This window comes from Pseudomonas sp. GW822-FHT03F04 (assembly GCF_058801405.1).
In genome coordinates this window covers 112,248-166,166 of record NZ_JBXANF010000013.1, presented here as the reverse complement: position 1 = coordinate 166,166, position 53,919 = coordinate 112,248, and the positions used below count along the sequence as shown (strand labels likewise).

At 60.4% G+C, this 53,919-nt stretch carries 50 protein-coding genes and 2 pseudogenes (1 of these 52 cut by a window edge); 21 read left to right on the top strand and 31 right to left on the bottom strand.

Annotated elements, in window-relative coordinates:
• The 3 genes and pseudogenes from AC1RMX_RS26905 to AC1RMX_RS26895 all read left to right on the top strand — a co-directional run.
• A pseudogene (locus tag AC1RMX_RS26905) lies at positions 1–334 on the top strand (hypothetical protein); the annotation flags it as partial.
• A gap of 111 nt (positions 335–445) precedes the next feature.
• Positions 446–1,216, top strand: a complete 771-nt coding sequence (locus AC1RMX_RS26900; RefSeq protein ID WP_096822795.1) for a hypothetical protein — start codon at positions 446–448, stop codon at positions 1,214–1,216.
• Positions 1,217–1,288: 72 nt separating this feature from the next.
• Positions 1,289–3,208: an alkaline phosphatase D family protein gene (locus tag AC1RMX_RS26895; RefSeq protein ID WP_493073535.1), complete on the top strand. Its 1,920-nt coding sequence runs from the start codon at positions 1,289–1,291 to the stop codon at positions 3,206–3,208.
• Positions 3,209–3,298: 90 nt separating this feature from the next.
• Here the strand turns inward: AC1RMX_RS26895 and AC1RMX_RS26890 are convergent, their stop codons facing one another.
• On the bottom strand, positions 3,299–4,471 hold the full coding sequence (locus tag AC1RMX_RS26890) for an aspartate aminotransferase family protein (protein ID WP_102622689.1): 1,173 nt from the start codon (positions 4,469–4,471) through the stop codon (positions 3,299–3,301).
• A gap of 102 nt (positions 4,472–4,573) precedes the next feature.
• Here AC1RMX_RS26890 and AC1RMX_RS26885 point away from each other — a divergent pair, with 102 nt between their 5' ends.
• From AC1RMX_RS26885 to AC1RMX_RS26875, 3 genes are all read left to right on the top strand, one after another.
• The gene (locus AC1RMX_RS26885) at positions 4,574–5,479 is read left to right on the top strand and encodes a LysR family transcriptional regulator (protein WP_096822798.1); all 906 of its coding nucleotides are present in this window, start codon (positions 4,574–4,576) and stop codon (positions 5,477–5,479) included.
• 57 nt (positions 5,480–5,536) lie between these two features.
• A complete protein-coding gene (locus AC1RMX_RS26880; protein ID WP_096822799.1) occupies positions 5,537–5,941 on the top strand; it encodes a GNAT family N-acetyltransferase in 405 nt (134 codons plus the stop codon).
• 63 nt (positions 5,942–6,004) lie between these two features.
• On the top strand, positions 6,005–6,520 hold the full coding sequence (locus AC1RMX_RS26875) for a DUF6622 family protein (RefSeq protein WP_192558938.1): 516 nt from the start codon (positions 6,005–6,007) through the stop codon (positions 6,518–6,520).
• A gap of 18 nt (positions 6,521–6,538) precedes the next feature.
• Here the strand turns inward: AC1RMX_RS26875 and msrA are convergent, their stop codons facing one another.
• Genes msrA through msrB form a run of 3 tightly spaced genes read right to left on the bottom strand, consistent with a single transcriptional unit; the run spans position 6,539 to position 9,629 of the window.
• Complete coding sequence (msrA, locus tag AC1RMX_RS26870) at positions 6,539–7,243, bottom strand: peptide-methionine (S)-S-oxide reductase MsrA (protein WP_096822801.1); 705 nt, start codon at positions 7,241–7,243, stop codon at positions 6,539–6,541.
• Between the two features lie 15 nt (positions 7,244–7,258).
• Positions 7,259–9,067: a cytochrome c biogenesis protein DipZ gene (locus AC1RMX_RS26865; RefSeq protein ID WP_493073533.1), complete on the bottom strand. Its 1,809-nt coding sequence runs from the start codon at positions 9,065–9,067 to the stop codon at positions 7,259–7,261.
• Positions 9,068–9,110: 43 nt separating this feature from the next.
• A complete protein-coding gene (gene msrB, locus AC1RMX_RS26860) occupies positions 9,111–9,629 on the bottom strand; it encodes a peptide-methionine (R)-S-oxide reductase MsrB (RefSeq protein ID WP_096822803.1) in 519 nt (172 codons plus the stop codon).
• 151 nt (positions 9,630–9,780) lie between these two features.
• Between msrB and AC1RMX_RS26855 the strand changes: the two genes are divergently transcribed.
• The 3 genes from AC1RMX_RS26855 to AC1RMX_RS26845 all read left to right on the top strand — a co-directional run bounded on the left by AC1RMX_RS26855 (position 9,781) and on the right by AC1RMX_RS26845 (position 12,839).
• The gene (locus tag AC1RMX_RS26855; RefSeq protein ID WP_096822804.1) at positions 9,781–10,497 is read left to right on the top strand and encodes a response regulator transcription factor; all 717 of its coding nucleotides are present in this window, start codon (positions 9,781–9,783) and stop codon (positions 10,495–10,497) included.
• Entirely contained in the window at positions 10,494–12,014 is a 1,521-nt protein-coding gene (locus AC1RMX_RS26850) for a sensor histidine kinase (RefSeq protein ID WP_493073532.1), read from the top strand. Before AC1RMX_RS26855 ends, AC1RMX_RS26850 begins: the two co-directional genes overlap by 4 nt.
• 120 nt (positions 12,015–12,134) lie before the next feature.
• On the top strand, positions 12,135–12,839 hold the full coding sequence (locus tag AC1RMX_RS26845) for a hypothetical protein (RefSeq protein ID WP_096822806.1): 705 nt from the start codon (positions 12,135–12,137) through the stop codon (positions 12,837–12,839).
• A gap of 70 nt (positions 12,840–12,909) precedes the next feature.
• Here the strand turns inward: AC1RMX_RS26845 and AC1RMX_RS26840 are convergent, their stop codons facing one another.
• From AC1RMX_RS26840 to hmpA, 11 genes are all read right to left on the bottom strand, one after another.
• The gene (locus tag AC1RMX_RS26840) at positions 12,910–13,401 is read right to left on the bottom strand and encodes a RidA family protein (RefSeq protein ID WP_085709372.1); all 492 of its coding nucleotides are present in this window, start codon (positions 13,399–13,401) and stop codon (positions 12,910–12,912) included.
• 199 nt (positions 13,402–13,600) lie between these two features.
• The gene (locus AC1RMX_RS26835; protein ID WP_096822807.1) at positions 13,601–13,915 is read right to left on the bottom strand and encodes a helix-turn-helix domain-containing protein; all 315 of its coding nucleotides are present in this window, start codon (positions 13,913–13,915) and stop codon (positions 13,601–13,603) included.
• Complete coding sequence (locus AC1RMX_RS26830) at positions 13,912–14,256, bottom strand: toxin (RefSeq protein WP_096822808.1); 345 nt, start codon at positions 14,254–14,256, stop codon at positions 13,912–13,914. Before AC1RMX_RS26830 ends, AC1RMX_RS26835 begins: the two co-directional genes overlap by 4 nt.
• Before the next feature lie 125 nt (positions 14,257–14,381).
• Positions 14,382–15,269 (bottom strand): heme o synthase, encoded by an 888-nt coding sequence (cyoE, locus tag AC1RMX_RS26825; protein ID WP_249484757.1) that lies wholly within the window; start codon positions 15,267–15,269, stop codon positions 14,382–14,384.
• A gap of 10 nt (positions 15,270–15,279) precedes the next feature.
• Complete coding sequence (gene cyoD / locus AC1RMX_RS26820; protein ID WP_065261339.1) at positions 15,280–15,615, bottom strand: cytochrome o ubiquinol oxidase subunit IV; 336 nt, start codon at positions 15,613–15,615, stop codon at positions 15,280–15,282.
• Positions 15,615–16,241 (bottom strand): cytochrome o ubiquinol oxidase subunit III, encoded by a 627-nt coding sequence (locus AC1RMX_RS26815; RefSeq protein ID WP_007956720.1) that lies wholly within the window; start codon positions 16,239–16,241, stop codon positions 15,615–15,617. Before AC1RMX_RS26815 ends, cyoD begins: the two co-directional genes overlap by 1 nt.
• A gap of 3 nt (positions 16,242–16,244) precedes the next feature.
• Positions 16,245–18,275: a cytochrome o ubiquinol oxidase subunit I gene (gene cyoB / locus AC1RMX_RS26810; protein ID WP_096822810.1), complete on the bottom strand. Its 2,031-nt coding sequence runs from the start codon at positions 18,273–18,275 to the stop codon at positions 16,245–16,247.
• 3 nt (positions 18,276–18,278) lie between these two features.
• Positions 18,279–19,220, bottom strand: coding sequence for a ubiquinol oxidase subunit II (gene cyoA / locus AC1RMX_RS26805; protein WP_096822811.1), 942 nt, complete (start codon positions 19,218–19,220; stop codon positions 18,279–18,281).
• Positions 19,221–20,043: 823 nt separating this feature from the next.
• On the bottom strand, positions 20,044–20,553 hold the full coding sequence (locus AC1RMX_RS26800; protein WP_025109264.1) for a disulfide bond formation protein B: 510 nt from the start codon (positions 20,551–20,553) through the stop codon (positions 20,044–20,046).
• 25 nt (positions 20,554–20,578) lie between these two features.
• Entirely contained in the window at positions 20,579–21,139 is a 561-nt protein-coding gene (locus AC1RMX_RS26795; RefSeq protein WP_096822812.1) for an ester cyclase, read from the bottom strand.
• Between the two features lie 157 nt (positions 21,140–21,296).
• Positions 21,297–22,478, bottom strand: coding sequence for an NO-inducible flavohemoprotein (hmpA, locus tag AC1RMX_RS26790; protein WP_493073530.1), 1,182 nt, complete (start codon positions 22,476–22,478; stop codon positions 21,297–21,299).
• Positions 22,479–22,641: 163 nt separating this feature from the next.
• On the opposite strand from hmpA, the gene norR reads away from it, so the two are divergent.
• From norR to AC1RMX_RS26765, 5 genes are all read left to right on the top strand, one after another.
• The gene (norR, locus tag AC1RMX_RS26785; RefSeq protein WP_493073529.1) at positions 22,642–24,195 is read left to right on the top strand and encodes a nitric oxide reductase transcriptional regulator NorR; all 1,554 of its coding nucleotides are present in this window, start codon (positions 22,642–22,644) and stop codon (positions 24,193–24,195) included.
• A gap of 125 nt (positions 24,196–24,320) precedes the next feature.
• Entirely contained in the window at positions 24,321–25,223 is a 903-nt protein-coding gene (locus AC1RMX_RS26780; protein WP_096822815.1) for a chemotaxis protein CheV, read from the top strand.
• Positions 25,224–25,250: 27 nt separating this feature from the next.
• Positions 25,251–25,709, top strand: a complete 459-nt coding sequence (locus tag AC1RMX_RS26775) for a GNAT family N-acetyltransferase (RefSeq protein ID WP_493073540.1) — start codon at positions 25,251–25,253, stop codon at positions 25,707–25,709.
• Between the two features lie 62 nt (positions 25,710–25,771).
• Positions 25,772–26,089, top strand: coding sequence for a hypothetical protein (locus AC1RMX_RS26770; protein ID WP_493073528.1), 318 nt, complete (start codon positions 25,772–25,774; stop codon positions 26,087–26,089).
• A gap of 87 nt (positions 26,090–26,176) precedes the next feature.
• Complete coding sequence (locus tag AC1RMX_RS26765; protein ID WP_096822817.1) at positions 26,177–26,926, top strand: YkgJ family cysteine cluster protein; 750 nt, start codon at positions 26,177–26,179, stop codon at positions 26,924–26,926.
• On the opposite strand, the gene AC1RMX_RS26760 is transcribed toward AC1RMX_RS26765, so the two are convergent.
• The 4 genes and pseudogenes from AC1RMX_RS26760 to AC1RMX_RS26745 form a co-directional block, all read right to left on the bottom strand.
• A complete protein-coding gene (locus AC1RMX_RS26760) occupies positions 26,923–27,987 on the bottom strand; it encodes a methyl-accepting chemotaxis protein (protein ID WP_493073539.1) in 1,065 nt (354 codons plus the stop codon). The two genes, AC1RMX_RS26765 and AC1RMX_RS26760, sit on opposite strands and share 4 nt — an antisense overlap.
• Before the next feature lie 243 nt (positions 27,988–28,230).
• A pseudogene (locus AC1RMX_RS26755) lies at positions 28,231–28,512 on the bottom strand (PAS domain-containing protein); the annotation flags it as partial.
• A 147-nt stretch (positions 28,513–28,659) separates the two neighbouring features.
• The gene (locus AC1RMX_RS26750) at positions 28,660–28,899 is read right to left on the bottom strand and encodes a hypothetical protein (RefSeq protein ID WP_096822819.1); all 240 of its coding nucleotides are present in this window, start codon (positions 28,897–28,899) and stop codon (positions 28,660–28,662) included.
• A gap of 111 nt (positions 28,900–29,010) precedes the next feature.
• Positions 29,011–29,316 carry a fimbrial protein gene (locus tag AC1RMX_RS26745; protein WP_096822820.1) on the bottom strand — a complete coding sequence of 102 codons (306 nt, stop codon included), beginning with the start codon at positions 29,314–29,316 and terminating at the stop codon, positions 29,011–29,013.
• Between the two features lie 650 nt (positions 29,317–29,966).
• Between AC1RMX_RS26745 and AC1RMX_RS26740 the strand changes: the two genes are divergently transcribed.
• From AC1RMX_RS26740 to AC1RMX_RS26710, 7 genes are all read left to right on the top strand, one after another.
• The gene (locus AC1RMX_RS26740) at positions 29,967–31,127 is read left to right on the top strand and encodes an efflux RND transporter periplasmic adaptor subunit (RefSeq protein ID WP_096822821.1); all 1,161 of its coding nucleotides are present in this window, start codon (positions 29,967–29,969) and stop codon (positions 31,125–31,127) included.
• A complete protein-coding gene (locus AC1RMX_RS26735; protein WP_249484779.1) occupies positions 31,124–34,225 on the top strand; it encodes a multidrug efflux RND transporter permease subunit in 3,102 nt (1,033 codons plus the stop codon). Before AC1RMX_RS26740 ends, AC1RMX_RS26735 begins: the two co-directional genes overlap by 4 nt.
• Before the next feature lie 8 nt (positions 34,226–34,233).
• Positions 34,234–34,911 carry a heavy metal response regulator transcription factor gene (locus tag AC1RMX_RS26730; RefSeq protein WP_053123617.1) on the top strand — a complete coding sequence of 226 codons (678 nt, stop codon included), beginning with the start codon at positions 34,234–34,236 and terminating at the stop codon, positions 34,909–34,911.
• Positions 34,901–36,265 (top strand): heavy metal sensor histidine kinase, encoded by a 1,365-nt coding sequence (locus AC1RMX_RS26725; protein WP_096822823.1) that lies wholly within the window; start codon positions 34,901–34,903, stop codon positions 36,263–36,265. Before AC1RMX_RS26730 ends, AC1RMX_RS26725 begins: the two co-directional genes overlap by 11 nt.
• Positions 36,266–36,386: 121 nt before the next feature.
• On the top strand, positions 36,387–36,608 hold the full coding sequence (locus tag AC1RMX_RS26720) for a hypothetical protein (protein ID WP_096822824.1): 222 nt from the start codon (positions 36,387–36,389) through the stop codon (positions 36,606–36,608).
• Between the two features lie 196 nt (positions 36,609–36,804).
• Positions 36,805–38,121: an OprD family porin gene (locus AC1RMX_RS26715; RefSeq protein ID WP_096822825.1), complete on the top strand. Its 1,317-nt coding sequence runs from the start codon at positions 36,805–36,807 to the stop codon at positions 38,119–38,121.
• Between the two features lie 112 nt (positions 38,122–38,233).
• A complete protein-coding gene (locus tag AC1RMX_RS26710; protein ID WP_096822826.1) occupies positions 38,234–39,742 on the top strand; it encodes a sensor domain-containing diguanylate cyclase in 1,509 nt (502 codons plus the stop codon).
• 61 nt (positions 39,743–39,803) lie between these two features.
• Here the strand turns inward: AC1RMX_RS26710 and lpxC are convergent, their stop codons facing one another.
• The 12 genes from lpxC to AC1RMX_RS26650 form a co-directional block, all read right to left on the bottom strand.
• Positions 39,804–40,715: a UDP-3-O-acyl-N-acetylglucosamine deacetylase gene (gene lpxC, locus AC1RMX_RS26705; protein WP_007916984.1), complete on the bottom strand. Its 912-nt coding sequence runs from the start codon at positions 40,713–40,715 to the stop codon at positions 39,804–39,806.
• Between the two features lie 112 nt (positions 40,716–40,827).
• The gene (gene ftsZ, locus AC1RMX_RS26700; RefSeq protein ID WP_025109282.1) at positions 40,828–42,024 is read right to left on the bottom strand and encodes a cell division protein FtsZ; all 1,197 of its coding nucleotides are present in this window, start codon (positions 42,022–42,024) and stop codon (positions 40,828–40,830) included.
• Positions 42,025–42,091: 67 nt separating this feature from the next.
• Positions 42,092–43,351 carry a cell division protein FtsA gene (gene ftsA, locus AC1RMX_RS26695; RefSeq protein WP_007956755.1) on the bottom strand — a complete coding sequence of 420 codons (1,260 nt, stop codon included), beginning with the start codon at positions 43,349–43,351 and terminating at the stop codon, positions 42,092–42,094.
• A 15-nt stretch (positions 43,352–43,366) separates the two neighbouring features.
• Positions 43,367–44,233, bottom strand: a complete 867-nt coding sequence (locus AC1RMX_RS26690) for a cell division protein FtsQ/DivIB (RefSeq protein ID WP_096822827.1) — start codon at positions 44,231–44,233, stop codon at positions 43,367–43,369.
• A gap of 4 nt (positions 44,234–44,237) precedes the next feature.
• Positions 44,238–45,212, bottom strand: coding sequence for a D-alanine--D-alanine ligase (locus AC1RMX_RS26685; protein WP_096822828.1), 975 nt, complete (start codon positions 45,210–45,212; stop codon positions 44,238–44,240).
• Positions 45,209–46,669 carry a UDP-N-acetylmuramate--L-alanine ligase gene (gene murC, locus AC1RMX_RS26680; protein ID WP_085733672.1) on the bottom strand — a complete coding sequence of 487 codons (1,461 nt, stop codon included), beginning with the start codon at positions 46,667–46,669 and terminating at the stop codon, positions 45,209–45,211. Before murC ends, AC1RMX_RS26685 begins: the two co-directional genes overlap by 4 nt.
• Positions 46,662–47,732 (bottom strand): undecaprenyldiphospho-muramoylpentapeptide beta-N-acetylglucosaminyltransferase, encoded by a 1,071-nt coding sequence (gene murG, locus AC1RMX_RS26675; RefSeq protein ID WP_096822829.1) that lies wholly within the window; start codon positions 47,730–47,732, stop codon positions 46,662–46,664. Before murG ends, murC begins: the two co-directional genes overlap by 8 nt.
• Positions 47,722–48,939, bottom strand: coding sequence for a putative lipid II flippase FtsW (ftsW, locus tag AC1RMX_RS26670; RefSeq protein WP_096822830.1), 1,218 nt, complete (start codon positions 48,937–48,939; stop codon positions 47,722–47,724). The genes murG and ftsW overlap by 11 nt, the downstream gene beginning before the upstream one ends.
• The gene (murD, locus tag AC1RMX_RS26665) at positions 48,936–50,282 is read right to left on the bottom strand and encodes a UDP-N-acetylmuramoyl-L-alanine--D-glutamate ligase (RefSeq protein WP_493073526.1); all 1,347 of its coding nucleotides are present in this window, start codon (positions 50,280–50,282) and stop codon (positions 48,936–48,938) included. Before murD ends, ftsW begins: the two co-directional genes overlap by 4 nt.
• A 5-nt stretch (positions 50,283–50,287) precedes the next feature.
• Complete coding sequence (gene mraY, locus AC1RMX_RS26660) at positions 50,288–51,370, bottom strand: phospho-N-acetylmuramoyl-pentapeptide-transferase (protein ID WP_096822832.1); 1,083 nt, start codon at positions 51,368–51,370, stop codon at positions 50,288–50,290.
• Entirely contained in the window at positions 51,370–52,737 is a 1,368-nt protein-coding gene (locus AC1RMX_RS26655; protein ID WP_102621246.1) for a UDP-N-acetylmuramoyl-tripeptide--D-alanyl-D-alanine ligase, read from the bottom strand. The genes mraY and AC1RMX_RS26655 overlap by 1 nt, the downstream gene beginning before the upstream one ends.
• Positions 52,730–53,919 carry the 3' portion of a UDP-N-acetylmuramoyl-L-alanyl-D-glutamate--2,6-diaminopimelate ligase gene (locus AC1RMX_RS26650; protein ID WP_493073525.1) on the bottom strand. The gene runs 274 nt beyond the window's last position, so the window shows 1,190 of its 1,464 coding nt (coding positions 275–1,464); the start codon falls outside the window, past its right edge; it ends in the stop codon at positions 52,730–52,732. The genes AC1RMX_RS26655 and AC1RMX_RS26650 overlap by 8 nt, the downstream gene beginning before the upstream one ends.

Genomic DNA, 53,919 nt, shown 5'->3' with positions numbered 1-53,919 from the left:
GGAGTTTTCCGTTTCGACTGCGCCGGAAGTGGGGCGAATTATAGGCCTCCAGAATCTGCCGTCAACCCCTAATTTCACTTTAGGCTGGAAAGGCCTGTTTTTTGCCTTCTATATAGTCGCAGAGCACTACGCACCCACGCCCCAAAAGACATCACGAAAGGATCCCCATGGAAGCGTCACTGGAAACCGTCGCCCTTTTCTCCCTCAAACCGGCTATGAGGAAGAAGGCCTGAGCCCGATCCTGCGCGATGATCTGGTCATGGGTGATTACCAGCGGGACATGTTCGAACGGTTGGTGCGCCGGGAAGACGTCCAGACCTGGCCCACTACATAGATGAAGGAAGTGGCGCCACGCTTCTATTTTGATATCTTGCCGTCCACCTTCAGCGCTCATCATCGGGAACGCGCTGATCTCAGCCTATCGAAGGTTTAAGGAAAGGATCGAATGGATTTTTTGTGTTTTCTGGCATTTGTCGCGGCCTGGGGGTTCATGTGGCGCTGGGTGGTGAAAAACCGCGGCAGCTGGAACCTGTTTCTCGGAAACCTCATTGGCGCGGTCGGCGGTTTCATTGTTGGCGTCGTGGTGCTATCCATCTTCCTGTCGTTGTTCCCGTCCGCAAACAAGTCAAAAGACAAGCCTGCGCCCGAGATTGCTAAAGAGGCCGCCGCGACGAAACCTGGTCTGATGCCAGAGCAGGAGTCGGCCGCAACGCAAGCACCAATCGCTCCGGTTCCGGTTCCGGCACCAGCACCGGTTTCCGACAACCTTGCAAGCTATGTCGCCAGCGAACCGCAGAATGAACCTTCACCACCCGAGTCCGCGCTAATGCCCTACTACAGTAAGCGCATGGCAACATCGGTTTCTGAAAAGAAGATCGAAGACACCGCAGGCAAGAACTTCGTCACTCTGCGCCAGATGATGGGCAAGGATCCGAACGCTGACAAATCGGTACTGGCATCGGTCATGTGCACGCCTTTCATTCAGAGCGCCATGCGTTTTCCAATGGCGGCGGTCATTACCCCGCAAGAGAAAACCAGCAGCAAGCGGTTCAAGGATCAGACTTACACCATCAGTAATACTGTCACCGCCCGCAACATGCTCGGCGATGATGTCCGTTACCGGTTCGATTGTTCGATACAACAACTGCCGGCCAATGACTCGGGTTATGCCGAGTGGCGCCTGCTGGATCTGAAGCTGCAAAAGGCTGGCTCTTAAGCCTCGCTTAAGAGTTGAAGGCGCAGGCTGCGCTATCATCGCCAGCCTGTGCGCCTTGAGCTTTCCCCTCTGATGTCTCGATCCTCTGCTGACCTTTCCCCGCTGCCTCCTGTATTGGCCGGCCCGCTGTTGCGGCGGCTGGAACCGACACGACTTGTATTGTGGCTGGTGGGTACTCGCCAACTGACGCTGACCCTACGCCTGCAAGGTGTGGGAGACATTCCTCTCGACGCAACGAAATGCACGGTCATCCCTGTAGGCACTCGGGCGTTTGTCCATCTGATCGACGTCGTCCTCGACAGCGCCCTGCCCTGTGAAGAACGCATCGACTATGACTTGCTGATTGACGGCGAAACACAGATCGCCGATTGGGCGCCCCATCTCCTGTACCAGACAGACCCGCGCCCGAACTTCGTCCTGCGTTCTCGGATAGATCAACTGTTGCACGGCTCCTGCCGCAAGCCCCATCACCCGGCAGCGGACGGCTTGCTGTGCGTCGATCGATTACTCGCCGCCGAAACCGACCCGCTACAGCGCCCGGCCCTGCTGATGATGAGTGGCGACCAGATCTACGCCGATGACGTCGCCGGCCCGATGCTGCGGGCGATTCACGCCCTGATCGAACGGCTTGGCCTCTTCGGCGAGCACCTCGAAGGTGCGGTGGTCAGCAACAGCTCCAAACTTTATGAGCACCCGGCCAGTTACTACCACCGTGCGGATTTGTTACCCGCGCTCGAAAGCAACGAGACATTGCGCGAACGTTTTTTCGGCGGTGCGCGTAAGCCGATTTTCACCAGCAGTAGTGCCGACAATCATCTGGTGACGTTTGCCGAAGTCATGGCCATGTACTTGTTGGTGTGGTCACCAACGCCATGGACATTGATCGACCCGCAAGCGCCAGCGCTGGCACCCGAACGTCGCCAGCGCTATACCCTGGAGCAGACCCGGATCGATGCCTTCAAGGCAGGTCTTGGCAACGTTGCCCGAGCCTTGGCGCACTTGCCGAGCCTGATGATCTTCGATGACCACGACATTACCGATGACTGGAACCTTTCCGCGCAGTGGGAAGAAACGGCCTACGGCCATCCGTTCTCCAAACGCATCATCGGCAATGCACTGATCGCCTATATGTTGTGCCAGGGCTGGGGCAACAACCCGGATGCATTCAGCGAGATGCTGGAGAAAACCCGACGCCTGAGCGACAGCGGTGATGACCACTATCTCGATGCGCCAGTGCAAGACGATCTGATCGATGAGCTGCTGCGTTTTCAGCACTGGCACTTTGTACTGCCGACCAGTCCGGCCCTGGTTGTACTCGACACCCGCACCCGACGCTGGCGCAGCGAAATGGCGCTCAAGCAACCTTCCGGTCTGCTCGACTGGGAAGCCTTGAGCGAACTGCAACAGGAACTGCTCGATCATCCGTCGGCAATCATCGTCTCACCGGCACCGATCTTTGGTGTAAAGCTGATCGAAACGGTACAAAGGGTATTCAGCTGGTGCGGTTATCCACTGCTGGTGGACGCGGAAAACTGGATGGCCCATCGCGGCGCCGCCCAGGTGATCCTGAATATTTTCCGACACACGCGTACACCGGGCAATTACGTGGTGCTGTCAGGGGATGTGCATTATTCCTTCGTCTACGAAGTGCTTATCCGACACCGCAAGGCCGGCCCGCGAATCTGGCAGATCACCAGCAGCGGTATCAAGAACGAGTTCCCGAAAACCTTGCTGGAATGGTTCGACCGTCTGAACCGCTGGCTCTACTCACCCCGCTCGCCGCTGAACTGGCTGACCAAACGCCGACGCATGCGTATTGTGCCGTACGTTCCCGAGCATGCCGAAGCAGGTGAACGTCTGTGGAACTCGGCGGGGATTGGTCAGGTGTTTTTCAATGAACAAGGGCAGCCACAAGACATCATTCAGCACAACTCGAATGGCGCGCCAAAGACCCGAATGCTCGCACCTGATCTGACGGATTATCCTGATTAGGATTGCGACAATTTCCGACAGGAGATTGCCCGGATGAAAACCGTGGCTGCCGAAAATGATCGGCAGCCACTTCAGACGCAATCAAGAGGGTCACTTTGCCTCAAGTATCCGTCCCATCCCCCTGACAATCATCCCCACCTCCCGCTCATCAATCGTCAACGGTGGCAGCAACCGTATGGTTTTGCCCCGGGTGATGTTGATCAGCAGTCCATGATCCCGCGCAGCAATCAGTGTCAGGTCGCGAATCGGCTGTTTCAGTTCGATGCCGACCATCAACCCTTGCCCACGAATTGCCAGCACATTCGGATTGCCCACCAGTTCCGCGTGCAAGCGACTGAGCAGGCGCTCACCTTGAATCCGCGCATTTTCCAGCAGGCCTTGTTCCTCGATGATCTCGAGCACGGTGCAGCCAACCCGGCAGGCCAGCGGATTACCGCCAAACGTGCTGCCGTGGCTGCCAGGGGTAAACAGCTCCGCTGCCCTGCCCCGGGCCAGGCAGGCACCAATCGGCACACCGTTACCCAAGCCCTTGGCGAGTGTCATGACGTCGGGAACGATGCCCTCGTGCTGGAACGCAAACCAGCGCCCGGTCCGGCCGATGCCGGTCTGGATTTCGTCGAGCATCAGCAGCCAGGCGTGGCGGTTGCAGAGTTCGCGCAGGGCTTTCAGGTAACCCGGCGGCGCCATTTGCACGCCGCTTTCGCCCTGGATCGGCTCGACCAGAATCGCCACGATCCGCTCGCCATGTTGCTGCTGCACCTGCTCCAATGCTTCAAGATCACCAAACGGCACTTTGACGAAATCACCTGGTAGATCGTTGAAACCCAGACGTACCGCCGGGCCATCGCTGGCCGACAAGGTGCCCAAGGTACGGCCATGAAACGCATTGGCCATGACCACCACCAGTGGCTGCTCGATCCCCTTGCGCCAGCCGTGCAGCCGCGCCAGTTTCAGCGCGGTTTCATTGGCCTCGGCGCCAGAGTTGTTGAAGAACGCCCGCTCCATTCCCGACAGCTGCGTCAATTTCAGCGCCAACTGCTGCTGCCAGTCGATGCTGTAGAGGTTGGATGTGTGCAGCAGTAATCCAGCCTGTTCGCTGATCGCCGAAACGATCCGCGGGTGCGAATGGCCGACATTGGTCACCGCCACTCCCGCGACGGCATCGAGGTACTCGCGACCGGCCTGATCCCACAGACGGGTGCCCAGACCTTTGGTGAAACTCAGGGCCAGCGGTTGGTACGTGTTCATCAGGGCGGCGGTCATGACTTCAAACTCCAGTGAAGGTCGGTGTGTTTGCAGTATGGTTAGCCACCAGAGCTGGATAAACTCGGGAAAACTTCAATCATTTAGAAGCAGGGTTTGATAATGGATCTGTTCCAGTCGATGAGCGTCTACGTCAAAGTCGTGGAAGCCGGCAGCATGACCAAGGCCGCCCTGCAGTGCGAAATGTCCACGACCATGGTCGGCAATCACCTTCGCGCACTGGAACAGCGACTCGGTGTGCAACTGTTGCAACGCACCACCCGGCGTCAGCGGCTGACCGAATTCGGCACGGTCTACTACCAGCGTTGCCTGGAAGTATTGGGGCTCGTGACAGACTCCGAACGTCTCGCCGAACAAACCATGGATGAACCGCGCGGCCTCCTGCGCATCACCGCGCCGCTGACTTTTGGCGTCGAACGACTGGCCCCGGCGCTCAGCGAGTTTTCCCTGCAATACCCGCAGGTAAAAATGGATGTGGTCTTGACCAACCGCCGACCTGACCTGATGGAGAGTGGTCTTGATGTTGCGTTCCGACTGGGGCATTTCGAGCAGTCGAATCTGATCGCCCGGCCATTAATCGACTACACGCTGACCGTCTGCGCCTCTCCGGAATACGTAGCCCGGCGCGGCATGCCACTGACGCCCGAAGACCTGCAACAGCACGATTGCCTGTCGTTCGCCTACCCCGCCGGTGATGACTGGCAATCGGTGGAAAAACGCTGGAGATTGAGTGGTCCGGACGGCGAAATCATGATCGACGTCAGCGGGCCGATGCTGATGAACACCTCCGCCGGTTTGCATCAGGCGGCCCGTACCGGCATGGGCATCGTGATGTTGCCGGATGCACTGGTGGAACAGGATCTGCGCGACGGCAAACTCGTCACGGTGATTCCCGACTACCAACCGCCGAGCCGCCCATTGCACCTGCTTTATGCTCAGGATCGCTATCGACTGCCAAAGCTTCGGCGCTTCGTTGAGTTTGCGATGCAGACGTGGGGGAAAAGCTGACTACGCTTGGCATCGGTTCAATAACAATCACTTGGTCATCAAGGACACGATCACCCAATGAAAAACGATCTGACGGTACGCGATCTACTACCCGCCGAAACGGAATCGGTGCGGTTGTTTCTCGGGCAGCACGGCTGGGCGCATCGAGTCGGATCCGCGGAGCATTTTGCGCAGTTGATTCAAAACTCGCAGCGGACGGCCGTCGCGCTATCGGGCGAACAGATTATTGGCTTTGCCCGCGGCATCACCGACGGTTTGTCCAATGGCTACCTGTCGATGGTGGTCGTTGATGTGCAGCACCAACGCAAAGGCGTGGGCCGGGCACTGGTCGAGCATGTGATGGGCGACAACCCCGACATCACCTGGGTACTGCGTGCGGGGCGCGAGGGAGCCGAAGCATTTTTTACCCGCCTGGGGTTTGAAACCTCAGTGATTGCGATGGAACGCCCGCGATTGAAATAACGGGTACTGAATGCGACCTCGGCTATTATCCACCTTCTTCTTTTTCAGCATGGATGCTGCGCGATGCTCACGATTCTGCAAAACACCCCGATACGGGCCTACGTATTTTTTCTGATTGTGATTTATTTCGGGATCAAGGCGTTTTCTCCCCGCCGTGAAAGCCGTCTCTCGATGCTCATAACACCACCCGCATTTTTGGCGTGGTCGTTGTACTCCCTGAACTTGACGATCGACCCGGTCCTGTTTTTTAGCAGTTGGTTCGGCGCGCTGTTGCTGGGCGGTCTCTCGGCCTGGCTGGTTTTCTCCCGTAAGGGCGTGGTACTCGACGACTCCGCGACGGGGCTGATCATGCCGGGCACCGTGAAAATCCTGATCATGTTCCTGATGTTTTTTTTCGCAAACTATTACTTCGGGTATCAGGATGCCGTAAATCCGGAGCTTGCCGCGTCCCCCGACATGCTGCTGCTCAAGTCCACGGTGTCGGGTTTCATGTGCGGCCTGATCAGTACCCGCTCGCTGAAGCTCTACTGGGCACTGCGAGCCCTTGTTGCCCGACAGTCGCCCGTGACCGCACATTAACCATTGGATAACCGGTGATCACGATCCGCTTTTCACCAGCACCGGTTTCTCCTGATAACGCTGAGCAAACAACTGCTTCAATTGCGCCACTTTCGGCATGTCGTTGATCACGATGTACGGATAGCTCGGGTGTTCGGTGAGGAAGTCCTGGTGATAGTCCTCTGCCGGGTAGAAGCCGTTGTAGGTTTCCAGTTTGGTCACGATGGGTTTGCTGTAGGCATGCGCCGCATCAAGCTGGGCGATATAGGCCTGTGCAACGCGTTGCTGATCGGCATTGACCGGGAACAGCGCCGAGCGATATTGGGTGCCGCTGTCCGGCCCCTGGCGGTTGAGTTCTGTCGGGTTGTGGGCCACCGAGAAGTAGATCTGCAACAGGCTGCCATAACTGACCTGAGTGGGATCGAAAGTGACTTGCACCGACTCGGCATGCCCTGTGTCCCCTTCGCTGACCCGTTCATATTCCGCCGTATTGGCAGCACCGCCGGCATAGCCGGAAACGGCTTTCTGCACACCTTTGACATGCTGGAAAACACCCTGCACGCCCCAGAAGCAGCCACCGGCAAACACCGCGGTTTCGCTGTGTGCCTGGGTGTTTTCGTCGAGTGCCGGCGGCGGAATGACCACGCCCTCCTCGGCCCCGAAGGAAAACGCCGAGCACTGCGCGACAACCCCAGCCGTCGCGACGCCCAGCAGCAGACGACGCCAGATAGTTTGAGCTTTCATGTTCTGTACTCCTGATCAGCCGAAGGTAAAGGCGTAGGCCGACACGCCCGGATCGAGAAACTCGATGCTGAAGGTGCGGTCCTTCACGTCAGCGGTTTGCCGTACCAATTGATACAAGCGTTGTTCGGTCACGCGACCGCTGCCGTCAGGCGCCACGTCGACACCGTGGGAATCGCCCGGCGCCTGACCATCGATCATCACTTTGAAGCGCACCGGTTTACCGTCCGCCCCAGGGCCCAGCACCAGGTGCAGGTCGCGGGCATGGAAGCGATAAACGATACGACTGGCCGGCGCACTGGCGGTGGCACGCTCAGCACCGACCGCCCATTGGCCGCCGAGGCTCCAGTCGTTCAGGGCAAGATTTGCAGGTGTCTTGTAGGCTGCGACCTTGTCAGGCACCAGGCTGGTTTCCGGTACGAAATGTTCTGCGCGCTGGTAGCCGACGTAGGTTTCCGGTGACAGCACCTGATTCATGTCCGGCGCCAGTTGTACGCCTTTAGCGTCTGCGTTGATCAGGCCATCAGCCACGGTTTTTGCACCGGCCTCACGCAGCAGTTGCTGGATGACTCTTTCCGACTCTGCGTAGTCTCCTTCGCCAAAATGGTGGTAACGGATGCGCCCCTGAGCGTCGGCAAAGTAATGCGCCGGCCAGTATTCATTGTTGAAAGCGCGCCAGATCTTGTAGTCGTTATCGATGGCTACCGGGTAGTTGATGCCCAGTTCCTTCATGGCTTTGGTGACGTTGCCTACATCACGCTCAAAGGCGAATTCCGGCGCATGCACACCAATCACCACCAGCCCCTGATCGCGATATTTCTCGGCCCAGGCTTTGACGTAAGGCAGGGTGCGCAGGCAGTTGATGCAGGAGTAAGTCCAGAAATCCACCAGCACCACTTTGCCCTTGAGTGCCTGGGCATCCAGCGGCGCGGAGTTGAGCCACTGCACTGCGCCATCAAGCGCCGGCAACTGACCTTCGACCGGCAGCGAGCCTGGTGCCTTGGCGGCCATTTTCATCGCGCCGCCGGCTGCCATCATGCTGCCGTTCGCCGCGTCATCCGCTGCGGGAATCTGCGCCATCATCGTGCCGTTGCCCTGAGGGGATTTGCCCGAAAGCTTGCCGACCAATGCCTGCTCCAGCCCTCCGGTGGAGGCGGTCGAGAACCGCGCCAGAATCCCGGTATCGAGGCCCAGCGCAATGGCGGCCACACCGGCCAGCATCGCGGCCCCGAGCCCGCGCCGGATCCACTCGCCAGTCCCGATCGAACGCTTCATCACCGCGAAGACTTTACCGCCGAGCAACAGCGCCGCAGCGAGCGAAGTCGCGGCGCCCGCCGCATAGGCGAGCAACAATAGCGTGGTGGCGATGCTTGCCCCTTGCAGCGCGGCACCGGTCAGAATCAGCCCGAGGATTGGCCCCGCGCACGGTGCCCACAGCAGCCCCGTGGCGACGCCGATCAGAAACGAAGCGCCGGGACGCGGACGATTGTCCTGACCGGCGGCCTGCGACAATCGACTGCCGGCGGACACCAGCGGCCGGGTCAGACGCTCGGCCAGACGCGGCAACAGCAGCGTCAGCCCGAACAGTGCAACGAACAGCAACGCGAGCCAGCGACCGTACTGATTGACTTGCACCACCCAACCGCCGCCCACCGCCGCCAACGAGGCGACGAGCGCGAAGGTCAGCGCCATCCCCGCCAACAGCGGCAAGCCACTTTTGATAAACGGCTGCCCGGTGCGAGCGAAGACAAAAGGCAGAACCGGCAGGATGCACGGACTGACGATCGTCAGCACACCACCGAGATAAGCGAGAACCAAGAGCCACATAGTGTCGTCCTGTTGTAAGTGAAGATCGCCGGCGAGCCACGACTCAGGCCGCCACGGGTTTGAAGGTCATGGCCAGACCGTTCATGCAGTAACGCAGACCGGTGGGTTTGGGCCCGTCGTCGAACACATGACCGAGGTGACCGCCGCAACGCCGGCAGTGAACTTCCTCCCGCGTCATCCCGAACGAGCGGTCCTGGCGTATGGCCACAGCATGTTCCAGCGGTGCCCAGAAACTCGGCCAACCGGTGCGACTGTCGAATTTGGTCTCGGACGAGAACAGCGCCAGATCGCACCCGGCACAGGCAAACGTGCCGGTCCGGTGTTCGTTGTTCAGCGGGCTGCTGTAAGCGCGCTCCGTGCCCTCTTTGCGCAGCACTTCGAATTGCTCATCAGTGAGCAACCCATGCCATTCACTGTCGCTGTGGGTCACTTCAAACGCTTCGTCGGCCAACGCCTCGCCGACCAACGCAGAGCCGGTGGATAACTTTGGCAATACACCGGCCAGAAGGGCTGTAAGCCCCAGCCCGCCGCCGGTTGCCAGAATCTGTCGCCGTGAAAACATGGCCGTCTCCCAAAATTCCAGATGCCTGTCGTGGAACACAGCCTAGGCTTGGGTTGATCGCCAAATCCTCACGGGAAGTTAAACAATTCGTGATAACTCGCCCGGAGGAAAACCCGCACAATGCGTTCATCGCGCCGAAGGATTGAGCTTCATGGAACAGACCAAACGCGTCCTGGTGGTCGAGGACGACCTGCACATCGCCGACCTCATTTGCCTGCACCTGCGGGACGAGCAATTCGAGGTGGTACACAGCGCCGACGGCGACGAAGGCATGCGCCTGCTGCAGCAAGGTCACTGGGATGCGCTGATCCTCGACCTCATGCTGCCGGGGGTAGATGGTTTGGAGATTTGCCGTCGCGCACGGGCCATGGCGCGCTACACGCCGATCATCATCACCAGCGCCCGCTCCAGCGAACTGCACCGCATTCTCGGCCTTGAACTGGGTGCCGATGATTACCTCGCCAAACCGTTTTCGATGCTTGAACTGGTGGCTCGGGTCAAAGCGCTGCTGCGCCGCGTGGACGCCATGGCCCGCAATCTGAAGATGGACGCCGGCAGCCTGAGCCTCGATGGCTTGACCATCGACCCGATCACCCGTGACGTGGCCCTCAACGGCCAGCGCCTGGACCTCACTCCCCGGGAATTCGACCTGCTGTATTTCTTCGCACGTCAGCCGGGCAAGGTGTTCTCGCGCATGGATCTGCTCAACGCGGTGTGGGGCTACAGCCACGAAGGCTACGAACACACGGTCAACACCCACATCAATCGCCTGCGGGCGAAAATCGAGGCCGATCCTGCGCAACCGGTGCGCATCCTCACGGTGTGGGGTCGCGGCTATAAATTCGGCACGAGCGCAGAGCAACCATGAAACTGACCCTGACGCAGCGCCTGTCCCTGGTATTTGCCGTACTGCTGCTGGCGTGCTGCGGCACGTCGGCGTGGTTGCAGGTGCGCTCCAGTCAGATGCATGAGCTGGAGGTGGTGCAGGGTCTGTCCCGGGATCTGGCGCAACACATCGCCCACGACACGGTGCTGATGGACAGCAACGGACTGATGCCCGGTGCGGTGCGCGAATTGTTCAGCCAGTTGATGCTGGTCAACCCGAGTGTCGAGGTGTACCTGCTCGACACCGAAGGCCGGATCGTCGGCAACGCGGCACCGGAAGGACGCCTGCGTCGGCAGACTGTCGACCTCGCGCCGATTCGACGACTGCTCAACGATCAACCGTTGCCGATCCTCGGCGACGACCCGCGCAGTGTCGATGGTCGCAAGGTCTTCAGCGCGGCGCCATTGCAGGTCAACGGCAAAGCGGCCGGTTACCTTTACGTGGTCCTGCTCAGCGAAGCGCACGACCGATTCGCCGAGCGCGGCGCCACCAGCGCGGCGCTCAACACGGCGCTGTTGTCCATAGGGCTCGTTGCATTCCTGTGCCTGATTGCCGGTTTGACCGCGTTTAATCTGATCACTCGACCGTTACGACGATTGACCGAAACCGTGGGTCAATTCGACATCGACGGCGCACCGCAATCACTGCCCGTCGCGCCGACACCTGTGGACAAGTCCGCGGACCCGGATGAAATCGCCGTGCTCGACGCGGCGTTCCGGCAAATGCAAAACCGCCTCGGTGAACAATGGCGCTCACTGACCCGCCAGGATCAGGAGCGTCGGGAACTGGTGGCGAACATTTCCCATGACCTGCGCACACCGTTGGCCTCGCTGCATGGTTACCTTGAAACGCTGTCACTCAAGGACGCGACCCTGTCCCCGGAAGAACGCCGTCGCTATCTGGGCATTGCCCTGGATCAGAGCCGCAAGGTTGGCGGACTCGCGCAATCGTTGCTGGAGCTGGTGCGCCTGGAACATGGATTCGTGCAGCCTGTGCTGGAGAAATTTTCCCTGACCGATCTGGTGCAGGACATCTTCCAGAAATTCGAACTGGGCGCCGAAGCCCGAAATGTTGCACTCAAGGCCAGCTTCAACACCAACCTGCCGACCGTCTGCGCTGACCTCGGGCTGATCGAACGGGTACTGACCAACCTGGTCGATAACGCCTTGCGTCATACGCCGTCGGGTGGCGAAATCGAACTCGGTCTGAAACCCCAAGGCGCGCTGGTTGAAATCACCGTCAGCGATACCGGCCCCGGCATCGCCGCCGAGTTGCGCGAGGGTTTGTTCCTGCGACCGTTCAATATCGGTGGTGCGCGACGCGATGGCGGCCTGGGCTTGCGAATCGTGCACCGGATCCTGCAACTGCACGGGCGCGAGATTCAGTTGCTCGATGTCGCAGGACGGGGCGCAACCTTTCGCTTCTCGCTACCGGTGGATCAACAGAACGCCGAACAGTGGATCGTGCGTTCGATGAACCTGAATACGCCGGGTAAATAATCAACTCCACCGGGCCGTTGCTCCGTGACAACAACGTCCCGCTCCCCTAAATTAGTCGGCCTGAAAAAGCCCCCCGAGCTTTCTCGTCTCATCTCAAGTTAAAAAAGTAGTGAAATTTCAATGTCCGATTTCAACACCGCTGAATCCGTAGTCACCCTGTCGTCCAAAGCGGAATACGAAAACTCCATCAATCTTTCACAACACATCCCACAGGCGAAGATCATCAGCGAGATGGTGCTGGACGCGTTCCAGTCGAGCCGCGAAAGCGACCAGATCCGCGAGCTGCGCGCTGCAATCCGCCAGGCCCACGACCGCTTCGATGACGACCAGGCCTACGAGCTGATGGGTGAACTCAAGCGTCTGAAAGATGCCGAAGCCGCCGACATTGCAGCGCTTGAAGACCTGAGCAGCAAATTCCCGATCAGCCGCATCCTGTCCAGCTTCAAGGACGACCCGGCGTTCCAGGAAATCGTCTACGGCCTGGCCCTGAAGGTACTGAACCAGACGCATCAGGCGATCAGCAATCCGAGCGGCGGCAAGAGCAAAGCCGCGCGCGCCAAGAAAGACGTCGAAGTGTTCAGCATCAGCAAGGACGGCATCAGCGTGACCCTGCCAATGCGCACGCCGCGTTCGCGCCTGAGCGTGGATCGTGAAGCGCTGGAATTCCTCGGTTTCACCTTCGTCGGTGAAGGCGAAGAAGCCGAGCTCGAAGGCGAGACCTTCGTCGACAACGCCGGCGCTGAGCACGCGATCAACCGCAAGAACATCATCACCGCCCTGCAACAGCAGACCGCGTTCGACGGTTACAGCATCGCCGCCCAATAAGCGCAGCGCTGACGAAAAAAGCCCCGCTCTGAATTTCAGGCGGGGCTTTTTGTTGTGCGGCTTTCAGCGATTACGCCGAAGGATGCACCGCTGCGATCATGTCGACTTCGATGGCGGCGTTTTTCGGCAACTGATAGACGCCGACAGTTGTACGCGTATGGCGGCCAGCATCACCCAACACATAACTGAAAACGTCGGATGCACCGTTGGCCACTTCGCTCAGGTCGACGAAGTCCGGGGTCGACTTCACATAGACCGTGACCCGCAACAACGCCCTGACCTTGTCCAGCGAACCGACTGCATCGACGATGAACGCCAGGCAACGCATGGCACTGATGCTCGCTGCGGCCTGCGCATCCTTGAGCGTCAGCTCCAGCCCGACCCGCCCCGGATACTGAATCTTGCCCTCGGTGCGCGGCACCATGCCACTGATGTACAGCTCATCGTGATGACGGACCAGCGGCGCGTAATTGCCACCCACCGTGTTCTCGCCATTGATGTCGTAGTTCAGCTCTTTTGCCAGGGCAATGAAGCGTTCGTCGCAGGTCATCCTCTCAGTCATTTCGCCCAGCCTCTTGATCGATGCATGAAGAATTGCAGATTACGACAGTCGAGCGCCGAGCAGCACGTGGCGCTATAACTGACAGGGTTGGATCCAAATCTAGGGCTTTTACCGACACACCGCAACCTGTGGTTGCTTGTACGAAAAAGCCCCGCACGACATTGAACGTGCGGGGCCTTATATAGACGTGGAAACGACTTTAAACAGCGCTCAGTCGCTCGACCATGTCAGGGAATTTTTCCACCAAACGGATCAGCAAGGCAGCCTGAGCGTTGGGCTTTGATTTCTCCTGCTCCCAGTTTCTAAGGGTGCTTGGACTTGTTCTGATTCTTCTGGCAAAAACTGCCTGTGACATGTGCAGCTTTTCCCGTAGCGCTACGATTTCCTGAGCAGCGACTTCGGGGGCTGGTTTGTCCTCAAGTGTCGTATTACGTAGCGTGATTTTTCCTTCGCGTTGAGCCGCCATCTCATCAACGCCCTGCATCAATTCTGCAAACAGGTCGCGTTTTTTCATGGGGTACCTCGTGTTTTCAACTCTTTCTCTATGGCTCCTTTGAGCGCCCTCTCTTGATCGGCGGTCAAATTCTCAAGCTCATCTTTGTCATAAATCGCAAACATCCAAAACTGGCCATCATTCATAAGCCAATAATAGATAACTCGCAAGCCGCCTCGCCTGCCTTTACCACGACGAGCATCCGCCCAACGCAGTTTTCGGAAGCCACCGGTTCGTGGCATGACATCGCCTGCATGCGGATTGCTCTGCATGTAGGTCTGTAGCTCACGATATTCGTCGTCCGTGAGGTAATGACCCAGGTTTGCGGTGAACAGTGTGGTTTCAAAGAATATTGTTCTCATTCAAAAACTATAAGCAAATTGCTTATAGCTGGACAATAAACACCTTTCGTTGCGGATAAACAATCCTCAACAAAAAACCCCGCTCATCTCTCGATGAACGGGGTTTCTCGTACAGCGTTCGAACCTTACGGCGCGTACGTCAGCAACAGCTCGGTCGGCACCTTGAAGTCCAGGGACATCATGACGCTCAACGCGGTGATGGTGAAGATCGAGAACACAAACAGCTTGCGTGCCCAGACCGTGTCATCCACCGCCTTGTAGCCGGTCCAGGCCATGTACAACCAGTACATGCCCATGGCCGCGGCGACGGCGAGGTAGCTCATGCCGGCGTAGCCGCTGAAGGTCAGCATCAAGGTCGCCACGAGGAAGGCCAGGATGTAGAGCAGGATGTGCTTCTTGGCCACCTGGATTCCGCGCTTCACTGGCAGCACCGGAATCGATGCGGCCAGGTAATCGTTGAAGCGGAAGATCGCGATGGCATAGGAATGCGGCATCTGCCACAGGCTGAACATCACCAGCAGGGTCAGCGCGGCCATGTCGAAGCTGTTGGTCACGGCCACGTAACCGATCACCGGCGGCATGGCGCCCGACAGACTGCCCACCAGCGTGCCGTGAACCGACTTGCGCTTGAGGTACAGGCTGTAGAAGCCGACGTAGATGATGAAGCCGATCACGGCGAACAATGCAGCCAACGGGTTGGCCACCTTGTACAGCAACGCAACGCCGGCGACACCCAGGATGGTCGCATAGACCAGGGCCAGTTTCAGGGAGATCAAGCCCTGGACCAGCACCCGGTTCTTGGTGCGTTCCATCTTCAGGTCGATGTCACGGTCGATGCAGTTGTTGAACACGCAACCGGAGGCCACGACCAGGGAAGTGCCGATCATGGCGGCCAGGAACACCGCCAGATCTACATGCCCTTTCGAGGCCAGGAAGAACCCGCCTGCCACAGAAAGCACGTTACCGAAAATGATCCCCGGTTTGGTGATTTGGATAAAGTGCTTGAGCGACATCGGGTCTACCTCACTTCGCCATCATGAACGTGTGGATGCTGAACATGATCCACAGCGACAGGCCGACCAGCAGCAGGATCACGATAGCCGTGAAGACGAACGCGATCACGTTGTTACGCTGAGCCACGGAGCGGTCCAGGTGCAGGAAGTAATACAGGTGAACGATCACCTGGATCACTGCGAACAGCAGGACGATTGCCAGCGTGGTGGACTTCGGCAAGGTCGGGAACATCACCAGGCCGAACGGGATGACGGTCAGGATCACCGACAGGATGAAGCCGATGGCGTACGACTTTACGCTGCCGTGGCCAGCATCATGGCTGTCATGGGAGTGTGCATTAGCCATTACAGGGTCCCCATCAGGTAAACAACGGTGAATACGCAGATCCACACCACGTCCAGGAAGTGCCAGAACAGGCTCAGGCAGCTCAGACGGGTCTTGTTGGTCGCCGTCAGGCCGTGCTTGTTGACCTGGTACATCATGATGCCCATCCAGATCAGACCCGCGGATACGTGCAGACCGTGGGTACCGACCAGGGTGAAGAACGCCGACAGGAAGCCCGAACGGCTAGGACCGAAGCCCTCGGAGATCAGCAGGTGGAACTCGTTGATCTCCATGGCGATGAAGCCTGCGCCGAGCAGGAAGGTCATGAACAACCAGCCCAGAACCTGCTGCTTTTTACCCTTGTACAACGCCAGCATGGCGAAGCCGTAGGTGATCGAACTGAACAACAGCAGAGCGGTTTCGCCCAGCACGTATGGCAGTTCGAAGATGTCGTGGCCCGACGGGCCACCGGCGACGTTGTTTACCAGTACCGCGTACACCGCGAAGATCGACGCAAACAGAATGCAGTCGGTCATCAGGTAGAGCCAGAAACCGTATACGGTCATCTCGCCCGAGTCGTGGTGATGGTCATCGTGCCCATGGTCATGACCATGAGCGTGTCCAGCATTGGTCACTAAGTTCGACATTGTTTAAGCCTGTTCCAACTTGGTTTCAACACGGGTTGCGGAAGCAGGGATCTTCCCGGCCGCTACCAGACGCTTGTGCTGCTCGGCTTCGATGCGCTCGATCGTTTCAACCGGAACCATGTAGCCCTGGTCGTCACGTGCAGCGTGGATCACGAAGTAGATGACAGTGCCGGCCAGGCTGGCGATCGCCAACCACCAGATGTGCCAGATCATCGCGAAACCGAACACGGTCAGCAGTGCGCCCATCACCACGCCAGTGGCGGTGTTGTTCGGCATGTGGATCGGTTCGTACTTGGCTGGAGCCTGGTACGCGGTACCGTTTTCCTTGGCCTCGGTGAACGGATCGATGCAGTCTGCTTTTGGCAGTACAGCGAAGTTGTAGAACGGAGGTGGCGACGAGGTCGACCATTCCAGGGTATGGGCATTCCACGGGTCACCGTGTTCGCACATGTTTTCTGGCTTGTTGCGGTCACGCACCGATACGTACAGCTGGATCAGCTGGCAGGCGATACCGACAGCGATCATCACCGCACCGAACATGGCAACGTACAGGTACGGTACCCACTCAGGGTTGGTGGTGGCGTTCAGACGACGGGTCATGCCCATGAAGCCCAGAGCGTAGAGCGGCATGAACGCGACGAAGAAGCCCGAGATCCAGAACCAGAACGCTGCTTTACCCCAGCCTTCGTGCAGCTTGAAGCCGAACGCTTTCGGGAAGTAGAAGCCGAAGCCTGCGATGTAGCCGAATACCGCGCCGCCAATGATCACGTTGTGGAAGTGAGCGATCACGAACAGGCTGTTGTGCAGAACGAAGTCAGCACCCGGGATGGCCAGCAGTACGCCGGTCATGCCGCCGATGGCGAAGGTCACCATGAAGCCCAGAGTCCACAGAACCTGGCTGGTGAAGCGCAGACGGCCCTGGTAGATGGTGAACAGCCAGTTGAACAGTTTCACACCCGTCGGGATGGAAATCAGCATCGTCGCCAGACCGAAGAAGGCGTTGACGCTGGCACCCGAACCCATGGTGAAGAAGTGGTGCAGCCAAACCATGAAGCCCAGTACCGAGATCGCGCCCGAAGCGTAGATCATCGAGTGGTGGCCGAACAGTTTCTTGCCGGTGAAGGCCGAGATGACTTCCGAGAAAATGCCGAAGGCCGGCAGGATCAGGATGTATACCTCAGGGTGGCCCCATGCCCAGAACAGGTTGACGTACATCATTGGATTGCCACCAAGTTCATTGGTGAAAATGTGGAAATCCATGTAACGGTCAAGGGTCAGCAGTGCCAGGGTAGCGGTCAGGATCGGGAACGAAGCCACGATCAGAACGTTGGCCCAGGTGCAGGTCCAGGTGAAGATCGGCATGTCCATCAGTTTCATGCCAGGAGTACGCATTTTCAGCACGGTAGCGAGGAAGTTAACCCCCGTTAGCGTTGTACCCAGACCGGATAGCTGTAGCGCCCAGATGTAGTAGTCCATGCCCACGCCAGGGCTGTATTGCAGACCCGACAGCGGTGGATAGGCAACCCAGCCGGTCTTGGCGAATTCGCCGACGCCCAGGGACAGGTTGATCAGCACAACGCCGGACACCAGCAGCCAGAAGCTCAGGGAGTTCAGGAACGGGAAGGCAACGTCACGCGCGCCGATCTGCAGCGGCACTGCAAGGTTCATCAGGCCGGTGAAGAATGGCATCGCCATGAAGATGATCATGATCACACCGTGAGCGGTGAAGATCTGGTCATAGTGTTCAGGTGGCAGGTAGCCAGGCGAACCCTCGGTGGCCATGGCCAGCTGGGTACGCATCATGATGGCGTCGGCAAAGCCACGCAGCAGCATGACCATGGCAACGATGATGTACATCACGCCGATTTTCTTGTGGTCGACCGACGTCAGCCACTCGGTCCACAGGTAAGTCCACTTCTTGAAGTAGGTGATTGCAGCGAACAACGCCAGACCACCGAGCGCGATCATCGAGATGGTGACCATCACGATCGGCTCGTGGAAAGGGATCGCTTCCCAACTTAATTTACCAAACATCGTTTACTCCTCTGCCCCGGCAGCTGAATGCGAATTCGAGTCCATATCCGTTGCCGCCACTTCTTTCTCTTTCTTCTCGTGCTTCAGCGGCTTGCCCGGTTTCATGCCTTCGTACTTGTCGACGATGGTCTGGAACAGGTTCGGCGTGACCGAGGAGTAGAGCTCGACTGGATTGTTCTGGCTTGGCTTGGCAAGGGCTGCGTATTCAGCTGGTTCAAGCTGTTTAGGTGCCTTTTTGACTTCACTTACCCAGGCGTCGAAATCTTCCTGAGAAGTTGCGATCGCTTTGAATTTCATACCGGTGAAACCAGCGCCGCTGTAGTTGGCGGAGATACCGTCCATTTCAGCGTTGCGGTCAGCGATCAGGTGCAGCTTGGTGGTCATGCCCGCCATCGCGTAGATCTGGCCGCCCAGGCCCGGGATGAAGAACGAGTTCATCACGGCGTCGGAAGTGATCCGGAAGTTGACCGGGGTGTGCGCCGGGAACACGATCTTGTTGACCGTGGCGATGCCTTGTTCCGGGTAGATGAACAGCCACTTCCAGTCCAGCGCGACCACTTCGATGGTCACAGGCTTGACGTCGGATTCGATCGGACGATACGGGTCCAGCTCGTGGGTCGACTTATAGGTGATGTAACCCAGAGCGATGATGATCAGGACCGGAATGGTCCAGACCGCCACTTCGATCTTGGTCGAGTGCGACCATTTCGGGGTGTAGACGGCGTTCTGGTTGGAGGCGCGGTACTTCCAGGCGAACAGGAAGGTCATGATGATGACCGGCACAACGACCAACAGCATCAGCAGCGTGGCGGTGATGATCAGGTTGCGCTGTTCCAGGCCGACCTGGCCCGTTGGATTGAGCAAGGTCATGTTGCAGCCTCCCAGCAACAACGTGCCGAGCAGCGGCACTAGGCCTAGTAATCTGGGGTACCTGTTTTTACTCATCTCACGACCTCTAAAGCAGCTTGCGCAATGCAGTTGGGTTTTGATCGCCAACACTTCACCCTGCCAAGGGTTGGCATTTTCTTTGGATTGAATAAGGGCCGCCCGTCGCGCGTCAGACGCTCGACAAATCCTGGGACAGCGGTCAGTTCTTATTCGAATTCGTGGTCAAAGGCCTTGTTACAGACCAATTCCATTTGGTGCGGAAAGTTGGAAGGCACCGACACCTGGGTGTCTCGCAAGCCTTTCGGCCGCTCGACACCCGACTTCCTGCTCAGTTCCTTATAAAGGCTGAACAGTGCCGGGAATTCAGTGCGGGCGATTGTAGATAGGTAGCGCCCTATACACCATGTCTTATCCCGAAATAATTTTTATCCGTTCGAGCAACAATCCATCACCATTTTTGCAAAAGTTCCGCATGTTATCGAAATCGATTCTCAACAAAAACACCAAAAAATGTAGGTCTATCGGCCTCAGTTCAGACAGCTCCGAAAGCTTTTTCTGACGTCGCGATCCGCGCAAAGCCCGATACCCCAAGGCTTTTGGCCATGTGCCAGCGTCTGTTAAAACTGCCTGATCCGGCACACGCGTGCAAAAACAGACAAACGCTGAAACAGACCAATCCTTTTTTGTAACAGCGCACCAATCCGTGCCTGTGAAACGCACTGCGACACAGCGCGTGTGACAACATGTCGCACACCTGTCGCACCGTCCCTTGCCGTTCGTCACGGTGTTTTCACAAAGACCCTGAAATGCAAAACGCCCCGATTTGCAGAACCGCAAATCGGGGCGTTTGTTTTATCGGCGCCGGGGCCGAAAAGTTGATTCAGCGCAGTGCTTTTCGGTTACGCGAAGTCAGCAGCGGCACCAGGATCACCACCAGCACGAAGGCCACCAGCGCCCATTGCGCCAGCGACAGACCGAGGATCGGCGGGTACGGCGTCGAGCAGAAACCGTCTACCTGAAAGCCCAGCGGGAAGATCTTCGCCAGCGGCAAATCATCGACGATCGGCTGCAGTACATCGATGCCGCAGCTCACTGCCGGGTAGAACTGGGTGTACACGTGATGCCCTGCGACACCGGCCCCGGCAATCGCGCAGATCACCACCAGCACTTCGAACACGGTGATGCTGCGGCGGGTGCGCATGGCCGCGCCGATGAACGCGAACAGCGCGATCAACAGCAGGGCATAGCGCTGCAGGATGCACAGCGGGCATGGCGCCTCGCCCAGCACGATCTGCATGTACAGCGCGCCGCCGATCAGCGCCAGGCAGATGATGCCCAGCAGCACCAGAAAGCGCCGCTCACGTCCCAATCGAATCGTTTCCTCGCTCATCGCGTTTCCCTTTCATGTCCATGGTTCAGCTGGCCGGCGGCTGCGCTTGCAGTTGCGCCATCAGGCTGATGTTGTCTTCGATATGCCAATTGGCCGCGATGCGACCGTTGTCGATCTGATAGATATCGGTTGCCCGGAAGTCTACACGCTGCCCCTGCCCTTTGAGAGCCTTGAACGTACCGGTGAAATGCCCGCGAAAGTGCAGATGCACCACCACGCGATCACCGGCGACGATCATTTGTTCGATCTCGCAGCTCAAGTCCGGTACCGCCGTGCGAAAGAACTTCGACGCCAGCAGCGGTCCCGTCGGCCCTTGCACCCGGCCTTCCGGCGGGGTCTTGTCGACAAACTGCGGCGACAGGGCTGCAGTGGCCAACGCCTCTTCGCCAGTGTTCCAGAAACTGCCATAACGCCGCGCCGCCAGCTCCATTGCATCACGCTGGGCCTTGGGCAGGCTCTGATCGACGATCAGGGTCTGCGGCTGGATCAACGCGGATTCGGCAAAAGCAAACGGACTGGACAGCAAGGCAACCGACAGGCCCAAAGTGGCCAGGCTGAAACGGCGGGAGGAAGCGAAGTGCGACATGGGGGCGATCCTGATCATGTAAACGAACGAGCGCCTATCATCAGCATCGGGGAATAAACGATAAACCGGTTAAGAAACGATTAACCTTTAAACACTTTTTAAGAATCAGAACGGTTCGAAAAAAAGCGACCCGAGGATCTCGGGTCGCTCATCAGGCTTATTCCAGAGCCGCCGCCGGCCCGAAGAACTCGTAACGGCTCTGTTTCTCCGGCACACCCAGCGCCTTCAGGTGACGCTTGATCGCCCCCATGAAGCCTTTCGGTCCAAGGAAATAGGCGTCCACGTCACGCTGCACCGGCAGCCACTCACCCAGTTGTTCCTGGCTCAGCAGGCCGACCTTGTCCGCCGCCGGGCTCACGCCGTCATCTTCGGCGTAGCAATAGAAACGCTTGAGCTGCGGATGACGCTCGGCCAGACCATCGATCCAGTCACGGAACGCATGCACGCTGCCGTTGCGCGCGCAATGAATGAAATGCACCGGACGCTCGGTTTCCAGCGCCGCTTCCAGCATGGCCAGCGTCGGGGTGATACCGACGCCGCCGCTGATCAACACCAGAGGTTTGTCGCTGGCCGTCAGAGTGAACTCGCCCGATGGCGGGAACAGTTGGATGCTCGCACCGACATGCAGTTGATCGTGCAGGTGATTGGACGCACGACCGCCCGGTTCACGCTTGACGCTGATGCGGTACTGACCCTTGTTGGCCAGGGCGGACAGCGAGTAATTGCGGCGGATTTCTTCGCCGTCGAGCACCAGCTTCATGCCGATGTACTGCCCCGGCTCGGCCGCGAGGATCGGGCCTTTGTCCGCTGGTTCGAAGTAGAAGGAGATGATTTCCGCGCTCTCCTCGACCTTGGCCACGACGATGAACTCCCGCGCCCCGCGCCAGCCGCCGACGGCTTGTTCTTTCTGGTCATAAATGGCGGTTTCGGCACCGATCAGAATGTCGGCCAACTGGCCATAAGCAGCACCCCAGGCACTCATCACTTCCGGCGTGGCGATTTCTTCGCCGAGCACTTCGGAGATGGCGCGCAGCAGGCAGGTGCCGACGATCGGGTAGTGTTCCGGTAGAATCTGCAACGCCACGTGCTTGTTGATGATCTTGGCCACCAGATCGCCCAACTGGTCAAGCTGATCGATATGGCGGGCGTACATCAACACGCCATTCGCCAATGCACGAGGCTGGTCACCGCTGGCCTGGTGAGCCTGGTTGAACAACGGGCGGACTTCCGGGTACTCGGAGAGCATCATGCGGTAGAAATGGGTGATCAGCGCTTCACCGCCGCTTTCCAGCAGAGGCACAGTGGATTTGACGATGGCACGATCCTGGACGCTAAGCATAAGGGTGACTCCTGAGCTTTCTCTAAAAGTGCCTTAACCGTTTCAGTTATCGTGCCAACTAAATTATCCATACAAATCAATAACTTGAAATTTATGTAGTCAGATCGACACAAGCACCTCTATAGTCGCTTCGACTACAACGCGTCTCTTTGACTACAAGACCATGTCTGCCAAATCCCTGCTGACCGCCCTGCTCCCACTGGTTTCCGACCTGTCCCGCGAACTGCCCGAAGGCGAGCGCTACCGGCGCCTGCTCGAAGCCATGCGCGCCCTGCTGCCGTGCGACGCCGCTGCGCTGCTGCGCCTCGATGGCGAGTGGCTGGTGCCGCTGGCTGTCGACGGGTTGAGCACCGACACCCTCGGCCGCCGCTTCAAGGTCAGCGAACACCCGCGCTTTGAAGTGCTGCTGGCAGGCGCCGGCCCGACCCGTTTTGCCGCCGACAGCGAATTGCCCGACCCTTATGACGGACTGGTCGACGGCCTCGACGATCACCTCGAAGTCCACGATTGCCTCGGCTGTCCGTTGTTCGTCGATGAAAAACTCTGGGGCCTGATCACCCTCGACGCACTCGATCCGGAGCGCTTCGAACCGATCGAACTCGATGCCCTGCAGGCCTTCGCCAGCCTCGCTTCGGCCACAGTGAACGCCGCTGAGCGCATCGAACGACTGGCGATCCGCGCCGAGGACGAACACCAGCGCGCCGAGGTGTATCGCCAGGCCAGCGGCCAGCAGAATCGCGAAATGATCGGCCAGAGCAAGGCCCACAAACGGCTGGTGGAAGAGATCAATCTGGTCGGCGGCAGCGACTTGACCGTGCTGATCACCGGCGAAACCGGGGTCGGCAAGGAGCTGGTGGCCCAGGCGATCCACGCCGCTTCCAAGCGTGCCGACAAGCCGATCATCAGCCTCAACTGCGCGGCCCTTCCGGACACCCTGGTGGAAAGCGAACTGTTCGGCCACGTGCGCGGCGCCTTCACCGGCGCCACCAGCGACCGCCGCGGCAAGTTCGAACTGGCAAATGGCGGCACGCTGTTTCTCGATGAGGTCGGCGAGTTGTCGCTGACCGTCCAGGCCAAGTTGTTGCGGGTTTTGCAGAGCGGCCAGTTGCAGCGTCTGGGTTCGGACAAGGAACACCAGGTCGATGTGCGCCTGATCGCCGCGACCAACCGCGACCTGGCCGAAGAAGTGCGCAGCGGCCGCTACCGCGCCGACTTCTACCATCGCCTGAGCGTATACCCGTTGCGGGTCCCGGCGCTGCGAGACCGGGGCCGCGATGTGCTGCTGCTCAGCGGTTACTTCCTGGAACAGAACCGCTCGCGCATGGGCCTCAACAGCCTGCGCCTGAACAGCGACGCGCAGGAAGCGCTGCTTGCCTACACTTGGCCGGGCAATGTGCGGGAACTGGAACACTTGATCGGCCGCAGCGCGCTGAAGGCACTGGGCAACTGCAAGGTGCGGCCGAAGATTCTCAGCCTGAGCGCGATGGATCTCGACCTGCCGCGCGAGGTTGTGGATAACTCGCCGGAGCCGGCCAGTGCCGTCGTCGCGATGCCGTTGATTTCCGGGGATCTGCGCGCAGCCACCGAGCAATATCAACGGCAGTTGATCAGCGCAGCACTTGAGCGTCATCGGGACAACTGGGCCAGCGCCGCGCGTGAACTGGGGCTGGACCGGGCGAATCTGGGGCGCATGGCCAAGCGGTTGGGGATGAAATGACAGTCCCGCCGTCGGATTGGCGCCAGAATCCCTAAAGCCTGCCGGTTACAAGTCGATAACCCGGCATCAATAGTTTTCGGCGATTTCCACCCTCGCCCATCACCTTTTTTCCACAGAAGGTTTTTATGTCTTCCAACAAAGCCCGCGCAGATTCACTTTCGCTTCTGCTGTTTACCTTGCGCAGCGGCAAGCTGATGGCGATCAACCTGCTGAAAGTCAGTGAAATCATCCCCTGCCCGCCGCTGACCAAGCTGCCGGAGTCGCACCCGCACGTCAAAGGCATCGCCACCCTGCGCGGCGCTTCGCTGTCGGTGATCGACCTGAGCCGTGCCATCGGCGAGCGTCCGCTGGAAGACCCGAACGGCGGCTGCCTGATCGTCACCGACGTCAGCCGTTCGAAACAGGGCCTGCACGTGCAGGCGGTGAGCAAGATCGTGCATTGCCTGACCACCGACATCAAACCGCCGCCGTTCGGCTCCGGCGGTTCCCGCGCCTACATCACCGGGGTGACCTCGGTCGACGGCACTCTGGTGCAGGTGCTGGACATCGAAAAGGTCATCCACAGTATCGCCCCGGCGCAAATCGAGATGGCCCCGACCGACCTGAGCATGGAAGACGCCGAAGTGCTGGGCAACGCGCGAATTCTGGTGGTCGACGACAGCCAGGTGGCGCTGCAACAATCGGTGCACACCCTCCGCAACCTCGGCCTGCAATGCCACACCGCCCGCAGCGCCAAGGAAGCCATCGACTGCCTGCTGGACCTGCAAGGCACGGCGCAGCAGATCAACCTGATCGTCTCCGACATCGAAATGTCCGAGATGGACGGCTACGCCTTCACCCGGACTCTGCGCGAGACCCCGGACTTCGCCCACCTCTACGTGCTGCTGCACACCTCGCTGGACAGCGCGATGAACAGCGAAAAGGCCCGTCTCGCCGGCGCCAACGGCGTGCTGACCAAGTTCTCCTCGCCAGAACTGACCCACTGCCTGATCGAAGCGGCCAAACACGTCGCCGCCCACGGACACTGAGCCTTGAGCGAAACGTTCTGTTTTCTGATGCGGCGCGACCTGAGCCAGGACGTGCCGGCCATCGAATGGCCGAACGGCATCGAACTCACGACCTACAGCGCCGAACGGGCGCTCGCCGTGCATGAACTGATGCAAATCGGTTACCGCGAAGGTGGCGGCTGGGTGCCGGCGTTGGACGTCTGGCAACAGCAGTTTGAAAACGATCCGGAATACGATCCGGCATTGTGCTTCATCGCCAGCGATGCAGACGGCGTCCTCGGCGTGGCGCAATGCTGGACCAGTTCCTACATCAAGAATCTGGTGGTGCATCCCCGCGCTCAAGGTCGTGGATTAGGCCGGGCGTTGTTGCTTCATGCGTTCAAGGCGTTTCGGGATCGGCGCGAAGGCTTTGTCGATCTGAAGGTGCTGGAAGACAACCGTCGGGCGCAGAGCTTGTACGAAACGTCCGGAATGTATGTGGTCCGCCGGGAATTGGTGCCGGACTGACAAACTAAAATCCTGCGGCATACTCAAACCCTGGCGATCAAACCTCCAAGGATGCCCGAACCATGAAACGCCTCGCCCTCTCCGCGCTTTGTCTCATTGCCCCTCTTGCCCACGCTTCCAGCCCCGATGCCTGGGCCGCCCATGACAAAGCCGTACTCGCCAGCTGCACCAAGGCCAGTGGCCTGAAAGACGTCAAACCCGTCGGCAACGCTGCGCAATTCGATGACCGCGTCGGTTACACCGCGCTATTGCTGCAAGGTCAGTACCCACAAAAACACATGAAGGGCCAGCAAGGCACCGAGTTGTGCCTGTACAACAAAAAATCGAAAACCGCGTTCGTCACCGAATGGGACTCGATCCGCCCGACCGCCAAGCCCTGAGTGAATGGCGCACAACTTGCTTCAACCCAGGCCTGCATGGCGGTTTTACGTCGCCGTTTCACACCCTGATTGAAGATCGCCCGCTCAATGAATACGACGTTTTCCTGCGTAGGTTGCGGCAAATGCTGCACCGATCACCACGTGCCTCTCACGCTGGCCGAAGCCCGTATGTGGGCGGCTGACGGCGGTCAGGTGATCGTGTTGGTGGAAGCATTTCTCGCCAACGGCCTGGGCCTGCCGGAACAGCAGCGTGAGCATGCGCAGCGTCGTTCGGCGGTAGTGCGCAGCGGAAACTCCGACGCCCATGTGGCAATCACCTTCGCCGCCTACAACGTCGGTCCCTGCCGGAATCTTGACGAAGACAAGCTGTGCCGCATCTACGAGCGCCGGCCGCTGGTGTGCCGCATCTATCCCGCCGAAATCAATCCGCACATTTCGCTGAACCCTGCAGCCAAGGACTGCCCGCCGGAATCGTGGGAACAGGGACCGGAACTGATCGTCGGTGGTGAATTGGTGGATCAGGAACTGGTGACACTGATCCAGCGCTCCCGTCAGGCCGATCGCGATGACATCCGGACCAAGGATGCGATCTGCGGGTTGCTTGGTATCCGCACCACGGCACTCAAGGGCGACGGGTTTACCGCGTACCTGCCAGACATGGGCGTGTTTGCCTCGGTCATCGATCAGGTCACCGCGCAGCCATTGAGCGAAGTGTCCAGTGAATGGCTGTTTCACCTCTCCGGTGATGATGTCGCCGGGCAAGTGCTGGCGGCGGGTGCACAGGTGGTCACCGAGCCGCCGCAGACTTACGCGTTCATTTCCCTGCGCGCGGCCTAGGATCCCTGCCGCCGCCCCCAGAACTCCCGCGCCAGCGAACGCAAATCCCCCGCCAGCCCCGCCACATCCTGTGAGTTGAGCTGGCTCTGGCGCCCTTCATCCACCGTCAGTTCACACGCGGTACGAATACTGACGATGTTGCGGTTGATGTCCTCGCTCACCGCGCTCTGCTCCTCGACTGCTGCAGCAATCTGCAGGCTCATCTCGGTGATCTGCTCGACCCGGCCGCTGATGCCATCCAATGCCCGCGCCGCACGCTGGGCCTGTTCAACACTGTTATCCACATGCTCGCTGCTCTGCTGCATCACCAGCACCGCATCCCGCGCACCGTTTTGCAGGGTGCTGATCATCCGCTGAATCTCGTTGGTCGACTGCTGAGTGCGCTGGGCCAGACCCCGCACCTCATCGGCCACCACCGCAAACCCACGCCCGGCATCCCCGGCCCGCGCCGCTTCGATCGCCGCGTTGAGCGCCAGCAGATTGGTCTGCTCGGCGATGCTGCGGATCACCTCCAGCACGCCGGAAATCTCGCTGCTGTGACCTTCCAGTTGATGAATCACCTCGGTCGCCCGCCCCAACTCCTCGGCCAGCCGCAACACCGCACTGCGACTCTCGCCGACCAGCAGATGCCCCTCACGGGTTTCCGTCCCCGCCATATCAGCCGCCACCGACGCCTGCTGCGCATGGCTGGCCACCTCCGCCACACTGGCCGCCATCTGATGAATCGCCGCCGCCACCTGATCGGTTTCCGCCTGCTGCGCCAGCGTGCTGGTGTGACTGCTGTGCAGATGATCGACCAGTTGCGCGGCATGCCCGGCCAGCCGTTGCGACGCATCGCCGATCCGCCCGACCACCGCGCCGACCTGAGCCTCCAGCATCTGCAAGGCGAACTCGATCTGCCCGAACTGATCCCGCCGCCCGGTATAAATGTCCTGGCTCAACGGATTATCGGCAATCTGCCGGGCACGCTCGGTCAGTCGCTCCAGCGGCCGCAGCAACCAGCCCACGCCCAGCGCACACGCGCCACTGCCGGCCACCAGCGCAGCGGCTTCGATGCCCATGGACTCCGGCCGCAGCCAGGCTTCAACCCCCAGCACCACCGCCAGCACCGAACTGCTCAGCACCATGATCCGCGCCCGCAACCCCAACACCGGCAGCCGCTGCCAACGCGACACCCGCTCCCCGCGCAACTGCGCGTAAGCCCGCTCTGCCGCAGCGACCTGCCGCGCATCCGGCCGGGTACGCACCGACTGAAACTCCACCGCCGCACCGTTCTGCGTGACCGGCGTGACATAGGCACTGACCCAATAGTGATCACCGTTCTTGCAACGATTCTTCACCAGCCCCATCCACGACCGCCCGCGCTTGAGCGTCTGCCACATATGGGCAAACGCCTGCGCCGGCATGTCCGGATGACGCAACAGGTTATGCGGCGTGCCCAGCAGCTCGTCACGGCTGTAACCGCTGATCTTGATGAAGTCGTCGTTGGCGTAGGTGATCGCGCTGGTCAGATCGGTGGTCGAGAGAATGTTCGCATCCGGCGCAACATCGACATTGCGCCCGGTCACCGGGAGATTGATCTTCATGGAAAGCGCGCTCGTTTTATTGGAAAGAGTCGGCAGGGCTGCTGACTCTAAGCGCACTAACTGGTTAAACGTTGATCTGGCTCAGGAACTGAGCACTTAGCCATCACTGTGATCGAAAATCACAGCGACGGCCGAGGCGGGAATGAATCAGCGCTTGCCCATCGAACGACGGGTGCCCGACGGCGCCACGCCCGGGATCTTGGCATGACGGTCACCGTCCTTGCCCTTGAACTGCGGCTGCTTGGCCGCTTTGGCAGCCGCAAGGTCACCTGGCTTGAACGGGAACTTGAAGGCCGGGATCTTGGCTTTGGTTTCGTTGGTTTCAGCATGCTCGGCCGTGACGTCGCTGATAGCGTCATCAACTGGCGGTTGGGTCGGGGAAGTCATAAAAGCTCCGCAAAGCAAAAAGTCGGGCCCGAACAGTGAGCCGCGAAGGCGCGCAGTATACCCGCGCGCCCAATATCGGCACCTGAAGATTTACACGGCACGCCGAACGGCCTACAGATAACTGATGGTGACAATGCCCTTGTCGCTCGAAGTCTTCAGCGCCTCATACGTGACGGACAACGGCAACGCCTCATGACTGCACGCATTGCGATAGGAATCGACATCAAGCGTCAGGCCAGGCTTGACCTCAACCTGCCGCGACGCCTTCGAACCCAACGCCCCGACACGCCCCACCTCACAACCGGAATCGACAATCCGCCCGCTGAACCGGATCTCACCGGAACTCGTCTGCGGCGCGGCAAAGACACAAAGCGGAAGCAAAACAAGCCCAGCCGATATCGCGATATTCAACTTCATGGCAAAGACACTCCCGAAAGACCCACCCCAATGGCGTCAGGGCCGTACACCGTGTATCCGCTGGTGGGGGCGGATCTTTAGAAGCGTAGATGGCGCGGGCCGGGAAAGATGGAAATCCAGAGATCGCCACCACCACCACCACCACCACCACCACCACCACCACCACCACCACCACCCTGCTCCTCACCACTCAACACGATGAGCGTTAGCTCAAGTACCGCTTTTGACGTGCCGGCCCCTTCGGCAGGCTGAGTGGAGGGATTTATCCGGGGGGGGGCGCGTAGCGCCGTTTGGCGAAGCCAAACACATCGAGAGGAGGTGCAGCGAAGCAAACCGTAGGCGATGCCCCCGGATGAATCCCGGAACGAAGGAACGCCGAGCCACAGCGAGGCGCCGTACGCCGGGGCCCAGACCTTTGGTTACTTTGGGGCGTTTGCCAAAGTGACCCGCCGTAAGGGCGGAACCATAAGCCGCAACCCCCGAAGAAACGGATATTCACAAAGAACACCCAAAGCCTGGCCGGCCCAAAGGCCGCCAAGCCAAAAGCCGAAACTGACAGCGCCGTCAGCTAGCCGTCACCCTCCTGACCCCCAAACAAGTTTATAAAGAACCAACCTGCCCAAACCCCGTCCCCCTGGCGCCCCACAAGCATGCAAATCCAGAAGAAAAAGGCCCTGCTCGCCACCCTGCTGATCGCCCTCGCAGCCGCTGGCCTGTGGTACGCGATAAAACCCGCACCGGCCAAACTCGCCGCCCCCACCGCCATCCCGGTCAGGGTCGTCGCCGTCAGCGAAAAAGACGTCCCCCGCTACACCAGCGGCATCGGCTCGGTCCTCTCGCTGCACAGCGTGGTGGTACGCCCGCAGATCGACGGCATCCTCACCAAGCTTCTGGTCAAAGAGGGTCAACTGGTCAAACAGGGCGACCTGCTCGCCACCATCGACGACCGCTCGATCCGCGCCAGCCTCGACCAGGCCCGGGCACAATTGGGCGAAAGCCAGGCGCAACTGCAAGTGGCGCTGGTCAACCTCAAGCGCTACAAACTGCTCAGCGTCGACGACGGTGTATCGAAGCAGACCTACGACCAGCAACAGGCACTGGTCAACCAGCTCAAAGCCACCGCCCAAGGCAACCAGGCTTCGATTGACGCAGCGCAGGTACAACTTTCCTACACCCAGATTCGCTCCCCGGTCACCGGCCGCGTCGGGATTCGCACGGTCGACGAAGGCAACTTTCTGCGCATGACCGACACCCAGGGTCTGTTCACCGTGACCCAGATCGACCCGATCGCCGTCGAGTTTTCCCTGCCGCAGCAAATGCTGCCGACCCTGCAGGGCCTGATCAGCGATCCGCAGCGCGCACAGGTCAAGGCGTACATCGGCGCCGACACCGACGGCGAAACCGGCAACCTGCTCGGCGAAGGTCACCTGACCCTGATCGACAACCAGATCAACGCCAACACCGGCACCATTCGCGCCAAGGCCGAATTCGACAACCCCAATCAGAAGCTCTGGCCCGGCCTGCTGGTGACGGTAAAAATTCAGACAGCACTGGATAAAGATGCGCTGGTGGTCCCGCCCACTGTCGTACAACGGGGACTGGATCAACACTTTGTATACCGGGTCAACGGCGACAAGGTGGAAGCCGTTCAGGTGCAAATGGTTTACCAGGGCAGCGGTCAGGACATCATCAAGGGCGTGAAACCCGGCGACGTATTGGTCAGTGACGGCCAGTCACGGCTCAAACCCGGTTCGACCGTGCAGGTCATGAGCGAGCCGCCGCAAGTAGTGCAAGCGGAGCCCAAGCCATGAAGCAACACAAAGGCGTTTCGACCTGGTGCATTGATCACCCGGTGGCGACGATTCTGCTGACCATCGCGCTGGTGTTGGTCGGGGTGATTGCCTTCCCACGCCTGCCGATTGCCCCGTTGCCGGAAGCGGAATTTCCGACGATCCAGGTCTCCGCGCAATTGCCCGGCGCCAGCCCGGACACCATGGCCTCGTCCGTGGCCACACCGCTGGAGGTGCAATTCAGCGCCATCCCCGGCATGACCCAGATGACCTCCAGCAGTGCGCTGGGCTCCAGCCTGCTGACCCTGCAATTCACCCTCGACAAGAGCATCGACACCGCCGCCCAGGAAGTGCAGGCCGCGATCAACACCGCCGCCGGCAAACTGCCGAAAGACATGCCGACCCTGCCGACCTGGAAGAAGGTCAACCCGGCCGACAGCCCGGTGTTGATCCTCAGCGTCAGCTCGACCCAGATGCCCGGTACCGAACTCAGTGACCTGGTGGAAACCCTGCTGTCGCGTCAGATCAGTCAGATCGACGGTGTAGGCCAGATCAACATTACCGGTCAGCAACGTCCGGCGATTCGTGTACAAGCCTCGGCGGACAAACTGGCCGCCATCGGCCTGACCCTCGCCGACATTCGTCTGGCGATCCAGCAGACCAGCCTCAACCTCGCCAAAGGTGCGCTGTACGGCGAGTCGAGCATTTCCACGCTGTCGACCAACGACCAGTTGTTCCACCCTGAGGAATACAGCCAGCTCATCGTTTCCTACAAGGATGGCGCCCCGGTTCACCTGAAAGATGTCGCCAAAGTCGTCAACGGTTCGGAAGATGCCTACGTGCAAGCGTGGGCCGGCGATCAACCGGGGGTGAACCTGGTGATCTCCCGCCAGCCGGGGGCCAACATCGTCGAGACGGTGGACCGCATTCAAGCCGCCCTGCCCGGCCTCGAAGCCATGCTGCCGGCCTCGGTGCAGGTCAAAGTGCTGATCGACCGCACCCAGACCATTCGTGCCTCCCTGCATGAAGTGGAAATCACCCTGCTGATCGCGATCCTGCTGGTGGTGGCGGTGATGGCGCTGTTCCTGCGCCAGTTGTCCGCGACGATGATTGTGTCGGCGGTGCTCGGCGTATCGCTGACCGCCAGTTTCGCCTTGATGTATTTACTCGGTTTCAGCCTGAACAACCTGACGCTGGTTGCGATTGTGGTGGCGGTCGGGTTTGTGGTCGACGATGCGATCGTGGTGGTGGAGAACATTCACCGTCATCTGGAGGCCGGCGACAGCATGCGCGAAGCGGCGGTCAAGGGCGCCGGGGAGATCGGATTCACCGTGGTCTCGATCAGTTTCTCGCTGGTGGCCGCGTTCATTCCGCTGCTGTTCATGGGCGGCGTGGTTGGACGGTTGTTCAAGGAATTCGCCCTGACGGCGACCTCGACCATCATGATTTCCGTGGTGGTGTCGTTGACGTTGGCGCCAACGCTCGCAGCGCTGTTCATGCGCAAACCGGTGCATCACGCCCATGACAAACCGGGGTTCAGCGAGCGCCTGCTCGGCTGGTACGAAAAAGGCCTGCGCCGCGCCCTCGCCCACCAGAAACTGATGATCGCGGTGTTCGGTGTTTCTGTAGCGATGGCCATCGGTGGTTACATCTTTATCCCTAAAGGGTTCTTCCCGGTGCAGGACACCGGCTTCGTCCTCGGTACGACGGAAGCCGCCGCGGACATTTCCTACAGCGACATGGTGAAAAAACACCTGGCGATGGCCGAAATCGTCGCCGCCGACCCGGCCGTCCAGGCGTTTTCCCATTCGGTGGGTGTGTCCGGCAGCAACCAGACCATCGCCAACGGCCGCTTCTGGATTGCTCTGAAAAAACGCGGTGATCGCGACGTTTCGGCCAGCCAGTTCATCGACCGCATCCGTCCGCAACTGATGAAAGTCCCCGGCATCGTGCTTTACCTGCGTGCCGGCCAGGACATCAACCTCAGCTCCGGCCCGAGCCGTGCGCAGTATCAATATGTGCTCAAGAGCAACGACGGGCCGACCCTCGCCACCTGGACTCAGAAACTCACCGAAAAGCTGCGCAGCAACCCGGCGTTCCGTGATATTTCCAACGACCTGCAACTGGGCGGCAGCATCACCCACATCAGCATCGACCGCAGCGCCGCCGCGCGTTTCGGCCTGACGGCGAGTGATGTCGACGAGGCGCTGTACGACGCGTTCGGGCAACGGCAAATCAATGAGTTCCAGACCCAGGTCAACCAGTACAACGTGATTCTGGAGCTGGACACCAAACAGCGCGGCAAGGCCGAAAGCCTCAACTACTTCTACTTGCGCTCACCGCTGAGCGGGGAAATGGTGCCGCTGTCGGCGCTGGCCCGATTTGACGCACCGACCATCGGCCCACTGTCGATTGCCCACGACGGCATGTTCCCGGCCGCCAACCTGTCGTTCAACCTGGCGCCCGGCGTGGCGCTGGGTGACGCGGTAATCCTGCTCAATCAGGCCAAGGCCGAGATCGGCATGCCGACCGCGATCAGTGGCAACTTCCAGGGTGCGGCGCAGGCGTTCCAGAGTTCGCTGGCCAGCCAGCCGTGGCTGATTCTGGCGGCGCTGGTGGCGGTGTACATCATCCTTGGTGTGCTTTATGAAAGCTTCGTCCACCCGCTGACGATCATCTCGACCTTGCCGGCAGCGGGCCTTGGCGCGGTGATCATGCTGTGGATCTGCGGCCAGGACTTTTCGATCATGGCGCTGATCGGGCTAGTGCTGTTGATCGGTATCGTCAAGAAGAATGGCATCCTGATGATCGACTTCGCTCTTGAAGCGCAGCGTCATCGCGGGCTGTCGCCGCAGGATGCGATTTTCGAGGCGTGTATCACGCGGTTCCGGCCGATCATCATGACCACCCTCGCCGCCTTGCTCGGCGCGCTGCCGCTGATGCTCGGCTACGGCACCGGCGCCGAACTGCGCCAGCCGCTGGGGATCGCGGTCGTGGGCGGCTTGCTGGTCAGCCAGATGCTGACGCTGTTCACCACACCGGTCATATACTTGTGGCTTGAGCGGCTGTTCCACAAGCCCAAACCATCGCCCGTCGCGGCGCTGGCAACGACAGACTGAGGCGGGTCATGCGCGTTCTGATTATCGAAGACGAAGAGAAAACCGCGGACTATCTGCACCGCGGCCTGACGGAACAGGGTTACACCGTGGATCTGGCCCGCGACGGCATCGAGGGCCTGCACCTGGCGCTGGAAAGCGACTACGCGGTGATCGTCCTCGACGTGATGCTGCCGGGCCTCGACGGCTTCGGCGTACTGCGCGCGTTGCGTGCGCGCAAGCAGACGCCGGTGATCATGCTCACCGCCCGCGAACGGGTCGAAGACCGGATCAGGGGCTTGCGCGACGGTGCCGACGATTACCTCGGCAAACCGTTTTCCTTCCTCGAACTGGTGGCGCGCCTGCAAGCGCTGACCCGTCGCAGTGGCGGCCATGAACCGGTACAAGTGAGCATCGCCGACCTGTGGATAGATTTGATCAGCCGCAAGGCCACCCGCGCCGGCACGCGACTGGACCTGACCGCCAAGGAGTTTTCGCTGCTCAGCGTTTTAGCCCGGCGTCAGGGTGAGATCCTGTCGAAAACCGCGATTGCGGAAATGGTCTGGGACATCAATTTCGACAGCGACGCCAACGTTGTCGAAGTCGCGATCAAGCGTCTGCGGGCCAAGCTCGACGGGCCGTTCGACGAGAAACTGCTGCACACCATCCGTGGCATGGGTTATGTGCTGGAGAGCCGTGGTGTCCAGTAATTCGATTGCGCTGCGCCTGAGCGGAATGTTCACGCTGGTGGCGCTGCTGGTGTTTCTGTTGATCGGCGGCGCGCTGTATCAGCAGGTGGACAAGGGCTTGGGGCTGCTGCCGGAAGCCGAGCTGGACGCGCGTTATAGCGTGCTGGAGTCGGCACTCAACCGATTCGGCACTCCCGAACATTGGGTGAAGATCAACGCCAAACTGAACTTGCTCGGCGAAGAAGACAAACGCATCCGCTTCTGGGTGGTGAGCGGTGACCCGAGTTATGAATATGGCCAGCCGGACGCCATGATCCGCGCCTTTGCCCAAGGCCCTCTGGGCATGCGCGACCTGCAACTGCCCAACCATGATTACCCGCTGAAAGTGCTGCTGACCGAGTTGCCGGCCAAGGATCAACGCCCGCCACTGCGCTTCATGATCGGCATCGATACCGAGACCTTTCACCAGACCCAGCACAATCTTTTGATTGCCTTGATCGGCCTGGCGATTGTCGGCGTGCTGATGGCGTCGGCATTGGGTTATTGGGTAGCGCGGATCGGCCTCAAGCCACTGATCAAGCTGTCCCACGAGGCGCAGCGTCTGGCGCCGCCGCTGCGGGCCGGGCGCTTGCGTCTGTCGCCGCTGCCACCGGAGCTCGAACAGTTTGTCGACTCGTTCAACTCGACACTGGAGCGGGTTGAACAAGCCTACTCGCGGCTGGAATCGTTCAATGCCGACGTCGCCCATGAACTGCGCTCGCCGTTGACCAACCTGATCGGCCAGACTCAGGTTGCCCTCACTCGCGGGCGTTCTGCCGAACATTATTTCGAAGTGCTGCAATCCAACCTCGAAGAGCTGGAACGCCTGCGCTCGATCATCAACGACATGCTGTTTCTGGCCAGTGCCGACCAGGGCAGCAAGGCCACCAAACTGACCTCGACGTCACTCGCCGATGAAGTGGCGACCACCCTCGAATACCTCGATTTCATCCTCGAAGATGCACAGGTCGAAGTACGAGTGAGCGGCGACGCGCAGGTGCAGATCGAGATCGCTCATTTGCGCCGGGCGTTGATCAATCTGTTGAGCAACGCGGTGCAACACACCGCGCCAGGACAGGTGATCGAAGTGCAGATCACGGTCGAGGAACATCAGGTCAGCATCGGCGTCGCCAACCCCGGCTCACCGATTGCCAGCGAACATTTGCCGCGCTTGTTCGAACGCTTCTACCGGGTCGATGCGTCGCGCAGCAACAGCGGCAACAACCATGGTCTGGGGCTGGCGATCGTCAAAGCGATTGCGCTGATGCATGGCGGGGATGTGTTTGTGCGCAGTGATCGCGGAATGAACACTTTTGGCATTCACCTCCCGGTCTGAGGACCTGGATCGTTGCCATTCCCGCAACAGTCATTTATGAAAATCACGCTGTTTCCCGGCGCCCGGCGACCTTATCTTTGCCCGCACCAAACAGCACTTGCCAAGCAAGAAGGTTTTCAAGATGTCCAACAGTATGGGTATTGCCAGCGCTTTCGTTTTGTCCTCATTGATCCTGTCGCCGATGGCGATGGCTGAAGAATCGCAGTCGTTCGTAGCGCAAAACGCCGCTCGCGCCCAGGCATTCGAGCAGTATCAGGCAGACGTGATGGCCAAGGCCCAAGACGCCACGCAAGCCCCTCAGGCCGCAACTTCCCAGGTTCAGGCAGCCGAGAAAGACAGCTGAGTCGCGCACTACGCAACGTTTCCCTCGACGCGGTTGTTTGGCTCTTCCCGTTCAACCGTCGTCCTTCCAGGCCGCTGACTTTCAGCGGCCTTTTTTCGTTGTGGTGTGCAAGCGGACAGGTTCGTCTCTTACAATTAGAAACATCCCGCACCTCAAGACATTGAAGTGTCAGTTGACCCAAGGAGCTTTACCGCACGTGCGTTACCCAGTTCGCTTCACCCCGCTGTTCATTGCAATTGCCGCAACGATTGCCCCCGCCGCCCACGCCGCCGAACCCGAGAAAGAAGGCTTCGTCGAAGGCTCGAGCCTCAACCTCAATGCCCGCAACTACTACATGAACCGTAACCGCCTGCAGCAGACGGACGACAACATCGAGTGGGGCCAGGGTTTCCTCGGCAAATTCCAGTCGGGCTACACCGAAGGCACGGTCGGTTTCGGCATTGATGCCCACGCCATGCTCGGTCTGAAACTCGACGGTGGTGGCGGTACGGACAACTCCAGTATCCTGCCGGTCAGCGACGGCAACGGCAAAGCGCCGGGCTCGTTCTCCACCGCGGGTGGCACGCTGAAAGTGCGTGCGTTCGATACCGAACTGAAGGCCGGTGACCTGTTCCTCACCAACCCGGTGATCGCCGGCGGTGAAAGCCGCATGCTGCCGCAGACCTTCCGTGGCGTCAGCCTGACCAACCACAGCTTCGACGGCTGGATGATCGAAGGTGGCCAGGCCAGTTTCACCAAACCGTACAACCAGAGCGGTCACAAACGCATCGGCACCTCGTACGGCACGCTCGCCGAGCACGATGAAAGCCAGCACCTGAACTGGGCCGGCGTGGCCTGGAGCGGCGTCGAAGGCCTGACCAGCAGTCTTTATGCTTCCGAGCTGAAGGACATCTGGAACCAGTACTACTACGACCTCGACTACACCTGGGCGCTGAATGATCTGGTGACCCTCAACCCGGGCCTGCACTTCTATCACACGCAGGACACCGGCGACGCGTTGCTGGGCAACATCGACAACAACACCTACAGCCTGCATTTCACCGTCGGCATCGGCAGCCACAGCGTCACCGCCGCGTACCAGCGGGTCAACGGCAACACGCCGTTCGACTACATCAGCCAGGGCGACAGCATCTACCTCGACAACTCCCAGCAGTACTCGGACTTCAACGGCCCGAACGAGCGCTCGTGGAAACTCAAGTACGCCTACGACTTCGCTGGTCTCGGCATGCCAGGCCTGACCTCGGCGGTGTCTTACTCGCGCGGCACACTGGACCTGACCAAGGTCGACCCGGACAGCAAAGGCTACGCCTCGTGGTACAGCGCCGAAGGTCGCAACGCCAAGCACTGGGAACGTGACATCGACCTCAAATACGTGGTGCAGAGCGGCCAGGCCAAAGACCTGGCGGTACGTCTGCAATGGGCCACCAACCGTGGCGGCAACGGTTACGGCGCGCTGGATACGGACACAGATGAATACCGCGTGATCATCGACTACCCGATCAACGTCTTCTAAGATCGGCGCTACAGTAAGAAGGCCAGCCTTATGCGCTGGCCTTTTTCTTGCGTGTGCGGCAGCGACGTTTGTACAACTACGCTTAGAAGACTCTTCAACCGATAACCCAACCATGATCGCGAGCCGTACCCCACCCGTTGCGGGCAAGACCGGACGCCCCGAGTTGCTGTTGATCCTCGGCAGTCTGCTGAGCGTCATCGCGATTGTGTGCATCGTCACTTTTTTGCTGATTCGTGAGCACGCCAACGCTCAGGAATCGGCAACGCGCAGTGCCACCACCATCGCCCAACTGATCGATGCCGATGTGTTGCGCACCGTTGAGCTGTACGACCTGACCCTGCAAGGGCTGATCGCAGCGGCCCAGCGCGATGACCTGAAAAGCGTGTCACCGCAGATTCGTCACCTGGCGCTGTTCGACCGCTCCACGACCGCGCGCTTCAAGGGCGACATCCTGCTGCTCGACAAACATGGCGAGGTCATCGCCGACTCCTCGCGGGTCGAACCGCTGCCGGGCAATTTCGCCGACCGCGATTACTTTCTCGCCCACGCCTTCAACCGCGACACCGGCATGTACATCAGCCGCCCGTTCAAGCCACGTTGCGACTGCGACGACGCCAACCAGTGGCGTGTCAGCTTCAGCCGGCGCATCTCTTCGGACACCGGTGAATTCCTGGGTGTGGCGGTCGCTTCGATGAAGCTCGATTACTTCGACCAGTTGTTCAACAGCCTCGACATCGGCGTCGACAGCACGCTGAACATCATCAACAACGACGGTATCCTGCTGGCCCAGAAGCCCTATCTGCAAAGCGATTCGATCGGCAAGAGTTTTGCCGCCCGTCCCAATGTGGTGCGGATTCTGCGCGACCGCAGCGGCAATGGCAGTTTCAGCAGCATTTCCAGCATGGATCACCAGCAACGGCTGTACACCTACTCTCAGGTCGGCAACCTGCCGCTGACCGTGATCGTGGCGCTGTCGAGCGATGAAGTGTTCGGGGCGTGGAAGCGCACGGCGATTCTGATCAGCGGCGCCACCGGCGTGCTTTGCCTCGGCCTGTTATGGCTGACCTGGCTGCTGGCCCGGGAGCTGCGCCTGCGGCAACGGGCCGAACGAGAACTGGCGCAACTGGCGGCCACCGATGCCCTGACCGGCGTCGCCAACCGGCGGATGCTCGATCAGGCGCTGCGACACGAATGGTTTCGTGCCCAGCGCTCGGGCAAGGCGTTGTCGGTGCTGATGGTGGATGCCGATCACTTCAAGGCATTCAACGACCGGCATGGTCATCAGGCCGGGGATCAGGCACTGCGCGAACTGGCCAAAGTGATTAGCGCCAATGTGCGGCGCCCGGCGGATCTGGTGGCACGTTATGGCGGTGAAGAGTTCTCGGTGATCCTGGCCGAAACCGACAGCGTCGGCGCGCAACAGATTGCCGAGCATGTGCGGGCGGCGGTGGAACAGTTGCCGCGCCTGGAGGGGGATGAAATGCCTATGACGGTGAGCATCGGTATCAGCACCTGGACGGCGGCGAGCGAGATCAGTCTGGAGCAACTGATGTTTGCGGCGGACAAGGCGCTGTATCAGGCCAAGGAAGGTGGCCGGAATCGAGTGGTGGTGGCGTCCTGAAAACAGGCATAAAAAAAGGCCACCCAAAGGTGGCCTTCAAAAAACTAGAGAGGTTTTTTACTTACACCGCCGCAACCGGGCGCATGTAAGAGATTGGTGCGGTGCTGGCGTCTTCGAACGTCACGACTTCCCAGGCATCTGTCTGCTCAATCAACTTGCGCAGCAGCTGGTTGTTCAGTGCGTGGCCGGACTTGAAGCCCTTGAACTCACCAATCAGGCTATTGCCCAGCAGGTACAGGTCGCCAATTGCATCGAGGATCTTGTGCTTCACGAATTCGTCTTCATAGCGAAGGCCGTCTTCGTTCAGTACGCCATCGGCATCGACCACGATCGCGTTTTCAACGCTGCCGCCGAGTGCGAGGTTGTGCTTGCGCAGGTACTCGATGTCACTCATGAAACCGAAAGTACGGGCGCGGCTGACTTCTTTTACGAACGAAGTGCTGGAAAAATCCACGCTTGCACTTTGGGTGCGGTCCCGGAAAACCGGGTGATCGAAATCGATCTCGAAGCTCACCTTGAACCCTTCGAAAGGGACGAAAGTGGCGCGCTTGTCGCCGTCTTCCACTGTCACTTCACGCAGGATGCGGATGAATTTCTTGGCGGCGTCCTGTTCTTCCAGGCCTGCCGATTGAATCAGGAATACGAAAGGTCCTGCGCTACCGTCCATGATCGGGACTTCGGACGCGGAGAGCTCGACGTAGGCGTTATCGATGCCCAGGCCAGCCATGGCCGAGAGCAAGTGCTCTACCGTGTCCACTTTGACGTCGCCGTTAATCAGCGTCGTCGACATAGTGGTTTCACCGACGTTTTCCGCGCGGGCAGGAATCTGCACCACAGGGTCGAGGTCAGCGCGACAAAACACAATGCCAGTGTCGACAGGCGCAGGCTTGAGGGTCAGGTAGACCTTCTCCCCGGAGTGCAGGCCTACACCTGTGGCACGGATAATATTTTTCAGTGTGCGTTGTTTAATCATGGCTTGGGCCGCTTCAGCGCAAATTGCGAACTGGTATCAACAAAGGCTGGCGATGATAGCAGACCATGCCTTTGCTGAACACCAATCACCTTCATAGCCCTGATACATTCCATCAATCAGCCTGACGACGCAGGAAAGCCGGGATGTCCAGGTAGTCCAGGTCATCTTGCGGATTCATCTTCGCGGCAGTCGCAGCACCGGCCTGAGCCTGGTTGCGCATGACGGTCGGACGGTCCAGGTCACGGTAGTTCACCGCTGGCGCTTCCTGACGGGCGGGAGCCGGTTGTTGCACCTGAGCAGCAGCCATGGAGGTGTGAACGGTGTTGTCGATGACCTTCACAGGCTTCTCGATTTTCGCGCCCAGACCGGTGGCAACCACAGTTACGTGCAGCTCGTCGCGCATGTCCGGATCGATAACGGTACCGACCTTGACCATCGCGTGCTCGGAGGCGAAGGCTTCGATGATCGAACCTACGTCGGAGTACTCACCCAGGGACAGGTCAGGACCGGCAGTGATGTTCACCAGGATGCCGCGTGCGCCTTGCAGGTTCACGTCTTCCAGCAGCGGGTTGCGGATGGCCGCTTCGGTCGCTTCACGTGCACGGTTCGGACCGCTGGCGCAGCCAGTGCCCATCATCGCCATGCCCATTTCGCTCATCACGGTGCGTACGTCGGCGAAGTCGACGTTGATCATGCCCGGACGCTTGATGATGTCGGAGATACCGCGAACGGCACCGGCCAGTACATCGTCAGCCTTGGCGAAAGCCGACAGCAGGCTTGCGTCTTTACCGAGGATGGTCAGCAGCTTCTCGTTGGGAATGGTGATCAACGAGTCGACGCTTTCGGAGAGCATGCGGATGCCTTCGTCGGCGATCTGCATACGCTTGCGGCCTTCGAACGGGAACGGACGCGTTACGACAGCAACGGTCAGGATGCCCATTTCCTTGGCCACTTCGGCGATGATCGGCGCAGCACCGGTACCGGTACCACCGCCCATGCCAGTGGTGATGAACACCATGTTGGTGCCGGCCAGCACTTCAGCGATGCGCTCGCGATCTTCCAGCGCAGCCTGACGGCCGACTTCCGGGTTGGCGCCGGCGCCCAGGCCTTTGGTCACGCCGGTGCCCAGTTGCAGAATGGTACGCGCGCCGATGTTTTTCAGCGCTTGAGCATCGGTGTTGGCGCAGATGAACTCGACGCCTTCGATGTTGCTCTTGACCATGTGGTTGACAGCGTTGCCGCCGCCACCGCCAACACCGATAACTTTGATTACCGGGCTTGCGGGGATGTTGTCTACGAGTTCGAACATTTTCCCTCTCCTTACATTCTCTAGTTTTTTCGCCTACTGCATTTTGTTGCGGTGCTGCGGTAAAGCTTTAGAAGTTGCCTTGAACCCACTTCTTCAAACGGTCCAGCAACGGCGCCTGAGGCTCATCGTTGCTGTAGCTGTCGCGGCTGCCGATGCCCGAGAACGAGATCCCGTCGGACTGCTTCTGCAGGCCGTACATCAACAAGCCAACGCCAGTGGAATAAATCGGGTTGCGCACCACGTCATCCAGACCTTTCACGCCATGGGGCACGCCCAGGCGCACCGGCATGTGGAAGATTTCCTCGGCCAGTTCGGTGGCGCCTTCCATTTTCGACGTACCGCCGGTCAGCACGATGCCGGCCGGGATCAGGTCTTCGTAGCCGCTGCGACGCAGCTCGGCCTGGATCAGGGTGAACAGCTCGTCGTAACGCGGCTCGACCACTTCGGCCAGGGCCTGACGGGACAGTTCGCGCGGTGGACGGTCGCCGACGCTCGGCACCTTGATGGTCTCGCCGGCACCGGCCAGCTTGGCCAGCGCGCAGGCGTAGCGGATCTTGATCTCTTCGGCGTACTGGGTCGGGGTGCGCAACGCCATGGCGATGTCGTTGGTCACCTGGTCACCGGCAATCGGGATCACGGCCGTGTGACGGATCGCGCCTTCGGTGAAGATCGCGATGTCGGTGGTGCCGCCGCCGATGTCGACCAGGCACACGCCCAGCTCTTTTTCGTCGTCGGTCAGGACCGAGTAGGCCGAAGCCAGTTGCTCGAGAATGATGTCGTCGATTTCCAGACCGCAGCGACGCACGCATTTTTCAATGTTCTGTGCGGCGTTGACGGCGCAGGTGACCACATGGACCTTGGCTTCCAGACGCACGCCGGACATGCCCAGCGGCTCGCGCACGCCTTCCTGGTTATCGATCACGTAGTCCTGCGGCAAGGTGTGCAGCACCCGCTGGTCAGCCGGGATCGCCACAGCCTGGGCGGCGTCGAGTACTCGCTCCAGGTCAGCCGAGCTGACTTCGCGATCACGAATCGCCACGATGCCGTGGGAGTTCAGGCTGCGGATGTGATTGCCCGCCACGCCGACGAACGCCGAGTGAATGCGGCAGCCCGCCATCAGTTGGGCTTCTTCGATCGCGCGCTGGATCGATTGCACGGTGGACTCGATGTTCACCACCACGCCTTTCTTCAGGCCGCGGGACGGATGAGTGCCGATCCCGACGATTTCCAGCGAGCCGTCGTCCGCAACCTCGCCGACCAGCGCCACCACCTTGGAGGTGCCGATATCGAGACCGACGATCATTTTGCCGCTTTGCACGTTTGCCATGGGTCCTGCCTCTTCTTAATTCTTTGCGACAGCGGGTTGGGCTGTCGTCGGCGCTACTGGTTCCCGCCAGCCAACAGCGAGGCCGTTGGCATAGCGCAGATCGATGCGCGCAATGTTCGTAATCTGGTCTTTAAGCGTCTTGTCATAGATGGCAATGAAGCGGCGCATCTTTTCCACCAGGTTGCCGCGTCCCAGCAGCAACTCGATGCCGGGGCCGGAACTGCCGGCACCGGTAGTCAGGAACCAGCTGCCACGCTCACGCAGCTCAAGGCGCGCAATCGAGAAGCCCATTGGCCTGAGCATCTGGCTCAGCACCTGATACTGCTGCATCACTTGCTGCTGGGCCCGCTGCGGGCCGAACAGCTGTGGCAAGTGTTCGTAGTTCGCCAGTTCCTTGGGCGTGAACGCCTGGCCCTGGTTGTTGAGCAGCGACTCGTCGCCCCAACGGGCCACGGGCAGTTGCTCTTCGAGGCGGATCACCACCTGGTCCGGCCACACCCGACGGACTTCGGCGTGAGCGATCCACGGCATCTGCTCCAGCTCGGTGCGCATGCTCGCCAGGTCGATGGTGAAGAAGCTCGACGCCACGTACGGGGCAATTCGCTGCTGCACCGCTTGCTGGCTGATGTAGCTCAGGTCGCCCTGCACCGCGATCTTGGTGATCGGCCGGTCGGCGTACGGCAACAAACGCTGCGCGCCTTCGTAGGTACCGAACCCGAGTACCACCAGCAATACCGGCCAGAACAGGCTTTTCAGAAAGCCGAAATTGGCTTTGGGCAGGCGCGCGGACATCGGCTCTTTGGCCACCATTCGGCTGGCACCCCGCGGCACCGGCTTGCGGCCGGGAGCGGGTGGCTGATGTCTGAGCTGTGCGCCTTGCATGGTCTTAACCTCGCGCCTCTTTCTTGCCATCGGCATCGACACTGGCGGCCAGAATGGCCAGTACCAGTTGCTGGAAATCCAGACCGGCCGCTTTCGCCGCCATCGGTACCAGGCTGTGATCGGTCATGCCGGGAGCGGTGTTGACTTCCAGGAACCAGAATTTGCCGTCGGCGTCCTGCATCACGTCCGCCCGACCCCAACCACCGATGCCCAGCGCCTCGCAGGCTTGCGCCGTGAGGTCCATGAGTTCTTTTTCCTTGGCGGCATCCAGCCCGCACGGAATCCGATACTGGGTATCGTTGGCGATGTACTTGGCGTCGTAGTCGTAGAACGTGTGTGGCGTACCCAGGGCGATAGGAGGCAACACCTGGTCACGCAGGGTGGCGATGGTGAACTCCGGACCGTGGATCCATTGCTCGACCAACACTTGCGAATCGTAGGTACTGGCCGCTTTCCATGCGTCGATCAACTCGGACGCAGAACTCACTTTGGCCATCCCGATACTTGAACCTTCATGCGCCGGTTTGACGATCAAAGGGAAGCCCAGTTCCGTCGCTGCCGAAATACAATCGGCCTCGCTGCGCAGCACGGCGTGACGCGGCGTCGGAATCCCCAACGTGTGCCAGACCTGCTTGGTGCGCAGTTTGTCCATCGCCAGCGCGGAAGCCAGGATGCCGCTGCCGGTGTACGGAATGCCGGCCACTTCGAGCAGGCCCTGCATGCTGCCGTCTTCACCGCCACGACCGTGGAGGATGATGAACGCGCGGTCGATTTTTTCGCTCAGCAAGCGCTGCAGAATGTCAGCGCCGACGTCGATCCCGAACGCGTCCACACCAGCGCTTTGCAGCGCAGTGAGCACAGCGTTGCCGGACTTCAGCGAGACTTCACGCTCGGCACTCAAGCCACCGAACAGCACGGCAACGCGGCCGAAGTCTTTCGGGGCAATGGTGGAGAACAGATTGGCGTAGGCAGCAGTCATTTCAACTTCCCCTCGACCGGCGCCGCCACGGCACCGGCGAACAACTCGCTTTTCAACAGTTTCGGTGCGAGGCCGCCGATGTCACCGGCGCCCTGGCACAGCAGAATGTCACCGGCACGCAGCAGCGGCTTGACCAGCGGCGCGAGATCGACACCGCGCTCGATGTAGATCGGGTCCAGCTGACCGCGCTGACGGATGCTGTTGCACAGCTTGCGGCTGTCAGCCCCCGGAATCGGCTCTTCGCCGGCCGGATAGACTTCCATCAGCAACAGCACGTTGGCGTCGGCCAGTACATTGACGAAATCGTCGTACAGGTCGCGGGTTCGGCTGTAGCGGTGCGGCTGGTAAACCATCACCAGGCGGCGCTCTGGCCACCCACCGCGCACAGCCTTGATCACGGCCGCGACTTCGGTCGGGTGGTGACCGTAGTCGTCGACCAGCATCACGTTGCCGCCGTCCACCGGCAGTTCGCCGTAGACCTGGAAGCGACGACCGACACCCTGGAACCCGGACAGCCCCTGAACGATGGCTTCATCACTGACGCCTTCGTCGGTGGCGATGCAGATGGTCGCCAGGGAATTGAGCACGTTGTGGTTGCCCGGCATGTTCACGGACACATCCAGTGGCTCGCGATCAGGGCGCAGCACGGTGAAGAAGGTCTGCATGCCTTGCTGGCGCACATTGATGGCGCGCACGTCAGCGTCTTCGCTGAAGCCGTAGGTCACGGTCGGACGTTTCACCTGCGGCAGGATTTCACGCACCACCGGGTCGTCCAGGCACATCACCGCCAGACCGTAGAACGGCAGGTTGTGCAGGAACTCGACGAAGGTTTTCTTCAACTTGTTGAAGTCACCGTCGTAGGTCGCCATGTGGTCGGCGTCGATGTTGGTCACCACGGCCACCAGCGGTTGCAGGTGCAGGAAGCTGGCGTCGCTCTCGTCGGCCTCGGCGATCAGGTAGCGGCTGGTGCCGAGCTGGGCATTGGTGCCCGCAGCGTTCAGACGGCCACCGATGACGAACGTCGGGTCCAGGCCACCGGCCGCGAACACCGAAGCGATCAGGCTGGTGGTGGTGGTTTTGCCGTGCGTACCGGCAACGGCAATGCCGTGGCGGTAGCGCATCAGCTCGGCGAGCATCTCGGCACGTGGCACCACCGGAATACGACGCTCAAGGGCGGTCGCGACTTCCGGGTTGGAGGTGTTCACGGCGCTCGATACCACCAGCACATCGGCGGCAGCGGCGTTCTCGGCACGGTGACCGATGAAGATCTGCGCACCGAAGGATTCCAGACGCTCGGTGACCGGCGAAGCCTTGAGGTCGGAGCCGGACACGGCGTAACCCAGGTTCAGCAGCACTTCGGCAATGCCGCACATGCCCACACCGCCGATTCCGACGAAGTGGATGCGACGGATGCGGCGCATTTCCGGTTGCGGCATGGCTTTCTGATTCTCAACCATGGGCCACCTCCAGACAGGTATCGACCACGCTGCGGGTGGCTTCGGGTTTTGCCAGACGGCGGGCCGCTTGGGCCATTTCTTCGAGTCGTTGCGGTTGCATCAAGACCTCTGTCAGGCGCGCGGCAAGGTCCGCGGCACCAGTCGTTCTTTGCGGCATCAGGAAGGCAGCGCCTTCGCGGGCCAAATAATCGGCGTTGCGGGTCTGGTGATCGTCGATCGCGTGGGGCAAGGGCACCAGCATCGAGGGCAGACCGGCGGCAGCCAGCTCACTGACGGTCAATGCGCCTGCGCGGCACACCACCAGATCGGCCCAGCCATAGGCCTGGGCCATGTCCTTGATGAAGGGCTGCACCTGCGCGTCCACGCCGGCGGCGCGGTAGCGCTCTGCAGTCACTTCATCGTGATTTTTGCCGGCCTGATGAAACACTTCCGGACGCAAGTCGGCAGCGACTTGTGCCAAGGCTTCAGGCAGCAACTTGTTCAACGGTTCTGCGCCCAGGCTTCCGCCCAGGATCAGCAAACGCGCCTTGCGTCCGGCCAGGGCCGCACGCGGTGTTTCGAGGAACAGCTCGCTGCGCACCGGGTTACCGGTGGTACGGCGGCTGTCCGACAGGGTAAAGGTGTCGGGGAAGGCTTCACACACCCGGGCGGCGAACGGCACCAGCAACCGATTGGCGGTGCCGGCCACGGCGTTCTGCTCATGAACGATCACCGGCACACCGGCCAGTTTAGCGGCGATGCCACCAGGGCCGGTCACGTAACCACCGAAGCCGACCACACACACCGGACGCAGCCGGCGAATGATCGCCCGCGCCTGCCACACCGACTTCAGCAGCATGAACGGCGCCTTGAGCAACGACAGCTTGCCCTTGCCGCGCAGACCGCTGGCGTTGATGCGGTGCAATTCGAGGCCGGCGGCCGGCACCAGGTCGTTTTCGATCCCGCGTGGTGTGCCGAGCCAGTGCACGGTATAGCCGCGCGCCTGGAACTCACGGGCACAGGACAGTGCCGGGAACACGTGGCCACCGGTACCGCCGGCCATGATCAATACGTTAGCGCCCATGATTCGGCTCCTCCGCGAAGTCGCTCTCATGGAATTCCATCTCTTCACTGCCCAGGTGGGTCCGACTCTCCCACTCGATCCTCAGCAACAAGCCAAGGCAGGCGCAGCAGATCACCAGGGAACTGCCGCCATAACTGAGGAACGGCAAGGTCAGACCCTTGGTCGGCAGCAGGCCGACGTTCACGCCGATGTTGATCAGGAACTGGCCGATCCACAGGAACGACAGGCCGTAAGCAACATAAGCGGCAAAAAACTGTTTGGCTTTCTCGGCCCACAGACCGATGTACATGCCGCGAATACACACGAACACAAACAGCGCCACGGTGCACAGCGAACCCACCGCGCCCAGCTCTTCAGCCAGTACCGAGAACACGAAGTCGGTGTGGGCTTCCGGCAGGTAGAACTGCTTCTGCACACTGTTGCCCAGACCCACGCCCAGCCACTCGCCGCGACCGAAGGCGATCAACGCCTGGGACAATTGATAACCGGCGCCGAACTGGTCGGCCCACGGGTCGGCGAAGTTGGTCAGACGCGCCATCCGGTACGGTTGCATCTGAATCAGCAACACCACCGCCGCCACCGCCAGCACCACCATCAGCGAGAACCGGAACAACCCGACCCCGCCGAGGAACAGCATCGCCGCCGCAGCGCCCATCATTACGACGGTGGCACCGAAGTCCGGCTCCATCAGCAACAGGCCGGCCATCGGCAGCAGCACGATGAACGGCTTGAAGAAGCCCATCCAGCTCTCGCGCACTTCCTTCTGGCGACGCACCAGATAACCGGCGAGGTAAATCACCACGAACACCTTGGCGATCTCGGACGGCTGAACGTTGAAGAAGCTGAAACCGATCCAGCGCATCGAACCGTTAACCTCACGGCCGATCCCCGGGACGATCACCATCACCAACAGACCGAACGCACCAATCAGCATCAGCCAGCCCAGCCGCTGCCAGGTGGCGATCGGAATCATCATGGTGACGATGCACGCGCCCAGGCCCAGCACCACGTAGATCAGGTGACGGGTCATGTAATAAAGAGCACTTCCCGACTGCACCGCACCGACTTCGGTCGATGCCGAAGCGATCATGATCAGGCCCAGGCCAAGCAGCGCCAGGCAACCGGCGAGCATCGGGAAATCGAGATCGATCCCGCGCCCGGTGATGATCGGCGACGGATACGGCTTGATGATGTTTCTCAGGCTCATGCCAGTTCCTCCACGGCGCGGACGAACTGGTGACCACGGTCTTCGTAATTCTTGAACATGTCGAAACTGGCGCAGGCCGGCGACAGCAGCACCACGTCACCCGGCTGGGCGGCGGCGCGGCATTGTTCGACCGCGTCGACCAACGAAGTGGCGCGGATCAGCGACACGGCGTCGCCGATGGCCTCGCCGATCTTGTCGGAGTCGCGGCCCATCAGGATCACGGCGCGGCAATGAGCGGCTACCGGGTCACGCAGGTCCTTGAACTCGGCACCCTTGCCATCGCCACCGGCGATCAGCACGACCTTGCCTTCGATGTCCGCACCCAGGCCTTCGATGGCAGCCAGTGCGGCGCCGACGTTGGTGGCTTTGGAATCGTTGTAGTAACCGACGCCGTCCAGATCACGCACCCACTGGCAACGGTGTTCGAGACCGGCGAAGGTGCGCAGCGCTGCCAGCATGGCGTCGAACGGCAGCCCGACCGCGTGGCCGAGCGCCAGCGCCGCCAAGGCGTTGGACTGGTTGTGGGCGCCGCGAATCTTCAATTCGCGCACCGGCATCAGGTTCTGGAATTCGAAGGCCAGGTATTTCTCGCCATTCTCTTCGCGCAGACCGAATGCCTTGAAATCGGGTTTGGTCAGGCCGAAGGTCCAGCACGGCTGGCCCTCGCCCATCAGCGGACGGGTCAGAGCGTCCTGACGGTTGACCACGAACTGCTTGGCGCCACGGAAGATCCGGTGCTTGGCCAGGTGATAGGCCGGCAGACCGCTGTAGCGATCCATGTGGTCTTCGCTGATGTTGAGCACGGTCGCCACTTCGGCGTTGAGCTGGTCGGTGGTTTCCAGCTGGAAGCTCGACAGCTCCATCACGTACAGCTCGACGTCATCGCTGAGCAAGTCCAGCGCCGGCGTACCGAGGTTGCCGCCCACAGCCACGCGCTTGCCGGCCGCAGCCGCCATCTCGCCGACCAGGGTGGTGACGGTGCTTTTCGCGTTGGAACCGCTGATGGCCACGATCGGCGCCTTCGCGTTACGCGCGAACAGCTCGATGTCGCCGGACAACTTCACGCCACGGGCCGCGGCGGCTTGCAGGGCCGGGGTCGCCAGCGCCAGGCCGGGGCTCACGTAGAGCTCGTCGGCACGGCACAGGAACTCGACGTCCAGCTCGCCACAACGCACTTCCACGTGCGGATAGTCACGCTGGAGCGTGGCCAGTTCCGGTGGATTTTCCCGCGTGTCGGCCACCGCAAACGCCACGCCCCGGTTCGCCAGGAAGCGAACCAGGGACATGCCGCTCTTGCCGAGGCCGACAACGATGCGGAAGTGGTCAGAAGCGATCAGAGACACTCGTTCTACCTCAGCTTCAGGGTGGCAAGGCCGATCAGCACGAGAATCACGGTGATGATCCAGAAACGGACGATCACACGCGGCTCGGGCCAGCCCTTGAGTTCAAAGTGGTGGTGTATCGGAGCCATGCGGAACACACGGCGACCGGTCAGCTTAAAGGAGGCAACCTGAATCACGACTGACAGGGTTTCCATCACAAACACGCCGCCCATGATGAACAGGACGATTTCCTGACGGACGATCACCGCGATGGTGCCCAGGGCTGCGCCCAGCGCCAGTGCGCCGACGTCACCCATGAAGACTTGCGCCGGATAGGTGTTGAACCACAGGAAGCCCAGGCCGGCACCGATCAGCGCGCCGCAGAACACGATCAGTTCGCCTGCGCCCGGTACGTACGGGATCAGCAGGTATTCAGCGAATTTCACGTTACCCGACAGGTAGCAGAAGATGCCCAGGCCACCGCCGACCATCACTGTCGGCATGATCGCCAGACCGTCGAGGCCGTCGGTCAGGTTGACCGCGTTGCTCGAACCGACGATCACGAAGTACGTCAGCACGATGAAACCGGCGCCCAGCGGAATGCTGTAGTCCTTGAGCATCGGCAGGATCAGGGTGGTTTCCACCGGAGTGGCAGCGGTCATATAAAGGAAGATCGCCGCGCCGAGGCCGAACACCGACTGCCAGAAATACTTCCAGCGACTCGGCAGACCACGGGAGTTCTTCTCGATGACCTTGCGGTAGTCGTCGACCCAGCCGATGGCGCCGAACAGCAGGGTCACCAGCAGAACGGTCCACACATAACGATTGCTCAGGTCAGCCCACAGCAACGTGCTGACGCCGATCGAAGACAGAATCAGCGCGCCACCCATGGTCGGCGTACCGGATTTGGACAGGTGCGATTGCGGGCCGTCGTTACGAACGGACTGACCGATCTGACGGTTCTGCAGGGTGCGGATCATCCACGGGCCATAGCACAGCGACAGGACCAGCGCGGTCAGCACACCGAGGATCCCGCGCAGGGTCAGGTACTGGAAGACCGCGAAGCCTTTGTAGAACTGTTGCAGATACTCCGCTAGCAGCAGCAGCATTAATGTTTCTCCAGACTGGACCCGCACAGGGCCGCAACGATGTTTTCCATCGCTGCGCTGCGCGAACCCTTGATCAAAATGGTGGTGTTTTTGTCCTGCTCGGCGCCGAGGGCCTGGATCAGTTCGGCCTGTGTGCCGAAGTGATGCGCCTCGTTGCCGAATGCGTTCACGGCGTGGACCATGTTCGGCCCGACGGCGTAAAGCGCGGAAACCTTGCCCCGGGCGTATTCGCCCACGTCGCGGTGCCCCTGCTCCGCCCAGTCGCCCAACTCGCCGATATCCCCGAGCACCAGAACGGTGCGGCCGGAAAAGCCGGCGAGTATATCAACGGCCGCACACATGGAGGTGGGGTTCGCGTTGTAAGTGTCATCGATCACGCGCATGCCGTTTTTCGCCAGTTGCGCGACGGTGCGACCCTTGACCGGTTGTACCGCGCCAAGCCCGGTGGCGATGCCGAACAGCGACACGCCCAAGGCGTGAGCGGCAGCGGCAGCGGCCAGGGCATTGGCGACGTTATGGGTGCCGAGCAGGTTCAGTTGAACCCGTTCCACACCTTCAGGACTGTGCAGGTTGAACGCCGGGCAGCCACGGGCGTCGGTGGCCAGATCGCTGGCGTGGAAATCTGCCTGGGTGTTGCTCAGGGCAAAGGTCAGCACCTTGCGACCGGCAGCGCGGGTCTTCCAGATACCGAACGCCTTGTCATCGAGATTCAGCACGGCGACGCCATCGGCCGCCAGCCCTTCGATGATTTCGCCTTTGGCTTCGACGATTTTCTCCGGCCCGCCGAACTCACCGACGTGAGCGGTGCCGGCGTTGTTGAGGATCGCTACGTGCGGCTTGGTCAGCCCTACGGTGTAGGCGATTTCACCCAGACGCGAGGCGCCCAGTTCGATCACTGCCGCGCTGTGTTCCGGGGCAAGTTCGAGCAGGGTCAGCGGCACGCCGAGGTCGTTGTTCAGGTTGCCACGGGTCGCGTGCACCGAGCCGCGCGTGCGCAGGATGCTCGCGAGCATTTCCTTGACCGTGGTCTTGCCGCTGGAGCCGGTGACAGCCGCAACCGGCTTGGTAAATGCGGCACGGTTCAGCGCGCCCAACTGGCCGAGGGCCTGACGGGTGTCCTTGACCAGCAATTGTGGCAGCGTGCTGTCGGCGACTTCACGCTCGACCAGCGCCGCGACCGCGCCTTTTGCAGCGACGTCGTTCAAATAGTCATGACCGTCGAAACGCGGGCCGGTCAGTGCAATAAACAGTTGGCCAGCCTTGATGGCGCGGCTGTCGATGCTCACGCCGTCAAAACTGGCGTCCGCGCTGATCAGCCGTGCGTCGAGTGCATTGGTCAGTTCGCTGAGTTTCAGGGCCTTAAGCATGGGCCACCTCCCACGCGGTCAGGGCGTGATCCGCCTCGACCAGATCAGAGAATGCGTGGCGCTCGCCGTTGATTTCCTGATAGTCCTCGTGACCTTTGCCGGCCAGGACAACCACGTCATCCGCCGAAGCGCTGGCGATCAATTGCGCGATGGCCTGGCCACGACCGGCCACGAATGTCACGTTATCCACAGCCGTGAAACCGGCGCGGATGTCATCGAAGATCACCGCCGGATCTTCGGTGCGCGGATTGTCATCGGTGACCAGCACGCGGTCGGCCAGACGCTCGACCACTTCGGCCATCAACGGACGCTTGCCGCGATCGCGGTCACCGCCGCAACCGAACAGGCACAGCAACTGGCCTTTGACGTGCGGACGCAACGCAGTCAGAACTTTTTCCAGCGCATCCGGCGTGTGGGCGTAATCGACCACCACCAGCGGCTGAGTACCACCGCCGAGACGCTGCATGCGTCCGGCCGGGCCTTCGAGTTTCGGCAGCACCTTGAGGATTTCGTCGAGGGCGTAGTCCAGACCGAGCAAGGCGCCAACCGCAGCCAGTACGTTGCTCAGGTTGAAACGGCCCAGCAATGTGCTGCGCAGATGATGCTCGCCCTGCGGCGTGACCAGCGTGGCGCGCACACCATGGTCGTCGAACTGCGCTTCGCGGACATACAGATAGGCGCTGCTGTCGAGCAAGCTATATGTAATCAAACGCGAATCACGCTTTTCAGCGGCCAGTTGCCGGCCGAAATCGTCGTCCAGATTGACCACGCGGCACTTCAGGTCATTCCAGGCAAACAACTTGGCCTTCGCTTCGGCGTAGGCCTCCATGGTGCCGTGGTAATCGAGGTGATCGCGGGACAGGTTGGTCATCACCGCCACGTCAAACGCCAGTGCAGTGACCCGGCCCTGATCCAGACCGTGGGACGAAACTTCCATGGCCACGGCTTTGGCGCCGGCCTTTTTCAGGTCGCCCAGGGTCGCTTGCATGGCGATCGGGTTAGGCGTGGTGTGCAGGCCGCTTTGCAGCGAGCCGTAGAAACCAGAGCCGAGGGTGCCGACGATGCCGCAATGCTGACCGAGCAGGTCCAGCGCCTGCGCCACCAGTTGAGTCACGCTGGTCTTGCCGTTGGTGCCGGTCACGCCCACCAGGTTCAAGTGATGACTTGGCTCACCGTAAAAAC

Bases quoted from the DNA above. Each gene is read 5' to 3' on its own strand.
- ftsZ (WP_025109282.1), bottom strand. From the start codon at position 42,024: ATGTTCGAACTCGTAGACAACATCCCCGCAAGCCCGGTAATCAAAGTT.
- ftsW (WP_096822830.1), bottom strand. From the start codon at position 48,939: ATGAGCCTGAGAAACATCATCAAGCCGTATCCGTCGCCGATCATCACC.
- AC1RMX_RS26895 (WP_493073535.1), top strand. From the start codon at position 1,289: ATGTCTCGATCCTCTGCTGACCTTTCCCCGCTGCCTCCTGTATTGGCC.
- AC1RMX_RS26770 (WP_493073528.1), top strand. From the start codon at position 25,772: ATGAAACGCCTCGCCCTCTCCGCGCTTTGTCTCATTGCCCCTCTTGCC.
- hmpA (WP_493073530.1), bottom strand. From the start codon at position 22,478: ATGCTTAGCGTCCAGGATCGTGCCATCGTCAAATCCACTGTGCCTCTG.
- AC1RMX_RS26885 (WP_096822798.1), top strand. From the start codon at position 4,574: ATGGATCTGTTCCAGTCGATGAGCGTCTACGTCAAAGTCGTGGAAGCC.
- AC1RMX_RS26760 (WP_493073539.1), bottom strand. From the start codon at position 27,987: ATGGGCATCGAAGCCGCTGCGCTGGTGGCCGGCAGTGGCGCGTGTGCG.
- AC1RMX_RS26690 (WP_096822827.1), bottom strand. From the start codon at position 44,233: ATGCAAGGCGCACAGCTCAGACATCAGCCACCCGCTCCCGGCCGCAAG.
- AC1RMX_RS26780 (WP_096822815.1), top strand. From the start codon at position 24,321: ATGTCTTCCAACAAAGCCCGCGCAGATTCACTTTCGCTTCTGCTGTTT.
- cyoA (WP_096822811.1), bottom strand. From the start codon at position 19,220: ATGAGTAAAAACAGGTACCCCAGATTACTAGGCCTAGTGCCGCTGCTC.
- msrB (WP_096822803.1), bottom strand. From the start codon at position 9,629: ATGTTTTCACGGCGACAGATTCTGGCAACCGGCGGCGGGCTGGGGCTT.
- AC1RMX_RS26735 (WP_249484779.1), top strand. From the start codon at position 31,124: ATGAAGCAACACAAAGGCGTTTCGACCTGGTGCATTGATCACCCGGTG.
- AC1RMX_RS26655 (WP_102621246.1), bottom strand. From the start codon at position 52,737: ATGCTTAAGGCCCTGAAACTCAGCGAACTGACCAATGCACTCGACGCA.
- AC1RMX_RS26855 (WP_096822804.1), top strand. From the start codon at position 9,781: ATGGAACAGACCAAACGCGTCCTGGTGGTCGAGGACGACCTGCACATC.
- AC1RMX_RS26745 (WP_096822820.1), bottom strand. From the start codon at position 29,316: ATGAAGTTGAATATCGCGATATCGGCTGGGCTTGTTTTGCTTCCGCTT.
- cyoB (WP_096822810.1), bottom strand. From the start codon at position 18,275: ATGTTTGGTAAATTAAGTTGGGAAGCGATCCCTTTCCACGAGCCGATC.
- AC1RMX_RS26750 (WP_096822819.1), bottom strand. From the start codon at position 28,899: ATGACTTCCCCGACCCAACCGCCAGTTGATGACGCTATCAGCGACGTC.
- lpxC (WP_007916984.1), bottom strand. From the start codon at position 40,715: ATGATTAAACAACGCACACTGAAAAATATTATCCGTGCCACAGGTGTA.
- AC1RMX_RS26730 (WP_053123617.1), top strand. From the start codon at position 34,234: ATGCGCGTTCTGATTATCGAAGACGAAGAGAAAACCGCGGACTATCTG.
- ftsA (WP_007956755.1), bottom strand. From the start codon at position 43,351: ATGGCAAACGTGCAAAGCGGCAAAATGATCGTCGGTCTCGATATCGGC.
- AC1RMX_RS26720 (WP_096822824.1), top strand. From the start codon at position 36,387: ATGTCCAACAGTATGGGTATTGCCAGCGCTTTCGTTTTGTCCTCATTG.
- AC1RMX_RS26845 (WP_096822806.1), top strand. From the start codon at position 12,135: ATGTCCGATTTCAACACCGCTGAATCCGTAGTCACCCTGTCGTCCAAA.
- AC1RMX_RS26800 (WP_025109264.1), bottom strand. From the start codon at position 20,553: ATGAGCGAGGAAACGATTCGATTGGGACGTGAGCGGCGCTTTCTGGTG.
- AC1RMX_RS26795 (WP_096822812.1), bottom strand. From the start codon at position 21,139: ATGTCGCACTTCGCTTCCTCCCGCCGTTTCAGCCTGGCCACTTTGGGC.
- AC1RMX_RS26740 (WP_096822821.1), top strand. From the start codon at position 29,967: ATGCAAATCCAGAAGAAAAAGGCCCTGCTCGCCACCCTGCTGATCGCC.
- AC1RMX_RS26850 (WP_493073532.1), top strand. From the start codon at position 10,494: ATGAAACTGACCCTGACGCAGCGCCTGTCCCTGGTATTTGCCGTACTG.
- AC1RMX_RS26685 (WP_096822828.1), bottom strand. From the start codon at position 45,212: ATGACTGCTGCCTACGCCAATCTGTTCTCCACCATTGCCCCGAAAGAC.
- norR (WP_493073529.1), top strand. From the start codon at position 22,642: ATGTCTGCCAAATCCCTGCTGACCGCCCTGCTCCCACTGGTTTCCGAC.
- AC1RMX_RS26890 (WP_102622689.1), bottom strand. From the start codon at position 4,471: ATGACCGCCGCCCTGATGAACACGTACCAACCGCTGGCCCTGAGTTTC.
- AC1RMX_RS26880 (WP_096822799.1), top strand. From the start codon at position 5,537: ATGAAAAACGATCTGACGGTACGCGATCTACTACCCGCCGAAACGGAA.
- AC1RMX_RS26765 (WP_096822817.1), top strand. From the start codon at position 26,177: ATGAATACGACGTTTTCCTGCGTAGGTTGCGGCAAATGCTGCACCGAT.
- AC1RMX_RS26775 (WP_493073540.1), top strand. From the start codon at position 25,251: ATGCGGCGCGACCTGAGCCAGGACGTGCCGGCCATCGAATGGCCGAAC.
- AC1RMX_RS26900 (WP_096822795.1), top strand. From the start codon at position 446: ATGGATTTTTTGTGTTTTCTGGCATTTGTCGCGGCCTGGGGGTTCATG.
- AC1RMX_RS26815 (WP_007956720.1), bottom strand. From the start codon at position 16,241: ATGTCGAACTTAGTGACCAATGCTGGACACGCTCATGGTCATGACCAT.
- cyoE (WP_249484757.1), bottom strand. From the start codon at position 15,269: ATGTCGCTCAAGCACTTTATCCAAATCACCAAACCGGGGATCATTTTC.
- AC1RMX_RS26835 (WP_096822807.1), bottom strand. From the start codon at position 13,915: ATGAAAAAACGCGACCTGTTTGCAGAATTGATGCAGGGCGTTGATGAG.
- mraY (WP_096822832.1), bottom strand. From the start codon at position 51,370: ATGCTGCTGCTGCTAGCGGAGTATCTGCAACAGTTCTACAAAGGCTTC.
- AC1RMX_RS26840 (WP_085709372.1), bottom strand. From the start codon at position 13,401: ATGACTGAGAGGATGACCTGCGACGAACGCTTCATTGCCCTGGCAAAA.
- AC1RMX_RS26830 (WP_096822808.1), bottom strand. From the start codon at position 14,256: ATGAGAACAATATTCTTTGAAACCACACTGTTCACCGCAAACCTGGGT.
- AC1RMX_RS26875 (WP_192558938.1), top strand. From the start codon at position 6,005: ATGCTCACGATTCTGCAAAACACCCCGATACGGGCCTACGTATTTTTT.
- msrA (WP_096822801.1), bottom strand. From the start codon at position 7,243: ATGAAAGCTCAAACTATCTGGCGTCGTCTGCTGCTGGGCGTCGCGACG.
- cyoD (WP_065261339.1), bottom strand. From the start codon at position 15,615: ATGGCTAATGCACACTCCCATGACAGCCATGATGCTGGCCACGGCAGC.
- AC1RMX_RS26865 (WP_493073533.1), bottom strand. From the start codon at position 9,067: ATGTGGCTCTTGGTTCTCGCTTATCTCGGTGGTGTGCTGACGATCGTC.
- murG (WP_096822829.1), bottom strand. From the start codon at position 47,732: ATGGGCGCTAACGTATTGATCATGGCCGGCGGTACCGGTGGCCACGTG.
- AC1RMX_RS26710 (WP_096822826.1), top strand. From the start codon at position 38,234: ATGATCGCGAGCCGTACCCCACCCGTTGCGGGCAAGACCGGACGCCCC.
- murC (WP_085733672.1), bottom strand. From the start codon at position 46,669: ATGGTTGAGAATCAGAAAGCCATGCCGCAACCGGAAATGCGCCGCATC.